This window comes from Limnohabitans sp. (assembly GCF_044361645.1).
Lineage (GTDB): Bacteria > Pseudomonadota > Gammaproteobacteria > Burkholderiales > Burkholderiaceae_C > Limnohabitans_A.
The window spans coordinates 1-42,199 of sequence record NZ_JBIKIL010000015.1 but is presented as its reverse complement, the minus strand read 5'-3'; the positions used below and the strand labels follow the sequence as shown (position 1 = coordinate 42,199).

The following is a 42,199-nucleotide window of genomic DNA, read 5'->3' as shown; positions in this document are numbered from 1 at the left end:
CCTTGGAGCATGCCTGGTGCGGAAAATCAAATTCAAATCGTGGACACCCATGAAACCTTTGAAACCCTTGCCGTTACTCGCTTGGCGCGGGTTGGCAGTCAAATAAACCGGACACTACTGAAATTAGATATGAAATTTTTTAACGCCATCAGTTAAAGCGCTGTTTCCATCACGATGGCAGCGCCGGTGTATTGGGTCCTTGGTTTTCGGTATAGCTCACTGAACCCCTCTCTTTTCCAAAAGCGGAACGCTGAAACGTTTGTCTCGATCACAGCAAGACGGACTGCGGTACATGACCATGCGCGCGACATCTCTTTGATGTGGCGAATCGCTTCAACGCCATGCCCATGGCCTTGATGAGCCTCGGCGAAGAGAAGCAGGCCTAAAAACGCGATGTGAGGTTCAGGATAAGCTCTAACCAAGTCGACGCAACCGATTGGGGTGTCTTGGTACAGGTAGATTCCGATGAGCTTGTCTTTGCGCTCCTTTCCAGCCGGCAGGTCTCTGAACGCTTCGATCCCGTCCGTGGGGGCGGGTAGCCGACCTTCTACTGTGAGCGAGTAGCCCGGGGCTGCCTCAAGCAGCCCTTGAAGCAGCGACACATGGACCGGATTGTGTTCGCTCAACTCTTGGAACTTTAGCATTTCAGCGCTCTTAGGTCAGAATTCATCGGCCTGCGCACGCGCAGGCCCGGTGGAATGATGGGTCTGACCGCATCTTCACTTAAGGGATTGACGTGCTATGTACTGACGAAGAACGCCATCCATTCGTGAATGCCAGCCATCGCCGGTGGCTTTGAAGAACGCCACAACCTCTTGGCTGTAACGCACTGACACGAGTAATTTCTTGTGTTCGGATTTCGGTCTGCCGCGCAGTGCTTTGATGGGAAGCATCGACTTCAGTTGCTTTGGCGTAAGCGGTTGCGCGTCAGGATCACTTCAGGCCGCCGCCGTAATGGCTTTGTCTTCTTCTGCGCCGGTGCCACGGGGCAAGGCTTGACCAGCGTGCTTGCGCTGTTTTGCCCAAGGATGGCACCGCTTGCAAATGCGGGTAAGCCCTTGTCGTTCGAACTGAGCCGCTTGAGAAGGCTTAGGCCCTTCCCCTGCGAAACATGCGCTTGGCAAGTGGCCAGAGCGCCAGTAAGGCCAATGCTGGCCACAAAAGGTAGCCGAACAGGAGGTCTTGGTTTGTTGGTTGCCAAGGTGGGAGCGGAGTCGGCAACAGACCTGCGCTCTGCAGGCGCTCAAGTTCAGGCCCAGAGGGCAAGGGTATATAACGCTTGCTGTCCCCTGATGACCCGAGGACATAACCATCGTCCTTCATTGTGTAAGGCAGCAAGAAAGCGTTCGTAGTGATCTTTCGGCCCAGAAACAGAGGCTCGCCACTCGGGCCTTTCAGCGCCACCGGGGCGACATAGCTCACCCGCTCCTCGGCACCAAATAGAAGCTTGGCCGACGACGCTTGGCTAGCAAGCGACAAGCAAACAAAGGTGAGTGCGGGAAAAGTTCCGAACCATCTGCGCATGAGCAGTACTCCGTGAAAGGTATAAGGTGATGCAGACCCCAAAACCCGCTTGATACAGCCGGTCGCAGTCAATCCGCCGTGTTGTTGAAATCGCTGAAAGCGGCCTGTGCTTTGGCTGACCTACCCCAGCTGGCACCCGGCCCCTCTCAAGCTTGCTCCTGCGCGCTCCAGCACAGCAGGTTGAAGTCACCAACTGTAGCTGTTTTGGCGGTATTTTTAGACCTTTGTTGCTATAAAAATAGCCGAGCTACTTGGGTGGGCCTCAACCCGCCCCGTTACAAACCCGCAGCACTTGCTGGCCATAGGCTTCGAGTTTTTTCACGCCTAGGCCGCTGATGCCGTTCAGGTCGCGCAGGCTTTGTGGGGCGGCCTCGGCAATCGCCGCCAGCGTCGCGTCATGAAAAATCACATACGCGGGCAGGTTGTGCTCTTTGGCCACATCAAAGCGCCAGGCCTTGAGGTTGATGTAGCGCACCATCGCGTCTTGCCCCAGGTTGGCGGCGGCGGGGGATGGGGCGCTGCGGCTGCGCGTGCGCTTGTCGGCGCGCTGGCTGGTGCTCTCGCGCAGCTGCACCGGCACATCGCCCTTGAGCACGGCGCGCGAAGCTTCGGTCAGGTGCAGGGTGCTGAAGCCCTCTTCGGTGTGCACATGCAGCGCACCAATGGCGATCAGCTGGCGCATCACGGCGCGCAGTTGCTGCTCGCTGTACTCGGCCCCCAGGCCAAAGGTGCTGATGCTTTCGTGACCGCGTTGCGCCACTTTCTCGGTTTTTTTGCCGCGCACGATGTCCATGGTGTGCGCCGCGCCAAAGCTGTGGCCGCTGGCCTGGTGGCAGCGGTACACGGTGGACAGCAGTTTGCGCGCCGCATCGGTGCCGTCCCACACTTCGGGGGGTTGCAGGCAGTTGTCGCAGTTGCCGCAGTACGGCATGTACACACCCTGACTGCTCTCGGTTTGTCCTGGGTAGGTTTCGTCAAAGTAGCTCAGCAGGCGCACGCGGCGGCAGTCGGTGGCCTCGGCCAGGGCCAGCAGGGCATCGAGCTTGCCGCGCATGGCCTGTTTGAATTCTTCGCCCGCCGGGCTTTCGTCGATCATGCGGCGCTGGTTCACCACGTCTTGCAGGCCATAGGCCATCCACGCGTCTGAGGCCAGCCCATCGCGCCCGGCGCGCCCCGTTTCTTGGTAATAGCCTTCGATGTTTTTGGGCATGTCCAGGTGCGCCACAAAGCGCACATCGGGTTTGTCGATGCCCATGCCAAAAGCGATGGTGGCCACCATCACCACGCCTTCTTCGCGCAAGAATTCGTTTTGATGGCGCTGTCGCATCTCGGCGGGCAGCCCCGCGTGGTAGGGCAGCGCATGAACACCCGCCTCACACAGCATGGCCGCGATTTCTTCCACCCGTTTGCGCGACTGGCAATACACCACACCGGCTTCTTCGGGGTGATCGCGCTCAATGAAGCGCAGCAGCTGGGTGCTGGCCTCTTTTTTCTCGACGATGGTGTAACGGATGTTGGGCCGGTCAAAGCTGCTGATGAACAGCTCGGCGCTTTCCAGCTGCAGCCGCTCGACGATGTCGGCGCGGGTCAAAGCATCGGCCGTGGCGGTGAGTGCCACACGCGGCACGCCGGGGTAGCGCTCGTGCAGCACCGTCAGGCCCCGGTACTCGGGCCGGAAGTCGTGGCCCCACTGGCTCACGCAATGCGCTTCGTCAATCGCAAACAGGCTGAGCAGCCCGCGTTCGAGCAGCGAATCCATCTGCGCCAGAAAACGCGCGTTGGTCACGCGTTCGGGTGCGGCATACAGCAAGGTGATGTCGCCTCGCATCAGCCGCCGTTCGGTGTCGCTGGCTTCTTCGCTGGTGAGGGTCGAGTTGAGAAAGGCCGCGCTCACACCCGCCTCGTGCAGCGCGCCGACTTGGTCGTGCATCAGCGCAATCAGCGGCGAGACCACCACCGTGATGCCTTGGCCTGCACGTTGGCGCGCAATGGCCGGTATTTGGTAGCACAACGATTTACCCCCGCCCGTGGGCATGAGCACCAGCGCATCGCCTCCGGCCGCCACGTGGTCAATGATGGCTTGCTGCGGGCCGCGAAAGGCGTCGTAGCCAAAAACTTCGCGCAGGATGGGCAGGTGGGGGGACACTGGGGTTTGACAGGCTTTGTGTAAGTCAATGATTGTCACTGATTGATGGTGTTGTTTTCGGCGGTTTTCGCTTGAGTTTTTGCGGGTGTGGAATGGGTGGGTGAGGGCGGGCACAGGCTTCCTCATACGGCGGGGGTACGCCCAAATCGTCAACCTCTGCCCGCCCTCACCCACCCACGCCAGACCATGGGCTGCCCCCTTCCAAATGCGCACCACAAACGTTCCCCCTTGGCTGGCCGCTTTCCGACGTGAAACGCAGCACGCAGACCCAAGCGTTTACCATCCCAGCCCATGCACACCACAGCCCTTGTTCTGTTTTCCGGCGGCCAAGACTCCACCACTTGCCTGGCCCACGCCCTGAGTCGTTACGAGCGCGTCGAAACCCTGGCCTTTGACTATGGCCAACGCCACAAAGTCGAGCTGGACGCCCGCCTGAATGTGTTGGCGGCGATCAAAACGCGCTTTCCTGTCTGGGCCCCCAAAATGGGCGAGGACCACCTGCTGGACGCGGGCATCTTGGGCCAGATCAGCGAAACGTCTTTGACCCGAGACACCGCCATTGAAATGGCAAGCTCGGGCCTGCCCAACACCTTTGTGCCCGGGCGCAATTTGCTGTTCCTCACGCTGGCTGCGGCTTTGGCTTACCGCCGGGGTTTGCAGGTCATCGTCACCGGTGTGTGCGAGACCGATTTTTCGGGCTACCCCGATTGCCGCGACGACACCATGAAGGCCATGCAGGTGGCGCTGTCGCTGGGCATGGACCGCAAGCTGCTGATCGAAACCCCGCTGATGTGGATCGACAAGGCCCAGACCTGGCAACTGGCGCACGACTTGGGCGAGCACGCCGACCCGGCGCAAGGCGGGCAGGCGCTGGTGGACCTGATCGTGGCGCACACCCACACCTGTTATTTGGGAGACCGCACGCAGCGCCACGACTGGGGTTATGGCTGCGGCCAGTGCCCGGCATGCCTGCTCAGGGCCGCAGGCTTTGACAAATGGCGCAAGGCGCAGACTGGCAACAGGTTTGACCCCGCCCTGAGTGCGCCCAAAAGTCTTAAAAAATAACTATCAACAAGATTGTTTCAATTGATTAGCCAAATGACGGGTCTGTTTTTAGACTGATCAACCGTTTCAATTGGAACGAGTCTGTGCGCCCACCCAGCGAAGCGCAAAGAATATTTTGCTTTTTCGATGGCCTTGCTGAACGCACAGCTTGGTTTTCTGATTGAATGATTTTTTTCTAACCAGGAGTACAACTTGTCTGCCCCCACCACCTCCCAATGCCCCTTTCACGCCGTCGTTGGCGCCAACAGCTCCAACGGCCGCCGCTCCAACGCCGACTGGTGGCCCAATCAGCTGAACCTGGCCATCTTGCACCAGCACACCCCCGTCTCCAACCCCATGGATGCGGACTACGACTACCGCAAAGAATTCGCCAAGCTGGACTTTGCCGCGCTGAAAAAAGACATGGTCGACTTGATGACCGACAACCAAGAGTGGTGGCCGGCCGACTGGGGCCACTACGGCGGCCTGTTCATTCGCCTGGCCTGGCACGCCGCAGGCACCTACCGCACGGCCGACGGCCGGGGTGGCGCCAGCACCGGCAACCAGCGCTTTGCCCCCCTCAACAGCTTTCCTGACAACGGCAACCTCGACAAAGGTCGCCGCCTGCTGTGGCCGCTCAAGAAGAAATACGGCAACAAAATCTCTTGGGCCGACCTGTTCATTTTGTGCGGCAACGTGGCCATGGAATCCATGGGCTTCAAAACCTTTGGCTTTGGTGGCGGCCGCCCCGACATCTGGGCACCTGAAGAAGACATTTTCTGGGGCGCTGAAAAAGAGTGGCTGGCCACCAGCGACAAAGACAACAGCCGCTACAGCGGCCAGCGCGAGCTGGACCACCCCCTGGCCGCCGTGCAAATGGGCCTGATTTACGTCAACCCCCAAGGCCCAGATGGCAACCCCGACCCCAAGCTGTCGGCCCACGACGTGCGCGAAACGTTCGCCCGCATGGCCATGAACGACTACGAGACCGTGGCCCTGGTGGCCGGCGGCCACACCTTTGGCAAGATGCACGGCGCAGGCGATGCGGCCTTGGTCGGCCCCGAGCCTGAAGGCGCGCCCATGCACGAAATGGGTTTTGGCTGGATCAACAAGCACGGCACCGGCAAAGGCGGCGACACCACCACCAGCGGCTTTGACGGCGCCTGGAAACCCAACCCCACCACCTGGGACATGGGCTACCTCAAGGTCTTGTTCAAGTACGAGTGGGTGCAAATGACCACCCCTGCTGGCGCCATTCAGTGGCACGCCAAAGACTGCGAGCCCGAGGACATGGTGGTTGACGCCCATGACCCGAGCAAAAAGCACCCGCCCATGATGACCACGGCCGACTTGTCGCTGCGCATGGACCCGGACTACGAAAAAGTCTCACGCCACTTCTTGAACAACCCCGACGAATTTGCCGACGCCTATGCCCGCGCCTGGTTCAAGCTGACCCACCGCGACATGGGCCCCAAGGTCAACTACCTCGGCCCAGAAGTGCCCGCCGAAGACCTGATCTGGCAAGACCCCATCCCCGCCGCCAAAGGCGCGCCCATTGACGCGGCCGACCAAGCAGCCCTCAAAGCCAGCATGTTGGCCAGCGGCTTGAGCGTGAGCGAGTTGGTGGCCACGGCCTGGGCCTCGGCCAGCACGTTCCGCGGTTCGGACAAGCGCGGCGGCGCCAACGGTGCGCGCATTCGCCTGGCCCCACAAAAAGACTGGGAAGCCAACCAGCCTGCGCAATTGGCCAAGGTGCTGGCAGCGCTCGAAGGCGTGCAAGCGGCTTTCAACGCCAAAGGCGGCAAGCAAGTGTCCTTGGCCGACTTGATCGTGCTGGGCGGCTGCGCCGCAGTGGAGTCAGCCGCCAAAGCCGCAGGCTTTGACGTGCAAGTGCCTTTCACACCCGGCCGCACCGATGCCAGCGCAGAGCAAACCGATGTGGACTCTTTTGCCGTGCTCGAGCCTCAAGCGGACGGCTTTCGCAACTACCAAAAGAAAGCGTTTACCGTGTCGGCCGAAGAAATGCTGGTCGACAAGGCGCAACTGCTCGGCTTGAGCGCCCCAGAGATGACGGTGCTGGTCGGCGGCCTGCGCGTCTTGGGCGCCAACACCGGCGGCTCCAAGCACGGCGTGTTCACGCAGCGCGTGGGTCAATTGAGCAACGACTTCTTTGTCAACCTCACCGACATGAGCGTCGCCTGGGCGCCCACCTCGCCCGCCGAGACGGCCTTTGAAGCGCGCCACCGCAAAACCGGCGCGGTGCAGTGGACAGGCACCCGCGTGGACCTGGTGTTTGGCTCCAACTCGCAGCTGCGCGCTCTGTCTGAGGCCTATGCCCAAGACGACAACCAGGGCAAGTTTGTGCGTGACTTCGTGGCCGCTTGGCACAAGGTCATGAACGCAGACCGCTTCGACCTGGCGTAAACAGCGCCACCCAGCAAGCCCCCGAAGTCGCAAGGTTTCGGGGGCTTTTTTGTGGGGGCAGGATGAACCATGGCGCTGAAACGCAAGACCGCACCCATCTTTGCCGAACCTCTGTTTGCGGCCGTCGGACCGCACCACCCATGGCCGCAGTAAACAGAGATGTGCCTCGCCGGCCTGCAGCATGAAGCCCTCGCGTTGCCGCGCCTAGGCGATGGCCTGCTGGAGGCCTTGAGCTTGACCCGCCTGGGGCGGGTTGGTTTGAAAAACAGCTGGTCTGGCGGTCCAATTTCAGCCGCGAGCCATCGCGCATGACCCGCATGGATGTTTTGCGTGCACCGCATGGACAAGCGCAAGCCACTGGACAGCAGCAGCAAGGCGCAGAACGCCGGCCCTTTTAGACCTTGCCAAGGCTCTGCCGGGTTTGGCCGCGTGCACTGTTCAAAAAGTCTTCGGACCAGGTTTTCACACCATAGCTGAGCACCCGCTCTTGGAGTTGGCGCATCTTGTAGTGCGCCTCTTCGGTGCTGAGCGACAAGCCGGCCTCCAGCATCTGCACCAGGTTGTTTTCGTCGTGGGGGTTGGTCAAGATGGCCCCTTTGAGTTCGACCGCGGCGCCTGCAAACTCGGACAAGACCAAAACCCCCGGTGTTTGGTCCACGGATTTGGCCGACACATACTCTTTGCACACGAGGTTCAAGCCGTCGCGCAAGGGCGTGATCCACGCCACATCGGAGGCCAGGTAAAAAGCCATCAGCTCTTCGAATGGCAAGCTCCGGTAAAAGTAGCGCACAGGCGTCCAGTTCATGCTGGCAAAGCGGCCGTTGATGCGACCCACAATGCGGTCCAACTGTTCACGCGTTTGCTCATAAATCACCATGCCCGTGGCGGCGGGGGTGACGATGTTGAGCATGATCACTTTTTCGTGCCATTGCGGGTGCTTTTCCAAAAACCGCTCAAAGGCTTGCATCTTTTCGATGGGGCCTTTGACGTAATCGAGCCGTTCTACAGACAGCACAATTTTTCGTCCGCGCGCCTCGGCGAGCAAATCGCGCATGCCTTGTTGTGTGCGCTCGGTTTTGACCAATTGCGCGATGCGCGCGTTGTCAATGCCCACAGGGTGCGCGCCCACACCGACCAAACCATAAGGTGTTTGCAGTTGCAGCGTCATCTCTTCAACACCCAAGGCGCAACCGTAGGTGAGCCAGTCCGGAGCGCAAGAGGTTTTGCTGAGCACGCTGCAGTTGACGTTGGAGCGAACCACATCGACGAAATTTTCGACATAACGCGGAATGTGAAAGCCGACGTAATCGCACTTGAGCAAACTGGCCACAATCTGCCCCTTCCACGGCAGCATGTTGAAGATGTCTGCGCCTGGAAAAGCCGTGTGGTGAAAAAAGCAGATGTGCAAATCGGGCCGCAGTGCGCGCAAATACGAGGGCACCATCCAGAGGTTGTAGTCGTGGATCCAAACCGTCGCACCCTCTTGAGTGGCTGCAGCGGTTGTTTCGGCAAACAAACGGTTGATCTCGCAAAAATGCTGCCAATGGGCATCGTTGAAGGTCACGCGCTCGGGAAATGAAAACAGCACAGGCCACAGCGCCTCTTTGGAAAACTGTTTGTAAAACAGGTCCACATCTTCGGCCGTCAAGGCGACACGACAGGCCATCAAGTTGGGGTACAGGTCTCGGTCAACCCAGACCTTTTGTTCGAACACGGCGGCATCGGGCGTGCGACTCGCCTGCAAAGACCAAGCCACCCACGCGCCTTCGCGGCCATCTGCAAAGCAGCCCAGCAAAGTGGGCAAGATGCCGTTTGGGCTTTTGGGCAAGCTGCGCGTGACCCCGGAGTCTGTGGTGGTTTCGTCAAAAGGCTGACGGTGGTAGACCATCACCAACTCGGCATCGCCCTGCGGTGCAATGGTCTCGGCCGGGGCCAGCCCCAGCAAGCGGTGAAAGGCATGGTGCCGAATGGCTTCCAAAATCCCCAGTGGCCCAGCCGCTCGGGCCAAGTGCACCGGCCTGAGCAAGCCATTCATGCGGTCTTGCAGCACAGCGTCTTTCAAAGCTTTTTCGGCATTGCCCACCACCACAGCTTTGAGCCCGGTGCGCATGAGTGACAAATCGTTGAGCGTGTCCCCGGCGGTCAATACTTTGTCGGGTGACAGTCCCTCGTTACTGAGCAAGCGCATCAGGCTGTTGCCTTTGGACACGCCGCGTGGCAAAAAGTCAAAGTACTTGTCGGCCGACACCAGATGGTCAAGCCCCAAAGACTGCGCCAAGTCTTGTGCTTGCAGCCTGGCCGACTCATGCTCAAAGGTGAAGGAGCACTGGTATTCCTGGGGCACCTCCTGAAAATGCAAGCCATCAATCTGACGGGCCAAGGCCAAGATTTGTTCACGACCAGGCCAGCCCTGTGTGAGCTCGTCTTGCAAAGGCAAGATGGGCGCAAAACCATCGCCTTGTCTGCGCAGCAAAGTGCCGCCCACATCGGCAATGATGTAGTCGGGCATGGGGATGGCGGGGTCGTCCAGCAGCGTCAAAATGCTCTCAAAGCCCCGACCGGTGACAAAAATCAGCGCGATGCGCTCTCGGTGCTCGAGAAGCAGGCGGTAGAGCTGCGCCCCATCGTGCAGCTTGTCTGGCGGCAAAAAAGTACCATCCAAATCGGTTGCCAAGATGAGTTCAAGTCCAGTGTGTGTGGCGATGGGGGCCTCCAATCAAGCCTTGTGCAGGTGAAGCGTGCGGGTCGGGAAAGCGAAGTCGATGCCTGCGTCTGCAAAGCTGCGAACGATTGACAAATTGATGGCTTGTTGCGCATCCATGTACAAGTCGTAATCGCCGCTCAGCACAAAATAGACCACTTCAAAATCGAGCGAAGACTTGCCAAAAGATATGAAGTGCGCGCGCCCAAAATTCACTTGGGCTTGGCTTTTGACAATCGCTTCGATGGTAGTGCAACATTCATTCTGTAATTTCCCGAGCCCTTGAGGCAGGATCAATTGCACATTGTTCCCGATTTCGGATTCTGGATATTTTTAATCAGGCCCCTGCCAGGCCGCCGGAGGCACCCCTCCCTGCGGCGATTGTTTGGCGAGGCTGAAGCAACGCAGAAAGAATGTATTCATCATGGCCCAACGAACTCAACTTGACGATACCAACAACCCCCTGCACGAGGCCTACGCCTGCTTGCTGGCCAACGGCCTGGATGGCGCTGGCCAAGCGCTGCGGATATTGGTCAACGAGGCCTCCCGCATCGAGCGTGCCCAGCACCTGCAGGCCACCCCCTATGAACGCTCTGCTCAACGCGTGGACCACGCCAACGGCTACAAGTCCAAGACCGTTTTGACTCGCCTGGGTGAGCTCACCTTTGAGGTGCCCCAAGTGCGCTCGGGCGGCTTTTACCCCAGCGCGCTGGAGCGCGGCAGCCGCTCCGAACAAGCCATGAATCTGGCGCTGGCCGAGATGTACGTGCAGGGCGTGTCCACCCGCAAAGTGATCACCGTGCTGCAAAAGTTGGTGGGGCCGGAGATCGCCATTTCATCGACCCAGATCAGCCGCTGCACGGCGCTGCTCGATGAGGGACTGAATGCCTGGCGCACGCGTCCGTTGGACGAGACACCATATGTGATTGCCCGCTACGAGCGTGTACGCCACGCCAATCAAGTGGTTGACTGCGCGGTGCTGGTGGCCATTGGCATCACCACGACAGGCCACCGCCGGGTACTGGGCGTGTCGGTGGCGCTGTCCGAAGCCGAGGTGCATTGGCGAGCCTTTCTGGACAGCCTCATTGGGCGCGGGTTGCGCGGGGTCAAGTACATCGCCAGCGATGACCATGCGGGGCTCAAAGCGGCCCGCAAAGCGATGTTTCTAGGTGTGCCGTGGCAGCGCTGCCAGTTTCACCTGCAGCACAACGCACAGGGCTACGTCACCAAGCTCGACCAGCGCACAACGGTGGCCCGGCAAATACGCGCCATCTTCAACGCTGGCGACGCCCATGAGGCTCAACGCCTGCTGAACGTGGCGCTCAAAGATTGGCAAGGCAGCCACCCCCAGCTGGCCGCTTGGGCCGAGACCAATGTGCCAGAGGGTTTTGCGGTCTTCAATTTGCCTGAGGGCCACCGGGTGCGCATGCGCACCACCAATGGACTGGAGCGATTGAACAAGGAGCTCAAGCGCAGAACCCGAGTTGCGACGCTGTTTCCCAATCCGCAAAGTTGTGAAAGACTGGTCAGCGCACTGCTGGCCGAACAAGACGAGGAGTGGATGAGCGGAAAAATTTACCTGAACATGAAACCCTGACTTGGCGTTGATACGCCACAACCCCAGAAAAGAAATCGAAATTTACAGAAAAGAAGTTGCTTTATCGCTTCGATGGTGCTGGGAATCTGCGCCAACTGATCGGCCGGGGTCGAATAAGTCACGCCAAAATTGAAGGTGCAACGCCGTTGGCTCATGCGTTTGAAGTTGCGAAGCCGGCTTTGCAGCAAGTCGTTGTTGGCAAAAACAATTTGCTCGCCTGCAAGGCTGCGCAAGCGCGTGGTTTTGAGCCCCACATGCTCCACCGTGCCCACCATGTCGTCGACCATCACGAAGTCGCCAATCACAAAAGGCTTGTCGATGGCAATGGACAAAGAGGCAAACAAATCGCCCAAGATGTTTTGCACTGCCAGTGCCACAGCCACACCGCCAATGCCCAAGCTGGCCACCAAGGCCGTGATGTTCATGCCCAAGTTGTCCAGGGCCATCAGCATCACAATGGCCCACAGCAGCAGCTTGCCCAAGAAGGACAGCAGACCCAGCGTCATGAGGGTGCCGCCTTCGATGACCTGGTCGGGTTGTGCAAAGCGCAGCTTCAGCCCAGCCTCAAGGGCTTTGTGTGCCCACAAGCCCGCTTGAAAAATCAGCAAGACCAGCATCACCTTGACGGCGCCGTTCTCAAGCCGATCAGAAAGTTGCAAGACTTGCAAGGCCGCCAAAATGCCCAGTCCCATGACCAAGAGCGTGTTGTTGGCCTTGAGCACGATCAGCACAAAGTCAGCGCCCTTCCAAGCGGTGCTTTGTGCCAGGCTTTGCAACTGTTTCAAACCCAATCTGAACAAGAGTTTGACGCCCAGAACCACGGACACAAACAGAACCAGCGCTGTCAGCGAAGCAGAAAAAGGATGGTCAAGGATAAAGTGACTCCACATGGGCAGATGGCCTTGAGGTCCGAAAAATTGAAAAAATCACATGCGCTCAAGGCCTGGCGCGTGCTTCGTATCGGGTTTGGCAGCAAGGCTGTCGGTCTCGACAATCCATCTTAAAGCATTTGTACAAATGCAATTGTTGGCTCGCCCCTTTGGCTTTTGATAAAAAGGCCAAGCTGTTGTTTTAGACAATTTGAAAACAGCGGCCAATGACCAACGCATCGTTGGCGAGGCAAGTCGCGCTTTCATACAATAGTCAGCATGAAAGCCTTGACCTACACCCGCGCCCAGACACTGCCCGACATCCTTCAGACCCGCATCGCCATCCTCGACGGGGCCATGGGCACCATGATCCAGCGCTTCAAATTGAGCGAGGCCGACTACCGAGGTGAGCGCTTCAAAGACTTCCCCAAAGACATCAAGGGCAACAACGAGTTGCTCAGCCTGACACGCCCCGATGTGATCCGCGACATCCACGAAGGGTATCTCGCCGCCGGGGCTGACCTGATCGAGACCAACACCTTTGGCGCGACCACCATCGCCCAGTCCGACTACGACATGCAGCACTTGGCGCGAGAGATGAACCTCGCGTCGGCAAAATTAGCCCGCGCTGCCTGCGACAAATTTGCCACGCCCGACAAGCCGCGCTTTGTGGCGGGCGCTTTGGGCCCCACGCCCAAAACCGCCAGCATCAGCCCCGATGTGAACGACGCAGGGGCCCGCAACGTCAACTTTGAGGAACTGCGCGCCGCCTATTACGAACAGGTTCAAGCGCTGGTCGAAGGTGGCTCAGACGTGCTGCTGGTTGAAACCATTTTTGACACGCTCAACGCCAAAGCCGCGCTGTTCGCCATCGAAGAATTTTTTGAGGCCAGTGGCGAACGCCTGCCCCTGATCATCAGCGGCACCGTGACCGACGCGTCGGGCCGCATCTTGAGCGGCCAAACTGTGAGCGCTTTTTGGCACAGCGTGCGCCACGCACAGCCCCTGGCGATTGGCCTGAACTGCGCTTTGGGCGCAACCCTGATGCGCCCTTACATCCAAGAGCTGAACAAGGTGGCGGGCGACACCTTCATCAGCTGCTACCCCAATGCCGGCCTGCCCAACCCCATGAGCGACACCGGCTTTGACGAAACGCCGGATGTGACCAGCCGCCTGCTGCACGAATTTGCGGCCGAAGGCCTGGTCAACATTGTTGGCGGCTGCTGCGGCACCACCCCCGAGCACATCGCCGCGATAGGTCAGGCCGTGACCCCCCTGGCCCCACGTGGCGTGCGCGGGGGCTTTTTTTACAAAGAAGCGGCGTGAGCACGGCGCGGGCATTGTGAGGTGCGGACGCATGGGCTGCCATCGCCATGGATCCGACCCGGTAATTTAGAGCTGGGCGAGGCCAAGCCGCTTGTTTCACGCAGCGCCTCTGATCTCTGACATTGCGGTGCTACGCCCGGGGTGAGAAAAAAAGACCGGCTGGCTTGAATCGCCCGCCAAGGCAAAGATGAAGGTGCCATGAAAGCGCCCATTTCACAGGGCCAGATCAAGCGGCGCAGGGCAAGCCAGTTGCTCAAGTCTTAACGCGCGGCACCAGGCGATGCATGGCTTGATGGGAGTCTGGCCGCCGCGCAGCCACAACTTAGCCCTGCTCGAGCAACAAGCGCTGCAACTCACCGAGCTCTTGCGAACCCAGGCCAAGGGCGTCGTGCAAATAGCCCTGCATGCCGCCGTGCTCCTTGTCCACCGTGTCAAAAGCGGCATTTAAAAACGCGGGTTGCACTTGCCACAGCACCTTCATCACATGCGGGTGACCTTGGCCTTCTAGGCGGGCGTCGCGTTTGTAGAGCTGGTTGGTCAGCAGGTAGTCGTGCAAGGTGGTGGCGCGGTCGACACCCAAAGCCGACAGCAGCAGGGCCGCGGCAAAGCCCGTGCGGTCTTTGCCAGCGGTGCAGTGGAACACCTGTGGCGTGGGCTTGTCCAACAAGTGTTTCAAAAACCGCGCGTAAGTGTCCGCATTGCGGTTCACAAAATGACGGTAAGTCTCGCGCATCAGTTCCACGGTGTCTTCGGTGCTGGGCACCACGCCTTGCGCCACCAGTGCCTGCATTCGCGCAATCACCGTGGGCTCGATGCTGAACGCCACGCGCTGCACGCCGGGCAGGGCATAGGGCGTGGTCTCGACTTCGACCGCGCCCCGAAAGTCCAGGCTGTGCCCCACACCGAATGCCTTGATGCGATCCAGATCGTCGGCCGTCAAGCTGGCCAGATGGTCCGAGCGGAAAACCTGGCCGCGCCGCACGCGGCGGCCATCGACATTGCGGTAGCCGCCGATGTCGCGGAAGTTGGAAGCGCCTTGGAGCAGGGAAGAAGGGGACGGGTTCATGACAAACACAATGGGGGCAAGCAAGACAAAATAAAACAGGCAATCCGAGCAAGCCGACAGACGCCCAGGTTGGGGGCCGTCCACCGCTGTGCGCGGATGCCTTGGCAAACAGCGTGGCTCTATTGTGGCGTGCTGTTCGTCTTGAGGTGCTGACACCAGGCGACAAAGCCCCGAAGCCCAGAGGCGAAGCTTGGGCGAACCCTGGGCAAACACCCAGCACCTGGGTGTGGCACACGCCTTGCTAGGTAGATGTACATGCACGCTGATTTGAAACCACCCACTTGCGCTGAGCCAGTCGTTCAAGGCTTTGGCAGCGTCGCCGCAGCATGGCGCGACCCATTGGGCCTGATGCTGGCCTCAACAGGTGAGGGGGTTTTTGGGGTCGGCTTGGATGGCCTGTGCGTATTCATCAACCCGGCAGGTGCCCGCATGATTGGTTTTGAGCCCCAGCAGGTGCTGGGCCAAAACATGCACGTGCTGACGCACCATTCGCACAGCGATGGCGCGCACTACCCGATGAACGACTGCCCGATTTACAACGCCTTTCGGCAAGGTCAAGCCTGTCGCATCGACAGCGAGGTGTTTTGGCGCGCCGATGGCAGCAGCTTCCCGGTGGCGTATTCCAGCTACCCCGTGTTCGATCAAGCCCAGGTGCGCGGCGCGGTGGTCACCTTTGCAGACATCACCGAGCGCAGGCGCGCCGAAGACGCTTTGCAGCACGCCAAAAACGAGCTGGAACAGCGCGTGACCGAACGCACCCAAGCACTGGAAACCGCCTTGCAGCAACTGCGCGAATTGGCCGCTTGGTCTGAAACCGTGCGCGAAGAGGAGCGCACCCGCATTGCGCGCGAAGTGCACGACGAACTGGGCAGTTTGCTGGTGGCCCTCAAGATGGATGTGGGCTGGCTGGACAAACGCTTGTCTGAACAAGAACCAGACAAGAGCGCTGAAACCCACTGCATGCGTGAAAGCAGGCGTGGAAAAATGCGCGATAAATGCCAAAATATGAGCCGCTTGATCGAAAACGCAGTGGTCAATGTGGGCCGCATCATCACCGACCTGCGTCCCAGCATCCTGGACCATCAGGGCCTGTGGGGCGCTTTGGAGTGGCAAGCGCGTGAGTTTGTGCAGTCGACCGAGCAAGAACTCAAATGGTGCATGGAGGTGGACGAGCAACGCGTGCTGCCCGAGCCCATGGCCATGGCGGTGTTCCGTGTCTTTCAGGAGATGCTGAGCAACGTGGGACGACACGCGCAGGCGCGGACGGTGGACGTGGACATCGTCGAGCGCGCCGGTTGGTTGCACCTGTCGGTCGAAGACGACGGCTGCGGTGCCTTGGCGCGGGCGTTTGAATCGGCGCAGGCCTACGGCGTCATGGGCATGCGCGAGCGGGCGCGGCATTTTGGGGGGGCGGTTGACATCGACAGTGCGCCCGGGCGGGGCACCCGCATGCGCTTGTCCATGCCCATGCCCATGCCCTTGCCTGACGACGCGGCGGTAGCCAACGCTGCACCCGAGGTGTCGCCATGAAACACCACCAGCATCTGAGCATGCGCGTGCTGTTGGGCGACGACCACAAGATCGTGCGCGAGGGCCTGAAAATGGTGCTGGCCGATGACCCGGGCCTGCAGGTGGTGGCCGAAGCCGACACCGGCCCAGCGGTGCTGGCGGCGGTGCGCGCGCTGCAAGGCACGCAGGGCATCGACGTGGTGCTGCTCGACATCGCCATGCCCGGCATGGACGGCCTGGATGTGTTGCAAGCGCTGCGGCGCGACTGGCCGGGCTTGCCGGTGCTCATGCTCAGCACCTACCCCGAAAAACAATACGCGGTGCGCTGCATTCAGCTGGGGGCCTCGGGCTATCTGAACAAAAGCACCGACCCGGACCAGCTGATCGCCGCTTTGCGCCGCGTCGCAGCAGGCGGCATGCATGTCTCGCCCGCCACGGCCGAGGCCTTGGCCAGCTTGATCAGCCCGGGCCGCACCAAAAGCGGGATCGAGCTGCTCTCGCACCGCGAGCACCAGGTCTATCTCTTGTTAACGCAAGGCCACACGGTGGGCGAAATTGGTGCGCAATTGAGTTTGGCCCCCAACACCGTGAGCACTTACCGTGCACGCATCCTCGAAAAGACCGGCACCAAGAACGATGTGGAGCTGGCTTTGTACGCGCAAAGCCTGGGTGCGACCCATTGAAACGCAAGCCACAGGTGCGCCCCTGTAGGAGCGGTCTCCGACCGCGAATGCTGGTGCGCCCTGTAGGAGCGGTCTCCGACCGCGAAAGCTGGTGCCCCCCTGTAGGAGCGGTCTCCGACCGCGAAAACCTTACCCGTGCATGCATCGCGGTCAGAGACCGCTCCCACAAAAAAAGGATGCGTTCCCACAATAAAACGGGTGCGCTTCCACAATAAAAACGGGTGTGCTTCCCCTGTAGGAGCGGTCTCCGACCGCGAAAGCTGGTGCGCCCCTGTAGGAGCGGTCTCCGACCGCGAAAGCTGGTGCGCCCCTGTAGAAGCGGTCTCCGACCGCGAAAACCTTGTCCGGGCATGCATCGCGGTCAGAGACCGCTCCCACAAAAAACGGGTGCGTTCCAACAATAAAACGGGTGCGCCCTCCTTGTAGGAGCGGTCTCCGACCGCGAAAGCTGGTGCGCCCCTGTAGGAGCGGTCTCCGACCGCGAAAACCTTGTCCGGGCATGCATCGCGGTCAGAGACCGCCCCCACAAAAATCGGATGCCTTCCCACATAAAACGGGTGTGCTTCCCTTGTAGGAGCGGTCTCCGACCGCGAAAACTGATGCCCCCTGTAGGAGCGGTCTCCGACCGCGAAAGCCTTGTCCGGGCATCCATCGCGGTCAGAGACCGCTCCCACAAAAAACGGGTGCGCTTCCACAAAAAAAGGATGCCTTCCCACAAAAAACGGGTGCGCTCCCACAATAAAACGGATGCGCTAGAACAATAAAAACGGGCGCGCTCCCACATGACCGACATCGGCGTCAGCTCTTTGTAGGGACAGCCCTACACCGCATCGACAAGCGCCTTGCGAAATGAGGTCTGGTCTGCTCGAAGGCACGCCTTCAAGGTTTTCTGGCCCGCAGCTTGCATAGACCTCTGCATCCACAACCCCAAGCGAGGCCGCCATGTCTGAATTTTTTGATCCGTACAACGCTGACCGCCCTTTGATGCTCAAGTGCAGCTGCGGCCGTGACCATTCACCTGCCGATCACCATGCGGCTGTCGCGGCCGACGCCGCCGCAGCTCAATTGCGCGCCCGGTCTGAAACCGCCGAGTTCGAGGCCTACAGCCAAGAATTCATCGAAGCCACCTTGGTCAAGTCGCTGTTCCCGCACGACGAAGAGCGCCGCCTGTTTTTGCGCGCCGTGGGCAAAAAAACCGCCATGGCCGCCATTGCCAGCGTGTTGCCCGTGGCCAGCTTGCAGGCCTTGGCGCAAAGCAAAGGCCCTTTGGAGAAAACCAAGCTCAAGATCGGTTTCATCCCGATCACCTGCGCCACACCGCTCATCATGGCCGAGCCTCTGGGTTTCTACCAAAAGCAGGGCCTGAATGTCGAAGTGACCAAGACCGCAGGCTGGGCCTTGATCCGCGACAAGATGATCAACAAGGAATACGACGCCACGCACTTCTTGTCACCCATGCCATTGGCCATCAGCATGGGCTTGGGCGCGAACGCCACGCCCATGAACGTGGCCACCATCCAGAACATCAACGGCCAGGCCATCACGCTGGCCATGAAGCACAAGAACAACCGCGACCCGAAGAACTGGAAGGGCTTCAAGTTTGCCGTGCCTTTTGATTATTCGATGCACAACTTCTTGCTGCGTTACTACCTGGCCGAAAACGGCATCAACCCCGACACCGATGTGCAAATCCGTGTGGTGCCGCCGCCAGAGATGGTGGCCAACTTGCGCTCGGGCAACATCGACGGTTTCCTCGGACCCGATCCCTTCAACCAGCGTGCGGTGTTCGACGAAGTCGGCTTCATCCACCTGCTGACCAAGGACTTGTGGAACGGCCACCCCTGCTGTGCCTTTGGCACCAGCACCGAATTCATCCAGCAAAACCCCAACACTTTTGCCGCCCTTTACCGCGCAGTCCTCACGGCCGCGGCCATGGCGCGCAAGCCCGAAAACCGCGAGTTGATCTCCAAAGTCATATCGCCAGCGCAGTACCTGAACCAACCCGAGGCGGTGATTGCCCAAGTGCTCACGGGCAAGTTTGCCGACGGCTTGGGCAAGGTGCAAAACGTGCCGGACCGTGCCGACTTTGACCCCATGCCTTGGCAGAGCATGGCGGTGTGGATGCTCACGCAAATGAAGCGCTGGGGCTATGTGAAAGGCGATGTGGATTACAAGCAAATCGCCGAAAAGGTGTTCCTCATCACCGATGCGCGCAAGCACATGAAAGATCTGGGCCACAGCTTTGCCGCCACCACGCCCTACCCCAAGTACAAGATCATGGGCAAAGAGTTTGACCCAGCCAAGCCCGAGGACTACATCAAGAGCTTTGCGATCAACAAGATGGGCTGAGGCACATGAAAACCCTGCACCTCAATGCCCGGGCCGCCTTGGTCTCGCTGCTCATGTTCCTGGTCTTTCTGGGGGCGTGGCAGCTCTCGGCCACCGCCCCCACGGTGGCCGGTGCCAGTGCGGCGGGCATGACGGCCGAGGAGATCGAGTACCAAAAGATGATGGGCAAGGACCCGGGCGCGGTCAAAAGCACCGGCTTTCCGCCGCCCCTGGAAGTGGGCAAGGCCATGATGGGCCACTTGGCCGATCCGTTTTATGACAAAGGCCCCAACGACAAAGGCATTGGCATCCAGCTGGGGCACTCGCTGTGGCGAGTGGCCTTGGGTTTTTTCTTGGCGGTGTTGGTGGCTTTGCCGGTGGGTTTCATGATCGGCATGTCGCCCCTCATGCGCAAGGCCTTTGACCCCTTCATTCAGGTGCTCAAACCCATCAGCCCGCTGGCCTGGATGCCGCTGGCGCTGTACACCCTGAAAGACTCGGAGGTCAGCGGCATCTTCGTCATCTTCATCTGTTCGGTCTGGCCCATGCTGATCAACACCGCCTTTGGTGTGGCCGCCGTCAAGCGCGAATGGCTGAACGTGGCCAGCACGCTGGAAGTGCAGCCGCTGCGCAAGGCCTTCTTGGTGATCTTGCCTGCTGCGGCCCCCACCATCGTCACTGGCATGCGCATCAGCATGGGCATCGCCTGGCTGGTGATCGTGGCCGCCGAGATGCTGGTGGGCGGCACGGGCGTGGGCTACTTTGTGTGGAACGAGTGGAACAACCTGTCGCTGGTGAATGTGATCTTTGCGGTGCTGCTGATTGGCGTGGTGGGCATGTTGCTGGACTTGGCCTTTGCCCAAGTGCAAAAGGCGGTGACCTATGTGGAGTGACACCGCTGAGCGCGCTGCGTTGCTCCCTGTCGCTGCGCCCCATGCCGCCCCTTTCTACGTCCCCTCATCTGCGCCCTCACCTCAATCCTTACCTGCGGCATCTTCTGCGCTTTCCCATGCACCTTCCAAACAGGCTCACGCCATGAATGCTTTCCTCCAAATTGAAAAACTGGGCAAGGCCTACCAAAGCGACAAGCCGGTGTTTTCAGACGTGTCTTTCAGCATCGACAAGGGCGAGTTTGTTTGCATCATCGGCCACTCGGGCTGCGGCAAAACCACCATCTTGAACGTGTTGGCGGGCCTGGACACGGCCAGCACGGGCCATGCCTTCATGGACGGGCGCGAGATCGCCGGCCCCAGTCTGGAGCGCGGCGTGGTGTTCCAAAGCCATGCGCTCATGCCCTGGCTCACGGTGCGGCAAAACATCGCGTTTGCTGTGCGGTCCAAATGGCCAGAATGGAAAACACCGCAGGTCAATGCGCATGTGGAAAAGCACGTGGGCATGGTGGGCTTGCTGCACGCCATCGACAAAAAACCCAGCCAACTGTCGGGCGGCATGAAGCAGCGTGTGGGCATTGCCCGGGCCTTTGCCATCCAGCCCAAGATGCTGCTGCTCGACGAGCCCTTTGGCGCGCTGGACGCACTCACGCGCGGCACCATCCAAGACGAGCTGATGACCATCGTGCGCCAGACGCAGCAGACCGTCTTCATGATCACGCACGACGTGGACGAAGCCATTTTGTTGTCCGACCGCATCTTGCTCATGAGCAACGGCAACGACTCGGGTGGCAGCTATGTGCCCGGTGGCTTGGCCGAAGTGGTGGTCAACCCGCTGCCGCGCGAACGCACCCGCGCCCAGCTCCACCACCTGCCGGGCTACTACGACATGCGCAACCACATCGTGGATTTTTTGGTGTCACGCGCCAAAGCCCATTGAATTGTTTCTCCCCAAATTTTCATCAACTCCCCATAAGAGGTCTTTCATGAACCGTTTAGAAGTCACCGAAAAAATCGTCTCCACCAAAGTGGCCAAAGGCATCAAGTGGAGCGATGTCGCCGAAAAAGTTGGCCTGTCCAAAGAATGGGTCACCGCCGGGTGCCTGGGCCAAATGACCTTTGATGCCAAGCAGGCCAAGATCATCGGCAAGATTTTTGGCCTGAGCGCCGACGAGATCAAGTGGCTGCAAGTCGTGCCCTACAAAGGCTCACTGCCCAGCCAAGTGCCGACCGACCCGCTGATCTACCGCTGGTACGAAATCGTGAGCGTCTACGGCACCACCATCAAGGAACTGATCCACGAAGAGTTTGGCGACGGCATCATGAGCGCGATTGACTTCAGCATGGACATCGTGCGCCAGCCCGACCCCAAAGGCGACCGCGTGAACGTGGTGCTGTCGGGCAAGTTCTTGCCTTACAAGCAGTACTGACGCACACGCTGGAAAAGTAGAGTCACAGTCACCCGGTTAATGCCGGGTACTGCGGATGGCGTGGACGGTCGTTTCAACTTGACCAGTTATTCGACAACACCTCTGCCTGCTGTAAAACCAATTCAACTGCATCTTTTTCACCCGGACCCGGTGGCGGGTACTTCCACCGCTGCAAGGTTCTTCGCACCAAGATGCGCAGACGCGCTCGAACACTCTCGCGCACCTGCCAATCTACCGTTGTGCTTGCCCTGAGTTTTTCGGTGATTTCGATGGCAATTTTTTTCAAAATATCGTCACCCAACTCTCGCACTGCACTTTCGTTGTTGGCCAACGCGTCATAGAAGGCAATCTCGTCATGCCCTAAGCCCAAAGAAGCCTCGCGCTCCAGAACTGCCTGGAACTCCTTGGCCATCTGGATCAGCTCTTCAATCACCTGGGCTGTTTCAATGGCGCGGTTGTGGTACTTGCGCAGAGTCTCCAGTAAGCGGTCGCCGTATTTCTTCTCTTGAACCACGTTGTTGCGAGTACGGGCCTTGATCTCATCTCGCAGCAGTTTTTCCAGCAGCTCCACGGCAAGATTTCTTGTCTTCATCTGCCGCACGTCTTCCAGAAATTCGTCTGACAGTAAGCCGATGTTGGGCTTGTCCAACCCAGCTAAAGCAAAAATATCTGCCACCCCATCGGCCACGATGGCGTTGTCCAGAATTTGTTTCAACGCGCTGTTTTTGTCCTCCGTGGTGCGCTTCTTATCTACCGTGGTGAACTTGTTGATAGCCGCCTTGATCGCCGAGAAAAAGGCGATCTCTCTGCGCAAAGCCACGGCTTCATCCAATGTGCCGCAAAGCGAGAACGCTTTGCTTACCGCAGTCATCACATCCAGAAAACGCGACTTACCGTCCTTCATGCCAAGTATGTGGTTGGCAGCAGGCACCAGCAGGGGCACCGCATCGGTCTCGAAGGCGCTGTAGTCAAAGCTGTGCATCAGTCCGCGCACGACGTCCATTTTCTCCAGCAGTACGGCCAAGGCCTCTGCCGCGTTGTGCGTCGGGTCGCCTTTGCCTTTGGAATCGGTGTAGGTTTTCAGCGCTGCCTTCAGCTCGTTGGCAATGCCGATGTAATCCACCACCAAGCCGCCAGGCTTGTTCTTGAACACCCGATTCACCCGAGCAATCGCTTGCATCAGGTTATGGCCCTTCATGGGCTTGTCTACATACATGGTGTGGCACGAAGGTGCGTCAAACCCGGTCAGCCACATGTCGCGAACGATCACCAGCTTCAGCGAATCCTTGGGGTCTTTGAACCGCTTTTCCAGACGCTTTTTCACCTTGTGGGTGTAAATGTGCGGCTGCAGCAGCGCTTTGTCTGCGGCTGACCCCGTCATTACTATCTTGATAGTGCCCTGCTCCGGGTCGGCGCTGTGCCACTCGGGGCGCAATGCCACGATGGCGCTGTAGAGCTGGGCACAAATGTCGCGGCTCATGCACACGATCATGGCCTTGCCGTCGATGGTGCTGATGCGTGCTTCAAAGTGCTGCACCAGATCTTTGGCCACCTGCTGCAAGCGTGGTTCTGCACCGACCAGTTTTTCCAATGCAGCCCATTCGCTCTTGGTCTTTTCCCGGCTGGCGGTGTCTTCTTCGTCCTCCACGACTTCGTCCACCTGGGCGTTGAGTGCGTCGATCTCGGCTTGCTTGACGTCCAGCTTGGCCAACCTGCTTTCATAAAAAATCGGCACCGTCGCGCCGTCGTCCACCGCGTCCTGAATGTCATAAATGCTGACGTAATCGCCAAACACTGCGCGGGTGTCTTTGTCTTCTAACGCAATAGGGGTACCTGTGAAGCCAATGAAGGTGGCGTTTTTCAGCGCATCGCGCAGGTGCTTGGCGTAGCCAAACACGTACTTGCCGGTCTTGGTGTCCAGCCTGCCTTTCATGCCGTATTGGCTGCGGTGTGCTTCGTCCGACATCACTACGATATTTGAGCGGTTTGAGAGCAACGGGTGTGCATCTTCATCGTCTAGCAGTGCGAACTTTTGCACCGTGGTGAAGACAATGCCGCCCGCCTGGCGCGAGGCCAGCATCTCGCGCAACTCGTCGCGACCCGTAGCCTGCAGCGGCGTGGTTCGCAGCAAATCGTTGGCCGCGCAAAAGGTCTCGTAAAGTTGCCCGTCCAAGTCGTTGCGGTCGGTCACCACCACCAAGGTGGGGTTTTTCATTTCGGGTTGCTGCAGCAATTTACCCGCATAGCAGGCCATGGTGATGCTCTTGCCTGAACCCTGTGTGTGCCACACCACGCCCGCCTTGCGCGATCCAGGCTGCACTTCTTTGCCGTAGGTTGCGCGTTCCTCGTGCACCTCCAGCACACCTTTGTCCGCATCTTGCGCGGCAATCACCGTGGCACGCACCGCTTCACGCACAGCGTGAAATTGGTGATATCCCGCAATCTTTTTGATGATGGCGTCGCCGTCTTGCTCAAACAACACAAAGTGCCGCACATAGTCCAGAAAAAGCTCGGGCTTGAAGAAGCCTCGCACCAGCGTTTCCAGCTCCATCTGCAGGCGGGGGCGATCATCTTCAGTGGCAATCGTGCGCCAAGGCAACATGCGCTCGGCATCGGCAGTTAAAGCCCCTACACGGGCCGTGAAACCATCGCTGATCACCAGCGCCGTATTGCAGTTGAATAAGTCGGCCGTCTCATCCTTGTAGGTCTGCAGTTGGTTAAATGCATCCCAAATGTCAGTCTGCTCGTTTTCAGGGTTCTTCAACTCAATCACCGCCAGCGGCAAGCCATTGACAAACACCACCAAATCCGGAATCCGTGGCCGTTTGGTGCCCGCCACCGTGAATTGGTTGACTACCAAAAACTCGTTATTTGAAGGATGGGCAAAGTCGATCAAACTGACCAAGTCGTTTGTTTTGGCTTCACCGTCAGTCTTGGCAAAACTCACATTCACGCCACTCAGCAGCAACCGGTGGACAGCCCGGTTGCGTACCACCATCAGTGGCTCGCTTACTGTCAGCAACGCGTGTGCCGCTTGCTCTAGCACCGAGGCCGGAATCTGCGGGTTGATGCGCGCCAGCGCCGCCAGCAGTCGTTCGCGCAGCACCACCTGCCGAAAGTCCGACCGCTCCGGCCGGTCGCTCTCCGGTGCGATGTCTGGCCCGTGGGCAAATTGCCAGCCCGTCTGCTGAAACCAGCCGATGCACAGGTCTTCGAGTTGTTGTTCGTTCAGCATCTCAAGGCTCCAATACTTCCCAATGGCCACCCTTGTTGGGGCCTACCCGCCTCAGACGGCCCTGCTCTTTGAGCTTTTCAACTTGCTTCAGCACCCCCCGCTTGCTGATACCCAGCCTCTCGCCCAGTGCTTGCGTGGTCATGGATGGTGTGTCTCTCAGCAGTTGAAGAACCCGTTCTTCGGTCTTTAGCGAATTTTGTGGTGAACTTTCTGGTGAACTTTCTGGTGAACCTTTCGGGACAAGTTCATCACGCCAGGTCATCTCCAACACCGAATGCTCCTGCGGCTCGTAACGTTCCAGCAGCCGCACCCCATGCCCCAGGTCCTGCCAGCCGTGCAGGATGCGCGACATGCCCGACCCGGCCCGCTCACCCAGCCCGATCATCAAAAACATCTGCTGCATCGTCCGGTTACGGCAGTCGCTCACGCCGCCCTGCAGGGCCAGCGCCGCTGGCACCCGCATGCCACCCGGGTTGCGGAAGCTGAAACCCGCCGGCTCCTTCACCACCAACACCGACAGGCGCCCGGTGAAGTCCGCGTGCACCAGCGTGTTCACCAACGCCTCGCGCAATGCCTTGTGTGTGGGCGTGTCGTCCTGGCGCACGCCGTCTTTCAACACAAAAGGCACTTTCAAATCAGCCGTGAGTTTGTTCACCACGCGACGGTAAAAGTCGAACACATTGCCCGACCAGTTGCCGTCGGGTACCACCCGGTCCAGCCATTGCACGCTGCTGGCGTAATCGGCGGGACGCTCTTGGTAATCCAAAAAATAATGCGGCAGCGCTTCGCTGATCGAAGTCCATTGCCCAAACATCAGCAGCCCAGCTACCGTCAGCCCTGCATCACCCGTGGCGCGGTCTTCCCGCCAGCCGCCCAGCATGCGCAGAAAACCCTCGTCGTCCAGCGCCAGCCAGGGGTGGTCGGGCTTGTCGGCGCGGAAGATGTTGCGGTAGGCCTTCAGGCTGTCGGCCTCCAAGTCTTTCAGGCCAAAGTGCGGCAGGATGCGGCTGTCCCGGCTGTCCTCAACCTGCTCGGCCAGCATGCGCTTGACGTCTTCGTCCGGCAGCGGTCGGTCGCCTTCGTTCAGGCGGCGGTAGGTGTTGCCATTCAGCGGATTGGTCGTTAGGTATACCGGGCGCTGCTGGCGGCTGGCACGGGGAATCTCCACCATCAGCAAAGTCTTGCCTTCAACCGCCCATTCACGCACTTCGCTGTCCGTCAGCAGATTGACGCTGACTTTTTGCCGGTTGTTGAGGTTGTTGAACAGCTCTGTGCGCACCTTGTCCGGGTTTTCGATGCCTACGGGTTCAAAGCGCCCCTGGCGCTCGCGCAGGCCCATGATGACCACACCGCCATCGGCATTGGCCATGGCGCTGTAAGTGGGCCAAAAGTCGTCTGGCAAGGTGCCTTTGCCATCGCGGCCGTTCGCGAGCTTGCATTCGACGGAGACGGATTCGCGTAGCAGCGACAAGTCTTCGAGTGAGTGAAGATCAATCACTTCGTCCTCCTAACCCAAGGATTTTCTCTTGTGATCTTTCGAGTGTTTGGCTCATCAGTAAGTACCACCATCAATCACTAAAGTGATTTTGGCCAATTCCAAAACCTGCTCCGTTACTCTGTCGCGCAATACGGAAGGGTATGCATATTTACGCAGCACTACGCGAACTCCATTCCGCAGTCTGGCTTGTACCGCTTCGCGCTTGTCCCAGTCCACCACTTTGTTACTGGCGATAACCTTGGCCAGCTCTTGCGCAATCAGTGGGATGCGGCCCGGCTCTACCTGCTGGGCTTCGGCAGGTGCGCGCAACACATCTTCGATGCTCCGCATGGACCCTGTTGCAGCAGCAGGGGCTTCCACGGCAGGCTCAAGTGGTTCAACGGTTGGCTGCGAAGCACCCGCCGCCGCCTTGGCAGCCTGCCGCGCAATCTCAGCCGCTTGCTCCGCCTCGGCCGTGAGGATGTTGCAGTAATCCGATGCGCCGATCAGGTCCGGGAAGAGGCTGGCGTGGTGGACGTTCATGCGCCGCAAGTGACGCACGCAAGCGTCGCGCCCTTCGTTCTTGATATAGATCTTGCAGATGTAGCGAGCGAGAATTTGAGGCTGTTCATCTTCCGAGGCGGCACGCAACTCTTCGTCGGTGAATCCGTCCTCATCGGTCAGCACGTCGGTCAACTTGTTCTCTAGCGTTGCGTCGTAGGGTGAGTAAGTGAACAACCCGGCCTGGTTCACCAGACGACCATGGTGGTCTTTGCGCGGCTCAAACACGCGGATGCCCGTCTCGGTTTCGTTATCAACCAGAAAGCTCTTGTTTAGCACATACACCGCGCGGTAAGGGTTGTCCTTTTCGTCTTGGCCGTCTTCCTTGTGGAAAGCGAAGAACAAGGCCACGTAGGGCGAATAGGTCCAGTCCAGCAGCGGCGTCATCAGGCCGTGATGCTGGCCAACGGACCACAGTTCATCAGGCTCGTCCACCAACGCAGTGTCGCTGAGTCGTCCACGCACTGCGCGACGGAAACGATCCAATTGATCGTCGGCCAACACCTCTGTAATGATGCCATTGGTCGTCACCCTGCCTAGCGTGGGCATCAAGCCCCAGTCATGCCGGCGGTGGCCGCGAAAAACGAGCTGCACGCCGTGGCGGTTGAAGAAGTTGCTTTCCAGGAGCTGGGTGAAATCACGCCAGCTTTCCAGACGCGTCACCGGAATACGTCCACTCAGTTCGTCGGCCATCACCTCGAAACGCTTGGTCTGACCATCTGGGCTCCAGAGCGGGATCTGTGAGAAGTAGTCGCTTGACACGACGATCTCCTCTTCTGCTGCAGGTGACTGGATCTGATTACTCACGCTGCAGCCTCCACTTCGGTGTGGCGAACCTGAAGTTCGCCAGACAGCAACCTTGGAAGCAGCGCGTCACGCAAACCAGCAAGCGTCTTTGACGCTTCATCCAGCGATTTGATCTGTTTCATGAACTGCGTGGTCTGCAGTCCAAACGCATCGGCGACCAACGCCGATGGCTTCACGACCTTGTAGGCTCCAAAACAGTCGTTAGGCACCCGTTGTCGGCCAGATGTGCCTGCCATCTGAGAAATGGCAAATGCACGGAACTCGGGGTGCCTGCAGAGGAAATAGGCAAAAGGCAGCGGCATGCCGTTCTTAGGGCGCAAGACGATGAATTCGGTAGAGCCCCAACCCACTTCATCATCTGCCAAGAAGTCCACATAGGCCGTTTTGCCGTTTTCAAGGCACGGCGTGATACGGGCCAATAGCGTGTCGCCGTTGATGAACTTGGAGCCCGACCCAAAAACACGGGGCACGACGTTATCGACGCGGGCCGCGTTGGTCGGCACGTTTGCCATGTCGAGGTACGGCGCGATTGCGCCCTTCTTCAAAACGCGGGCGGGGTTGATGTCCACACACTCTGGCAGTGGGCAAACCTCCCACCCCTTCGGCATCTCGCCCAGCTCCGAGTCCTCCATCTCATCCGGAAACAGCGCGGCGGTGGCGGCGAGGGGAGCGAACTGGTCGGGGGGCAGGGTGTCGAGTTCGGCGCCGGGCTTGCCGCTGATGGCGGTCATGGCAGCGCGCAGCGGGTCGCGGCCTTCGGCCTTGGCGGCGATCTTGGCCTTGACGGGGTCGAAATCGACAAACCACGACTTGAAGATGGCTTGCGCCATGGCTTCGAGGGTTTGGTTGATGCGGCGGTTAACGGCGATCTTGTCGTCAAGCGAACCAAGGATTCCGGCTACGCGCTGCTGTTCTTCCAGCGCCGGAAAGGTCAGCTCCAGCTTTCGCAATTCACTTTGCTTGATGCCCGTGACTGTTGACCCCGACGCACGCCCATGGAGCTGCTCTTGTATGGGCTGGCTCTGAAGAGCGAACTTCAGGTAGGTGTTGTCCAGAAGTCCTGGCTTGCCTCTTAGCGTGATGATCCGCTGAGCGAGAGCGACCCTTCTTCCGTCCAGTTGCGCGACTTCCCCTAGCGGTGCCTCCGTGGTCAACACCACATCACCAGCTTCGGGAATGCCTCGACGCATCCATTGCTCGTATGCGTCTTCAGCAATGAACTCCTCAGGGTCCTCAATGCGCCCGCCTTTCACGATCTTCGCGGTGACGAGTGGAATACCCGACAAGGTCTTCTCGGGAGTCTTTCCTCGATAGTCAATGATGGCCGCCATCCAGTCTTCAAGCGGCATTGTTTTCCAACCCTCTTGAAGATCAGATTTCATAGGCCAACCCCGCCAAGTTCTTCTTGATCTCACCTTCCAGCTTCGCGCTTTCTGCGAACTGGTCCGTCAATTGCGCCGTCAGCCGCGCCATCTTGTCGGCGAAAGCTTCTGCGTCTTCCGCCTGGTCTTCGGCACCCACATAGCGCCCAGGGGTCAGCACATGCTCATGCTTGCGGATGTCGTCCAGCCCCACAGATGCGCAGAAGCCTTTGACGTCTTCATACCCCTCGCCCTGCTGCCAAGCATGAAAGGTGTTGGTGATTTTGTCGGTATCGGCCTGGGCAAAGTCGCGCAGCACGCGGTCTTTCATGAATCCCAATTGGCGTGCGTCGATGAAGAGGAACTGCCTGCGCCGGTCGCGCTTTCGTTTGTGCAGATTGAAGCCGTTGCTCTTGTCCTTGGTCAAGAACCAGATGCAGGCCGGGATCTGCGTGTTGGTGAAGAGCTGGCCGGGCAGGGCCACCATGCATTCCACGTAGTCGTCTTCCACCAGGCGTTTGCGGATTTCGCCTTCGTTGTTGGTGTTGCTGCTCATGGAGCCGTTGGCCAGCAGCAGCGCCATGCTGCCGGTGGGTGCCAAGTGGTAGAGCATGTGCTGCAGCCAGGCGAAGTTGGCGTTGCCCTGCGGCGGCATGCAGCCGGGCAACCAGCGTGGGTCGTTTTCCAGTTTGGCGTTCCACCATTCCTTCATGTTGAAGGGTGGGTTGGCCATGACGTAGTCTGCCCGCAGGTCGGGGTGCAGGTCGTTTTGCAGGGTGTCGGCGTGGCCGGGTCCAAAGTTGAAGTCAATGCCGCGAATGGCCATGTTCATGGCCGCGAGCTTCCAGGTGGTGGGGTTGCTCTCTTGACCGTAGACGCTGATCTGGCCGCTGGCTTTGTTGCCGGTGGCTTTGGCCGACTTGCCCGCGTGCTGTTCGATGAAGTCTTCGCTTTGCACAAAGAAGCCGCCCGAGCCCATGGCCGGGTCGTACACGCGGCCTTTGAAAGGCTGCAACATGTTGACGATAAGGCTGACGATGCTTTTGGGTGTGTAGTACTGGCCACCCTTTTTACCTTCAGCCAGCGCGAACTGGCCCAGGAAGTATTCGTAGATGTGGCCCAGGATGTCTTTGGCTTGAAGGCTGAGCGGTTCGCCCCTGAATTCGGTGGCGTGAAAGTTGGTGTCCGAAAACAAAGCCATGAGTTCGGCCAGTTTGTACGACTCGATTTCGGTGTTGGCAAAGTTCTTGTTGAGCACGTTCTTGAGCTTGGAGTTTTCTCGCTCAATGGCTTCCATGGCGTTGTCGATAAGCCAGCCGACGGTGCGCATTTTTTCGGCATCCGCCTTGCCTGGCTGGTTCCACGGCAGAGCTGCTCCGGGCGGTAACTGGGCACAAGCGACCAACAGGGGCCAGCGCGCTTCACTGGGCACCCAAAAGACGTTTTTCTCGGTGTAATAGTCGCGCACTTCCAGCTCGGCAGCCAGGTCTTCGTCAAAAGTCCCCGGGTATTCGGCCGGGTTCATGTAGTAGTCATGGGCCGGGTTGGTGAACTGGGTTTTGAGTTCTTTCTGGCGCTCTTCAAATGCGTCAGACACGTATTTGATGAACAGCAGGCCCAGCACGATGTGCTTGTAGACGGCGGCGTCCAGGCTGGGCAGCAGTTTGTTCGCGGCGGTCCAGAGCTTGGCTTCAAGCGCATTAAAAAACTGTTGTTCTGTGGAATTCATGGAGCGTGCTTAATTAGAAAGTGTTGCTCCCTGAGTCTACGACGAATGAGCCGTCAACATCACCAACTTCCCAAGGATCGTTGCAGCCCTCTGGCTTTCAGGCGCAGGGGGTTAGGCTTGGTGGCAGTCTGCCCTGTTCATGGTTTTTTAACTCACGTTAAGCTGTGCGGTCTGAAAAAAAGAGACTCACAACATGATCAACAAGTTTGTTTCTTCCGTCACCGAGGCCCTGGCGGACACGCCCGATGGGGCCACGGTGATGATTGGCGGCTTTGGTACGGCGGGCATTCCGGATGAGCTGATTGCGGGCTTGCTGGCGCAAGGCGCGCGCGACCTCACCTTGGTCAACAACAACGCAGGCAATGCAGAACATGGCTTGGCTGCCTTGCTCAAGGCGGGCCGGGTTCGCAAAATCATTTGCAGCTTCCCACGGCAAACCGACTCGTATGTGTTCGATGGTTTGTACCGTTCCGGTCAGGTCGAGTTGGAGCTGGTGCCGCAGGGCAATTTGGCTGAGCGCATTCGGGCAGCTGGCGCAGGCATTGGCGGGTTTTTCACGCCCACGGGTTATGGCACCGAATTGGCCAAACACGCCGATGGCTCGCTCAAAGAGACGCGAGAAATCGATGGCCGCATGTACGTGTACGAAACACCCATCCACGCTGACTTGGCCCTGATCAAGGCCGAGCGCGGTGACCGCTGGGGCAACTTGACGTACCGCAAGGCGGCGCGTAACTTTGGCCCCATCATGGCCATGGCCGCACGCAAAACCGTGGCCACTGTGCACGAGCAAGTTGCGCTGGGTGAGTTGGACCCCGAGACCGTGGTCACGCCCGGCATTTTTGTTCAAGCGGTGGTCAAGATTGACCGTGTGGCCACACAGGCCGGAGGCATCAAGGCATGAGCTACACCCGACGCAGCAAAGACGAATTGGCAGCCCGCGTGGCGCAAGACATTCCCGAGGGCGCCACGGTGAACTTAGGGATTGGCCAGCCCACCCTGGTGGCCAACCACATACCGTCCACCCGCGAAGTGCTGCTGCACAGCGAAAACGGCATCTTGGGCATGGGCCCGGCGCCCGCCAAAGGGCTGGAAGATTACGACCTGATCAACGCGGGCAAACAGCCGGTGACATTGTTACCGGGTGGCGCGTATTTTCACCACGCCGACAGCTTTGCCATGATGCGCGGCGGGCACCTGGACATTTGTGTGTTGGGGGCGTTCCAAGTCAGCGCCACGGGCGATTTGGCCAACTGGCACACCGGTGAGGCCGATGCCATTCCCGCCGTGGGCGGTGCCATGGATTTGGCGGTGGGTGCCAAACAAACTTGGGTCATGATGGACCTGCAGACCAAGCAGGGCCAAAGCAAACTTGTCCAAGCCTGCAGCTATCCGCTGACGGGCATTGGCTGTGTCAAACGCGTCTACACCGACTTGGCCACGTTGGCTTGCACGCCGCAAGGTTTGGTCGTCATTGAGATGGTCGATGGCCTCGGGCTTGAAGAGTTGTCGGCGCTGATTGGGTTGCCCCTGAACGCGGCTTGATCAACAGGCTTATTGGGGAAAGGGCGCAATGCCCGGCGCTGCGTTGTCCGGCAAGCTGCGGCGCGTGGTGTTCATCACCATCGCCAGCAAGCTGTAGTAACCGCAGTGGGCCGTCATGTCGATGACGCCCTGGTCGCCAAACATCTGTTGTGCAGCCGCCCAGGTCACATCACTCACCGACTGGTTGTGCAGCAGCTCTTGCAAGAAGTCGTACACCACGGTTTCTTGCGCAGTCATGTTCGGCGGGCGGCGGCCTTCGGCAATCGCGTTGCAGGTCTCTTCGCTCACACCTGCTTTCATGGCAATCGGTTTGTGGATGTGCCACTCCACCGGTTGCGACCAGTGGCGTGCCACCACCAGCACGGCGAATTCCGAATTGTGCAAACCCACGGAGTTGTCGTAGCGCAGGTATTCGCCTACCTTTTGCAGACGGCGCATCAGCTCAGGGCTGCGCATCAAGGGCACAAACGGACCCGAGAGTTTGCCGCGTGGCCCGCTCACCAGTTCGTCCACCGCCGCACGTTGGGCGTCGGTCATTTGCTCACGCGGGATTTCGGGCAGGCGGTCTGTTTTGGGGGCGGTCATGGCGTGTCTGTGTGCAAGAGGGTAAAAGATGGGAACCCAATTTAGCACCGCACCCCACAGGGATCAGTCGTGTGCGGGATAGCCGGGTGGGGCCACGGCTGCACCTTGAATGGCATGCCGCACAAAGGCCTCGGCCACCCAGCCTGTTTGCTTGGCGTCTTCCACAAAATTGTTCAAAAATTGCCGCGCTGTCTCGCTGCGCTGCGCGGGCATGCCCATGGCTTGGTGTATGACCATGAAGCGGCCCGGCAGCAGACGCACACCGGGCAGGCGCTGTGCGTCCGCTTCCAATTGCTGCTTGACGCCTGCGGCCACTTCAAGTTGCTGGGCCATGAACACATCAACCACGGCGGGCGAGCTGGGTGCGCGCACGATGGGGGCGTGTTTCAGGTGGCGGGTCAAAAACAAATCGTAAGCACTGCCTGCGCCCACCGTCACGCGGTTTCCGGCCTGGTCAACCTCTTCGTTGCTTTGCAGCAGCGAGTCGCTGCGCACCATGTAAGCCCCTTCAATTTGCACATAGGGCGGTGAAAAATGCAGGCCTTCGCCGCGCACCGGGTCGATGGCAAAAAAGCCGATGTCCGCCTCGTCGGCGCGCACGCACTGCACCGATTCGTCGGCCTTTTTGAAGATGCGCCATTCAATGCCGACCCCCAACTCTGCGGCCAACAGGCGTGACAAATCGGCAGAGATGCCCGAGGGCTCACCCGTCGCGTCGAGACCGGCCAATACTGGGTTGCCCAGGTTGATGGCCACGCGCAGTGGGCCGTGTGGCGCGATGACGGGTGCGAGGGAGGAGGGTGAGGTCATGGGCAGGAGCAGGGCGTAAAAAGGGTCTGTCGGATTTTAAAAAAGCAGAGCCTGCGCATGGCTTACACCAGTAAGTGCAGAGGCACAACAGCCCAGGTAACGGCCCAGGAAACAGCCCATTAGAATGCAGCGATGCGCAATTTTTCGTCCCAGCTGAGCTTTCTTCGGGTTGACTTCCCGGGTCTGGCCATGCCACGCGGACATTTTCATTCGGTCGCACCGCCTTGACCGGCATCGGGCGCTTGCCCGGTTGGGCCTTTCCTCACCCTGTTTGCCACCCTGCGCAGCGCCTTGAGCCTGCCCGTGCAAACCTCGACCCATTTTGAACCACGCCCCGGGCTGATAAGCCACAGGGCCCCATCGGCATGACACTCCAATCCTTTCGCCAAACTTGGCTTTTCAACGTCCGCAACGACGTGCTCGCCGGCCTTGTTGTGGCCTTGGCCCTCATCCCTGAGGCGATTGCGTTTTCCATCATCGCGGGCGTGGACCCGAAGGTCGGGCTCTACGCATCGTTTTCAATCGCCACCATCATCGCCTTCGCGGGAGGGCGCCCCGGCATGATCTCGGCGGCCACGGGGGCCATGGCGCTGGTGATCGCGTCGCTGGTCAAGGACCACGGTTTGCAATACCTCTTGGCCGCCACCGTGCTCACGGGCGTGTTGCAGGTCATCGCGGGTTGGCTGCACTTGGGGCAATTGATGCGCTTTGTCTCGCGCTCGGTGGTCACCGGTTTCGTGAACGCGCTGGCGATTTTGATTTTCATGGCGCAGCTGCCCGAACTCAACCCCGCCACCGTCGGCGTGACTTGGCATGTGTACGCCATGACCGCCGTGGGACTGGTCATCATCTACGGCCTGCCCTACCTCACCAAAGCCGTGCCCTCGCCGCTGGTGACCATCGTGGTCCTGACCGCTTTCTCGATCGGCATGGGCCTGGACATCCGCACCGTGGGTGACATGGGCGAGTTGCCCAGCAGCTTGCCGGTGTTCTTGCTGCCCGATGTCCCGCTGAACTGGGACACCTTCATGATCATCCTGCCCTACTCGGCCACGCTCATGGTGGTGGGTTTGCTGGAGTCGCTCATGACCGCCACCATCGTGGACGACATGACCGACACCAAGAGTGACAAGAGCCGCGAGTGTGTGGGCCAAGGTGTGGCCAACATTGCCACCGGCTTCATCGGCGGCATGGCCGGTTGCGCCATGATTGGCCAGTCGGTGATCAACGTGAAATCCGGCGGGCGCGGCCGTTTGTCCACGCTCGTGGCCGGTGTGGTGCTGCTGATCTTGGTGGTGTTTTTGGGCGAGTGGGTCAGCCAGATCCCGATGGCCGCTTTGGTCGCGGTGATGATCATGGTCTCGATCGGCACCTTCAACTGGGGCTCGTTCAAGAACCTGCGCGAACACCCCAAGAGCTCCAGCGTGGTCATGCTGGCCACGGTGGCCGTGACCGTGTTCACCCACGATTTGGCGCAAGGCGTGTTGACCGGTGTGTTGCTGTCGGGCTTTTTCTTCGCGCACAAGATCGGCCAGATCTTGCTGGTGCACCACGAAGTCACCAGCGACAGCCACACCTACCGCGTGGTGGGTCAGGTTTTCTTTGCCAGTGCCGAGCGCTTTGTGGACGCGTTCGACTTTGACGAGGTGGTGCCGCGTGTGGTGATTGATGTGAGCCGCGCCCATTTCTGGGACATCACCGCCGTGAGCGCGCTCGACAAAGTGGTCTTCAAATTCCGCCGCCAAGGCACCGAGGTGGAGGTGCGGGGTTTGAACGAGGCCAGCGCCACCTTGGTGGACAAGTTCGCGGTGCACGACAAAGACGGCAAAGACCTCATCATCGGGCACTGAACTGGCTTTGGTTTGGGCCCTCAGTGAAGGCCCAAGACCTTCAGCACTTCGCCCAAGTCGCGGCCCGTGTGATGGGGCGCAGGCCCGATGGCCTCAGGCGGCAGACCCTGGCGGTTGACCCACAGCACGGTGAAGCCAAACCAGGTGGCGCCCAGCGCGTCCCAGGCGTTGCTGGAGACAAACAGCACATCGGCCGGGGCCAAGCCAAAGTGGTCCTGCACCAGTTGGTAACTCGCAGGTGTGGTCTTGAACTGGCGCACGCTGTCTACCGACAGCACGGCGTCCAGCAGCGCGCTCATGCCCGCGCTGTGCACGGCCGAGTGCAGCATCTCGGGACTGCCGTTGGACAAAATGGCGGTGGCCACGCCGCGCTGGCGCAAGGCTTGCAGCACGCCCAGGTTTTCCGGGAAGGCCGTGAGCTGGGCGTATTGCGCCATCAGCGCCTCTTCATTCGCGCTGCTGTGCGCCAAGCCCAAACGCGCCAGCGCATAGCGCAGCGAGGCGCGTGTGATGTCCCAAAACGATTGGTAATGCCGACTGCCTTGGGGGTTGGGGTCGCTCAGTGAGATCAGGCGCGTGTACTCGATTTGCTTGTCGCGCCACAGCACCGACAGGGCCGCGCCCTGGCCGGGGTAAAGCTGTTCGGCCAATGCGCCGATCGAATACACATCGAACAGCGTGCCGTAGGCATCGAAAACAACCGCTTGAATGGCCATGGCTTAACCGCCTCCTCGGTGGGTGTGTAAATCAAAGAATTTTTGCCGTGCCCACCGCCAACTGGGCCTCTGGCAATGAGCGCGGCAACCAGCCGGTCTGCTCGGCAGCGGTCCAGCCCATGTTGCGGTCAAAGGGTTCGGGAACGTGTGTGGGCATCATGCGGCAAAAATTCAGTGGGGTGTCTGGATTGTCATGGAAATGCCCAAGGCCTGGGCTGGCTGCATCTGGCTTTTCTTCGCGGCTGCAGTGGAGGTCTGGGCTTTTAGCCAGCGCCCCCAGCGAAAGCGCTCTTGCCATAGCCAGCGCTGGGCCGTGCGCTGCGATTTCAAGGCCTTGCGCAAGGGCCCAACCAAGCGGCATGCGCTTGCAGGCATGCCCTGTCAGAATCTCAGCTTGTCCACATCAGCAGCATGGCGTTTTATGCAACATTTTGAATTTGATTTTTTTGTGATCGGCGGTGGCTCGGGCGGCGTGCGCGCAGCGCGAACAGCGGCCAGCTTGGGCGTCAAGGTGGGCATTGCCGAGGGCTTTCGCTACGGCGGCACCTGCGTGATCCGGGGTTGTGTGCCCAAAAAGCTCTTGGTGCAGGCCTCGCACTACGCCGAAGATTTCGAAGATGCAGCCGGTTTCGGCTGGACGGTGCCCCCCGCCGCACTCGATTGGCCCCGCTTGGTGGCGGCCAAGGAGCAAGAGATCAGCCGTCTCAGCGGCATTTACCAAACGCTGCTGCACAACTCGGGCGTGCAGATTTTTCAGGGCCACGCCCGTTTTGAAGACCCGCACACGCTCAGCGTCAATGGCCAGCGCATCACGGCGCGCCATGTCTTGATTGCCACGGGTGGCACGCCGGCCTTGCCCGACATTCCCGGCATCGAACACGCCATCACCTCCAACGAGGCCTTTGACCTGCCCAGCTTGCCGCGCCGCGTGCTGGTGGTGGGGGGCGGTTACATCGCCTTGGAATTTGCCGGCATCTTCAACGGCTTGGGCTCTGAGGTCACGCTGGTCCACCGGGGCGCGCAGTTGCTGCGCGGCTTCGACGGCGCGGTGGCGCAGCACCTGCACGAGGAAGTGGCGCGCAAGGGCATTCGCATCCTCACTGAAACCCAGGCCGTGTCGCTCGAGCGCATGGCGGGTGACTCGGACAAGGGCCAGATCGCCGTGCAGTTGCAAGGCGCTGTGACGGCCAAAGAACACTTCGATACCGTGATGTACGCCACCGGCCGCACCCCGCAAACCCAAGGCCTGAACCTGGCGGCAGCGGGCTTGAGCGTGGAGCCGGGCCGGGGCGTCAAGGTGGACGCCTTTGGCCAAACCGCCGTGCCACACATCCATGCCGTGGGCGATGTGACCGAAGGTGTCGCCCTGACCCCGGTGGCGCTGGCGCAAGGCGCTGCAGTGGCGCGCAGCTTGTTTGGACCGCAGCGCCGAGGGGTGCAGCTCGGGCATGTGGCATCGGCCGTGTTCAGCCAGCCGCCCATTGGCACCGTGGGCATGAGCGAAGAGGCAGCCTTGGCCCAATACGGCGAGATCGATGTCTATGAATCGCGCTTCAAGCCCATGCGCCACACGCTGTCGGGCCGAACCGAAAAAACCTTGATGAAGCTGGTGGTCGACACCGCCAGCCAAAAGGTGTTGGGCGCGCACATGGTGGGGGCAGATGCGCCCGAAATCATTCAGGGCCTGGCGCTGGCCCTCAACCTGGGCGCGACCAAGGCCGACTTTGACGCCACCATCGGTGTCCACCCCACCTCGGCCGAAGAGTTTGTGACCTTGCGCGACAAACGCACGGTGCGCCGCAGTGACCTGGCAGCTGTACCCGATTGAGCAGGATCGGGAACCACCGCGTTCACAAAGTGGCCAAGGCTTGCCAAGCTTGGGCCGACTGGGCGGGCAGGTGCAAGTCGTTGGCTTGAGCCGACTGCATCAGCCGCTGCAAGCTGTCGATGCGGGGCTCGATCGTGCCCGCAAAACAAACTTGTTTGGCCTGGTTCAGGATCACCACGGTTGGGAAATTTTCAATGTCGATGTCGGCCAAAAGCGCATCGTGGTCTTCGATGTCCAGACTCAGCCAGCGGTGTTCGGGGTGGTCTGTGGCCAGGCGCTGAAACGCCGGCTCAAAGTCACGGCAAATGACACACCATTGGGCGCAAAGGCAAAAGATGTGCAGGTTTGGGGCAGCCGTCGATGGGGTCATGAGACGGCCATTCTAGGGGGCTGATGGGCCTGTACTTGGTGATTTGACAGCAGTGTCTGTGCTGCCCGTCTCGATTCATGAACCGTTTTTGTCGGCACGCTGCGCCGTCAGCCAAGCGCCGGGTGTTTGGCCCAGCGCCCGCGCAAAAGCCCGTGTGAAGGCGCTGGCGCTGCCATAGCCGACGGCGTGCGCCGCTTGCTGGATGCTTTGGCCTTGCTGCATCAGTTGCTGGGCAGTCTGGATGCGCCACTGGCTCAGGTATTGCGCAGGGCCTTGGCCCAGCACGGCCATGAAGTGATGGGCAAAGCGCGCACGCGACATGCCTGCGGCAGCGGCCAGGCTGGGCAAGTCCCAGTCGTGTGCCGGGTCCTCGTGCATGGCGCGCAGGGCCTTGCCCAGTTTGGGGTCGGCCAATCCCGCCAGCAAGCCGCCGGAGACGATGCCTTGGGCCATGCAGTGGCGCAGCAATTGCAAAATCAGCACTTCGCACAAGCGGTCCAGCACCGCCTGGCGGCCCGGTTGATCCTGAAAGGCCTCTTGCCGCATCAGGCCCAGCAAGGCCCCCATGCCCGGCAGGGCCGACAGCGGCACCTGCACCACATCGGGCAGCGAGGCGCTGACTGGGTTGTGCACACCGCCGCCCAGGGTGATGGTGCCGCACACCACGTCGGCACCCGCGCCATCGTCGGCCACCAGCCGATGCCATTGGGGCCGCGGTAAGAACAGCACGGTGGGTTCGTTCAGGTGCACATCGGCTTGCCCCTGAGTTTGGAGCAAGATGGGTCCTCGCTCAATCAGGTGCAAGTGCCCCTTGAAAACATCGTGCTCGAAGTCGTGCAGACCGCAGATGTTGCCGCTGTAGAAAACACCTGCCCGCAAAGCGATGCGTGACAAGACCGAGCTCAGTGCGTCCATGGGGGGGTGGACGTTGCTTATGCCAAGTGACCCGTCTTCACCAGGATCAAGCAGCCCTCGCGGCTAAACGGCTGGTGCTGGCTCATGTGGGGGCTGCGCAGCCAGCTGCCCGCCGGGTAGTCGCCGTGCTCGTCCGAGAACACGCCTTCGACCACCAAGATTTCTTCGCCGCCGCCGTGTGCGTGGCTGGCAAAGGCCGAGCCCGGCGCATAACGCACGATGGACGTGGCGCGCCCCACTTCACCGCCGTCGCGCTCGAGCATGCGGCGCGACACGCCTGAGGCGGGTGATGCCATCCAATCGAGCGAGGGGCTGTGGATGGTGCAGCGCTGGCTCAGGTCGGAGTTAAGGGCCATCTTGTCCTTCATGCTTGATATTTGTCATGTTGTGTCGTTGCCAAGTGTGCCCCAATCCCCAGTGGCGTGCGGCGTGTTCAGTCCAGTGGGCATGTGCTCTCTTTAGCCCATGGCCAATCGCAATGAGTGAGTTAGTCAAATCCAATTGGCGATTATTTTTAATAGCCATAACCTATCATCTTCTCAACCCGCGAAGGAAATAGCAATGTCAAACGAAGGCAAGTGCCCAGTGATGCACGGCGGCAATACCGCCACAGGCAATTCCAACATGGCTTGGTGGCCCAAGGCGCTCAACCTTGACATCCTCCACCAGCACGACAACAAGACCAACCCGATGGGGCAGGCTTTCAACTACCGCGAGGAAGTGAAAAAACTCGATGTGGCCGCGTTGAAGAAAGACCTCACCGCCGTCATGACCGACAGCCAGGACTGGTGGCCTGCCGATTGGGGCCACTACGGTGGTTTGATGGTGCGCATGGCGTGGCATGCCGCAGGCTCGTACCGTGTGGCCGATGGCCGTGGTGGTGGCGGCACAGGCAACCAGCGCTTTGCGCCACTCAATTCTTGGCCAGACAACGTCAACCTCGACAAAGCACGCCGCTTGTTGTAGCCCATCAAAAAGAAATACGGCAACCGCCTCAGCTGGGCCGACTTGATCATCCTCGCGGGCAATGTGGCCTACGAGTCCATGGGGCTCAAAACCTACGGCTTTGCCTTTGGCCGCGAAGACATTTGGCACCCCGAGCAAGACATCAACTGGGGCTCAGAAAAAGAATGGTTGGGCACCACCCGCTACGACGGCAACAACCGCGAGTCTTTAGAAAACCCGCTCGCTGCGGTGCAAATGGGCCTGATCTACGTGAACCCCGAAGGCGTGAACGGCCAGCCCGACCCACTGCGCACAGCGCAAGACGTGCGCCTGACCTTTGCCCGCATGGCCATGAACGACGAAGAAACCGTGGCCCTCACGGCGGGTGGCCACACCGTGGGCAAGTGCCACGGCAATGGCAAGGCCCAAAACTTGGGCCCTGAGCCAGAAGGCGCAGACGTGGCCGAGCAAGGCTTGGGCTGGATGAACCACACCAGCCGGGGTGTGGGGCGCGACACCATGTCCAGCGGCATCGAGGGTGCTTGGACCACCCACCCCACCCAATGGGACAACGGCTACTTCCGCCTCTTGTTCACCTACGATTGGGAACTCAAAAAGAGCCCCGCTGGCGCTTGGCAATGGGAGCCGATCAACATCTTGGAAGAAGACAAACCGGTGGACGTGGAAGACCCCAGCATTCGCCACAACCCCATCATGACCGACGCCGACATGGCCATGAAGATGGACCCGGCGTACCGCGTGATTTCGGAGCGCTTTGAGAAAGACCCCGACTACTTCACCCAAGTCTTTGCGCGTGCGTGGTTCAAGCTCACCCACCGCGACATGGGCCCGAAGGTGCGCTACATCGGCCCCGAAGTGCCCGCTGAAGACCTGATCTGGCAAGACCCTGTGCCCGCAGGCAAGGCCACTTATGACGTGGCGGTTGTCAAAGCGCAAATTGCGGCCAGTGGCCTGAGCGTGAGCGACATGGTCGCCACCGCTTGGGACAGTGCCCGCACCTACCGTGGCTCAGACATGCGCGGCGGTGCCAACGGTGCCCGCATTCGCTTGGCCCCTCAAAAAGATTGGGAAGGCAACGAGCCCGCGCGCTTGGCCAAGGTGCTAGGGGTGCTCGAAGGCATTGCCAAAAACACCGGTGCCAGCGTGGCCGATGTGATCGTGCTGGCTGGCAATGTGGGCTTGGAAAAAGCCATTCAAGCCGCAGGCTTGAAGGTGGATGTACCGTTCATGCCTGGCCGGGGTGATGCCACACAAGAGATGACCGATGTGGACTCGTTTGCCGTGTTGGAGCCCATTCACGATGGCTTTCGCAACTGGGTGCAAAAGAACTATGTGGTCAGCCCTGAAGAGCTCTTGCTCGACCGCGCACAACTCATGGGCCTCACCGCACACGAGATGACCGTGTTGGTGGGCGGCATGCGTGTGCTGGGTGTCAACCATGGCGGCTCCAAGCATGGCGTGTTCACTGACCGTGTGGGCGTGTTGAGCAACGACTTTTTTGTAGCCCTGACCGACATGGCTTACCAGTGGAAACCCACGGGCAAAAACGCGTACGACATTTGCGACCGCAAAACAGGTCAGGCGAAGTGGACGGCTTCACGTGTGGACTTGGTGTTTGGTTCCAACTCGGTCTTGCGCGCTTACGCCGAGGTGTATGCCCAAGATGACAACCGCGAGAAGTTTGCACGCGACTTTGTGGCTGCATGGAGCAAAGTCATGAACGCTGACCGATTCGACTTGGGCTGATCCAGTGGCAAATGGGCGGGGTGGCTCATGAGCCACCCCGTTTTTTTTGTGCGCCCAGCATGGGCGCACTCCTACGGGTGCAAGTCCCGTCGCAAGTTGATCACGACGAGCGAAGTGAAGCGCAACTGCATGAGGGTGACCGAGTGTGGGAAGGAAGCGTG

The 42,199-nt window shown here is 59.8% G+C and carries 32 protein-coding genes and 2 pseudogenes; 15 read left to right on the top strand and 19 right to left on the bottom strand.

Annotated features, from left to right (window positions below; genetic code table 11):
• Positions 1–152 precede the first annotated feature (152 nt).
• The 3 genes and pseudogenes from ACIQ39_RS04180 to recQ all read right to left on the bottom strand — a co-directional run bounded on the left by ACIQ39_RS04180 (position 153) and on the right by recQ (position 3,670).
• Positions 153–644 carry a GNAT family N-acetyltransferase gene (locus ACIQ39_RS04180; protein ID WP_396433355.1) on the bottom strand — a complete coding sequence of 164 codons (492 nt, stop codon included), beginning with the start codon at positions 642–644 and terminating at the stop codon, positions 153–155.
• A gap of 75 nt (positions 645–719) precedes the next feature.
• A pseudogene (locus tag ACIQ39_RS04175) lies at positions 720–917 on the bottom strand (BrnA antitoxin family protein); the annotation flags it as partial.
• 869 nt (positions 918–1,786) lie between these two features.
• Positions 1,787–3,670, bottom strand: a complete 1,884-nt coding sequence (gene recQ / locus ACIQ39_RS04170; RefSeq protein ID WP_396433354.1) for a DNA helicase RecQ — start codon at positions 3,668–3,670, stop codon at positions 1,787–1,789.
• Between the two features lie 291 nt (positions 3,671–3,961).
• Between recQ and queC the strand changes: the two genes are divergently transcribed.
• A complete protein-coding gene (queC, locus tag ACIQ39_RS04165) occupies positions 3,962–4,735 on the top strand; it encodes a 7-cyano-7-deazaguanine synthase QueC (protein WP_396433353.1) in 774 nt (257 codons plus the stop codon).
• Positions 4,736–4,927: 192 nt separating this feature from the next.
• Positions 4,928–7,138, top strand: coding sequence for a catalase/peroxidase HPI (gene katG, locus ACIQ39_RS04160; protein ID WP_396433352.1), 2,211 nt, complete (start codon positions 4,928–4,930; stop codon positions 7,136–7,138).
• A gap of 394 nt (positions 7,139–7,532) precedes the next feature.
• Here the strand turns inward: katG (ACIQ39_RS04160) and ggpS are convergent, their stop codons facing one another.
• Complete coding sequence (gene ggpS, locus ACIQ39_RS04155; protein ID WP_396433351.1) at positions 7,533–9,812, bottom strand: glucosylglycerol-phosphate synthase; 2,280 nt, start codon at positions 9,810–9,812, stop codon at positions 7,533–7,535.
• Between the two features lie 42 nt (positions 9,813–9,854).
• Complete coding sequence (locus ACIQ39_RS04150) at positions 9,855–10,142, bottom strand: hypothetical protein (protein WP_396433350.1); 288 nt, start codon at positions 10,140–10,142, stop codon at positions 9,855–9,857.
• 121 nt (positions 10,143–10,263) lie between these two features.
• On the opposite strand from ACIQ39_RS04150, the gene ACIQ39_RS04145 reads away from it, so the two are divergent.
• Entirely contained in the window at positions 10,264–11,436 is a 1,173-nt protein-coding gene (locus ACIQ39_RS04145) for an IS256 family transposase (RefSeq protein WP_396433349.1), read from the top strand.
• Here the strand turns inward: ACIQ39_RS04145 and ACIQ39_RS04140 are convergent.
• Complete coding sequence (locus tag ACIQ39_RS04140) at positions 11,415–12,326, bottom strand: mechanosensitive ion channel family protein (protein ID WP_396433348.1); 912 nt, start codon at positions 12,324–12,326, stop codon at positions 11,415–11,417. The two genes, ACIQ39_RS04145 and ACIQ39_RS04140, sit on opposite strands and share 22 nt — an antisense overlap.
• Before the next feature lie 258 nt (positions 12,327–12,584).
• Here ACIQ39_RS04140 and ACIQ39_RS04135 point away from each other — a divergent pair, with 258 nt between their 5' ends.
• Positions 12,585–13,631 carry a homocysteine S-methyltransferase family protein gene (locus ACIQ39_RS04135; protein WP_396433347.1) on the top strand — a complete coding sequence of 349 codons (1,047 nt, stop codon included), beginning with the start codon at positions 12,585–12,587 and terminating at the stop codon, positions 13,629–13,631.
• A gap of 322 nt (positions 13,632–13,953) precedes the next feature.
• Here the strand turns inward: ACIQ39_RS04135 and ACIQ39_RS04130 are convergent, their stop codons facing one another.
• A complete protein-coding gene (locus ACIQ39_RS04130; RefSeq protein WP_396433346.1) occupies positions 13,954–14,697 on the bottom strand; it encodes a tyrosine-protein phosphatase in 744 nt (247 codons plus the stop codon).
• 255 nt (positions 14,698–14,952) lie between these two features.
• Here ACIQ39_RS04130 and ACIQ39_RS04125 point away from each other — a divergent pair, with 255 nt between their 5' ends.
• The 6 genes from ACIQ39_RS04125 (at position 14,953) to cynS (ending at position 21,537) form a co-directional block, all read left to right on the top strand.
• Positions 14,953–16,227 (top strand): PAS domain S-box protein, encoded by a 1,275-nt coding sequence (locus ACIQ39_RS04125; protein ID WP_396433345.1) that lies wholly within the window; start codon positions 14,953–14,955, stop codon positions 16,225–16,227.
• Positions 16,224–16,889 carry a response regulator gene (locus ACIQ39_RS04120; protein ID WP_396433344.1) on the top strand — a complete coding sequence of 222 codons (666 nt, stop codon included), beginning with the start codon at positions 16,224–16,226 and terminating at the stop codon, positions 16,887–16,889. Before ACIQ39_RS04125 ends, ACIQ39_RS04120 begins: the two co-directional genes overlap by 4 nt.
• A 942-nt stretch (positions 16,890–17,831) precedes the next feature.
• Complete coding sequence (locus ACIQ39_RS04115; RefSeq protein ID WP_396433343.1) at positions 17,832–19,238, top strand: CmpA/NrtA family ABC transporter substrate-binding protein; 1,407 nt, start codon at positions 17,832–17,834, stop codon at positions 19,236–19,238.
• A 5-nt stretch (positions 19,239–19,243) separates the two neighbouring features.
• The gene (ntrB, locus tag ACIQ39_RS04110) at positions 19,244–20,110 is read left to right on the top strand and encodes a nitrate ABC transporter permease (protein WP_396433342.1); all 867 of its coding nucleotides are present in this window, start codon (positions 19,244–19,246) and stop codon (positions 20,108–20,110) included.
• A gap of 142 nt (positions 20,111–20,252) precedes the next feature.
• Positions 20,253–21,047 (top strand): ABC transporter ATP-binding protein, encoded by a 795-nt coding sequence (locus ACIQ39_RS04105; RefSeq protein ID WP_396433341.1) that lies wholly within the window; start codon positions 20,253–20,255, stop codon positions 21,045–21,047.
• 46 nt (positions 21,048–21,093) lie between these two features.
• Complete coding sequence (gene cynS, locus ACIQ39_RS04100) at positions 21,094–21,537, top strand: cyanase (protein ID WP_396433340.1); 444 nt, start codon at positions 21,094–21,096, stop codon at positions 21,535–21,537.
• A gap of 73 nt (positions 21,538–21,610) precedes the next feature.
• Here cynS and ACIQ39_RS04095 read toward each other — a convergent pair whose 3' ends face one another.
• Genes ACIQ39_RS04095 through ACIQ39_RS04075 form a run of 5 tightly spaced genes read right to left on the bottom strand, consistent with a single transcriptional unit; the run spans position 21,611 to position 30,707 of the window.
• Positions 21,611–24,772: a type I restriction endonuclease subunit R gene (locus ACIQ39_RS04095; RefSeq protein WP_396433339.1), complete on the bottom strand. Its 3,162-nt coding sequence runs from the start codon at positions 24,770–24,772 to the stop codon at positions 21,611–21,613.
• 1 nt (position 24,773) lies between these two features.
• The gene (locus ACIQ39_RS04090) at positions 24,774–26,270 is read right to left on the bottom strand and encodes an RNA-binding domain-containing protein (RefSeq protein ID WP_396433338.1); all 1,497 of its coding nucleotides are present in this window, start codon (positions 26,268–26,270) and stop codon (positions 24,774–24,776) included.
• A gap of 54 nt (positions 26,271–26,324) precedes the next feature.
• Positions 26,325–27,617 (bottom strand): FRG domain-containing protein, encoded by a 1,293-nt coding sequence (locus tag ACIQ39_RS04085; RefSeq protein ID WP_396433337.1) that lies wholly within the window; start codon positions 27,615–27,617, stop codon positions 26,325–26,327.
• Positions 27,614–28,999: a restriction endonuclease subunit S gene (locus ACIQ39_RS04080; protein WP_396433336.1), complete on the bottom strand. Its 1,386-nt coding sequence runs from the start codon at positions 28,997–28,999 to the stop codon at positions 27,614–27,616. Before ACIQ39_RS04080 ends, ACIQ39_RS04085 begins: the two co-directional genes overlap by 4 nt.
• Positions 28,989–30,707, bottom strand: a complete 1,719-nt coding sequence (locus ACIQ39_RS04075) for a type I restriction-modification system subunit M (RefSeq protein WP_396433335.1) — start codon at positions 30,705–30,707, stop codon at positions 28,989–28,991. Before ACIQ39_RS04075 ends, ACIQ39_RS04080 begins: the two co-directional genes overlap by 11 nt.
• A gap of 193 nt (positions 30,708–30,900) precedes the next feature.
• On the opposite strand from ACIQ39_RS04075, the gene ACIQ39_RS04070 reads away from it, so the two are divergent.
• Positions 30,901–31,611: a 3-oxoacid CoA-transferase subunit A gene (locus ACIQ39_RS04070; RefSeq protein ID WP_396433334.1), complete on the top strand. Its 711-nt coding sequence runs from the start codon at positions 30,901–30,903 to the stop codon at positions 31,609–31,611.
• The gene (locus ACIQ39_RS04065) at positions 31,608–32,252 is read left to right on the top strand and encodes a 3-oxoacid CoA-transferase subunit B (RefSeq protein WP_396433333.1); all 645 of its coding nucleotides are present in this window, start codon (positions 31,608–31,610) and stop codon (positions 32,250–32,252) included. Before ACIQ39_RS04070 ends, ACIQ39_RS04065 begins: the two co-directional genes overlap by 4 nt.
• A gap of 9 nt (positions 32,253–32,261) precedes the next feature.
• On the opposite strand, the gene ACIQ39_RS04060 is transcribed toward ACIQ39_RS04065, so the two are convergent.
• The gene (locus ACIQ39_RS04060) at positions 32,262–32,837 is read right to left on the bottom strand and encodes a carboxymuconolactone decarboxylase family protein (protein ID WP_396433332.1); all 576 of its coding nucleotides are present in this window, start codon (positions 32,835–32,837) and stop codon (positions 32,262–32,264) included.
• Positions 32,838–32,900: 63 nt separating this feature from the next.
• Complete coding sequence (locus tag ACIQ39_RS04055) at positions 32,901–33,647, bottom strand: ABC transporter substrate-binding protein (RefSeq protein ID WP_396433331.1); 747 nt, start codon at positions 33,645–33,647, stop codon at positions 32,901–32,903.
• A gap of 365 nt (positions 33,648–34,012) precedes the next feature.
• Here ACIQ39_RS04055 and ACIQ39_RS04050 point away from each other — a divergent pair, with 365 nt between their 5' ends.
• On the top strand, positions 34,013–35,497 hold the full coding sequence (locus tag ACIQ39_RS04050; protein WP_396433330.1) for a SulP family inorganic anion transporter: 1,485 nt from the start codon (positions 34,013–34,015) through the stop codon (positions 35,495–35,497).
• A gap of 20 nt (positions 35,498–35,517) precedes the next feature.
• On the opposite strand, the gene ACIQ39_RS04045 is transcribed toward ACIQ39_RS04050, so the two are convergent.
• Together ACIQ39_RS04045 and ACIQ39_RS04040 are read right to left on the bottom strand one after the other, a co-directional pair.
• Positions 35,518–36,213 (bottom strand): haloacid dehalogenase type II, encoded by a 696-nt coding sequence (locus tag ACIQ39_RS04045; RefSeq protein ID WP_396433329.1) that lies wholly within the window; start codon positions 36,211–36,213, stop codon positions 35,518–35,520.
• Positions 36,214–36,244: 31 nt separating this feature from the next.
• On the bottom strand, positions 36,245–36,370 hold the full coding sequence (locus ACIQ39_RS04040; protein WP_396433328.1) for a hypothetical protein: 126 nt from the start codon (positions 36,368–36,370) through the stop codon (positions 36,245–36,247).
• 264 nt (positions 36,371–36,634) lie between these two features.
• On the opposite strand from ACIQ39_RS04040, the gene gorA reads away from it, so the two are divergent.
• Complete coding sequence (gene gorA / locus ACIQ39_RS04035) at positions 36,635–38,041, top strand: glutathione-disulfide reductase (RefSeq protein ID WP_396433327.1); 1,407 nt, start codon at positions 36,635–36,637, stop codon at positions 38,039–38,041.
• A gap of 22 nt (positions 38,042–38,063) precedes the next feature.
• Here the strand turns inward: gorA and ACIQ39_RS04030 are convergent, their stop codons facing one another.
• The 3 genes from ACIQ39_RS04030 to ACIQ39_RS04020 all read right to left on the bottom strand — a co-directional run bounded on the left by ACIQ39_RS04030 (position 38,064) and on the right by ACIQ39_RS04020 (position 39,694).
• Positions 38,064–38,411 carry a thioredoxin family protein gene (locus tag ACIQ39_RS04030; protein WP_396433326.1) on the bottom strand — a complete coding sequence of 116 codons (348 nt, stop codon included), beginning with the start codon at positions 38,409–38,411 and terminating at the stop codon, positions 38,064–38,066.
• 75 nt (positions 38,412–38,486) lie between these two features.
• The gene (locus ACIQ39_RS04025) at positions 38,487–39,326 is read right to left on the bottom strand and encodes a cupin domain-containing protein (RefSeq protein ID WP_396433325.1); all 840 of its coding nucleotides are present in this window, start codon (positions 39,324–39,326) and stop codon (positions 38,487–38,489) included.
• Positions 39,327–39,343: 17 nt separating this feature from the next.
• Positions 39,344–39,694: a cupin domain-containing protein gene (locus tag ACIQ39_RS04020; protein ID WP_396433324.1), complete on the bottom strand. Its 351-nt coding sequence runs from the start codon at positions 39,692–39,694 to the stop codon at positions 39,344–39,346.
• A gap of 193 nt (positions 39,695–39,887) precedes the next feature.
• On the opposite strand from ACIQ39_RS04020, the pseudogene katG (ACIQ39_RS04015) reads away from it, so the two are divergent.
• Positions 39,888–42,038: pseudogene (katG, locus tag ACIQ39_RS04015) on the top strand (catalase/peroxidase HPI).
• Positions 42,039–42,199: the final 161 nt, after the last annotated feature.

Bases quoted from the DNA above. Each gene is read 5' to 3' on its own strand.
- ACIQ39_RS04180 (WP_396433355.1), bottom strand. From the start codon at position 644: ATGCTAAAGTTCCAAGAGTTGAGCGAACACAATCCGGTCCATGTGTCG.
- queC (WP_396433353.1), top strand. From the start codon at position 3,962: ATGCACACCACAGCCCTTGTTCTGTTTTCCGGCGGCCAAGACTCCACC.
- ACIQ39_RS04145 (WP_396433349.1), top strand. From the start codon at position 10,264: ATGGCCCAACGAACTCAACTTGACGATACCAACAACCCCCTGCACGAG.
- ACIQ39_RS04140 (WP_396433348.1), bottom strand. From the start codon at position 12,326: ATGTGGAGTCACTTTATCCTTGACCATCCTTTTTCTGCTTCGCTGACA.
- ACIQ39_RS04135 (WP_396433347.1), top strand. From the start codon at position 12,585: ATGAAAGCCTTGACCTACACCCGCGCCCAGACACTGCCCGACATCCTT.
- ACIQ39_RS04130 (WP_396433346.1), bottom strand. From the start codon at position 14,697: ATGAACCCGTCCCCTTCTTCCCTGCTCCAAGGCGCTTCCAACTTCCGC.
- ACIQ39_RS04125 (WP_396433345.1), top strand. From the start codon at position 14,953: ATGCACGCTGATTTGAAACCACCCACTTGCGCTGAGCCAGTCGTTCAA.
- ACIQ39_RS04120 (WP_396433344.1), top strand. From the start codon at position 16,224: ATGAAACACCACCAGCATCTGAGCATGCGCGTGCTGTTGGGCGACGAC.
- ACIQ39_RS04115 (WP_396433343.1), top strand. From the start codon at position 17,832: ATGTCTGAATTTTTTGATCCGTACAACGCTGACCGCCCTTTGATGCTC.
- ntrB (WP_396433342.1), top strand. From the start codon at position 19,244: ATGAAAACCCTGCACCTCAATGCCCGGGCCGCCTTGGTCTCGCTGCTC.
- ACIQ39_RS04105 (WP_396433341.1), top strand. From the start codon at position 20,253: ATGAATGCTTTCCTCCAAATTGAAAAACTGGGCAAGGCCTACCAAAGC.
- cynS (WP_396433340.1), top strand. From the start codon at position 21,094: ATGAACCGTTTAGAAGTCACCGAAAAAATCGTCTCCACCAAAGTGGCC.
- ACIQ39_RS04095 (WP_396433339.1), bottom strand. From the start codon at position 24,772: ATGCTGAACGAACAACAACTCGAAGACCTGTGCATCGGCTGGTTTCAG.
- ACIQ39_RS04080 (WP_396433336.1), bottom strand. From the start codon at position 28,999: ATGAAATCTGATCTTCAAGAGGGTTGGAAAACAATGCCGCTTGAAGAC.
- ACIQ39_RS04075 (WP_396433335.1), bottom strand. From the start codon at position 30,707: ATGAATTCCACAGAACAACAGTTTTTTAATGCGCTTGAAGCCAAGCTC.
- ACIQ39_RS04070 (WP_396433334.1), top strand. From the start codon at position 30,901: ATGATCAACAAGTTTGTTTCTTCCGTCACCGAGGCCCTGGCGGACACG.
- ACIQ39_RS04065 (WP_396433333.1), top strand. From the start codon at position 31,608: ATGAGCTACACCCGACGCAGCAAAGACGAATTGGCAGCCCGCGTGGCG.
- ACIQ39_RS04060 (WP_396433332.1), bottom strand. From the start codon at position 32,837: ATGACCGCCCCCAAAACAGACCGCCTGCCCGAAATCCCGCGTGAGCAA.
- ACIQ39_RS04055 (WP_396433331.1), bottom strand. From the start codon at position 33,647: ATGACCTCACCCTCCTCCCTCGCACCCGTCATCGCGCCACACGGCCCA.
- ACIQ39_RS04050 (WP_396433330.1), top strand. From the start codon at position 34,013: ATGACACTCCAATCCTTTCGCCAAACTTGGCTTTTCAACGTCCGCAAC.
- ACIQ39_RS04045 (WP_396433329.1), bottom strand. From the start codon at position 36,213: ATGGCCATTCAAGCGGTTGTTTTCGATGCCTACGGCACGCTGTTCGAT.
- ACIQ39_RS04040 (WP_396433328.1), bottom strand. From the start codon at position 36,370: ATGCCCACACACGTTCCCGAACCCTTTGACCGCAACATGGGCTGGACC.
- gorA (WP_396433327.1), top strand. From the start codon at position 36,635: ATGCAACATTTTGAATTTGATTTTTTTGTGATCGGCGGTGGCTCGGGC.
- ACIQ39_RS04030 (WP_396433326.1), bottom strand. From the start codon at position 38,411: ATGACCCCATCGACGGCTGCCCCAAACCTGCACATCTTTTGCCTTTGC.
- ACIQ39_RS04025 (WP_396433325.1), bottom strand. From the start codon at position 39,326: ATGGACGCACTGAGCTCGGTCTTGTCACGCATCGCTTTGCGGGCAGGT.
- ACIQ39_RS04020 (WP_396433324.1), bottom strand. From the start codon at position 39,694: ATGAAGGACAAGATGGCCCTTAACTCCGACCTGAGCCAGCGCTGCACC.